The organism is Stenotrophomonas sp. YJH_SMC_127 (assembly GCF_059372445.1).
Genome location: NZ_JCAFVO010000003.1, coordinates 1 through 53,963 on the forward strand (window position 1 = coordinate 1; position 53,963 = coordinate 53,963).

Annotated in this window: 56 protein-coding genes, 5 tRNA genes and 1 riboswitch (1 of these 62 running past the window's edge); of the genes, 15 read left to right on the forward strand and 46 right to left on the reverse strand. The window is 66.0% G+C overall.

Features of this window, described 5'->3' with window-relative positions; genetic code table 11:
* A partial coding sequence (locus tag AC5QAB_RS08295; protein ID WP_495233335.1) for a winged helix-turn-helix transcriptional regulator occupies positions 1-232 on the forward strand: 232 nt, incomplete at its 5' end.
* Here AC5QAB_RS08295 and AC5QAB_RS08300 read toward each other — a convergent pair.
* Together AC5QAB_RS08300 and AC5QAB_RS08305 are read right to left on the reverse strand one after the other, a co-directional pair.
* Positions 226-726 carry a hypothetical protein gene (locus tag AC5QAB_RS08300; RefSeq protein ID WP_227864029.1) on the reverse strand — a complete coding sequence of 167 codons (501 nt, stop codon included), beginning with the start codon at positions 724-726 and terminating at the stop codon, positions 226-228. The genes AC5QAB_RS08295 and AC5QAB_RS08300 overlap by 7 nt on opposite strands.
* 531 nt (positions 727-1,257) lie before the next feature.
* Positions 1,258-1,872, reverse strand: coding sequence for a hypothetical protein (locus tag AC5QAB_RS08305; protein ID WP_227864028.1), 615 nt, complete (start codon positions 1,870-1,872; stop codon positions 1,258-1,260).
* Between the two features lie 513 nt (positions 1,873-2,385).
* Here AC5QAB_RS08305 and AC5QAB_RS08310 point away from each other — a divergent pair.
* On the forward strand, positions 2,386-2,661 hold the full coding sequence (locus AC5QAB_RS08310; protein WP_227864027.1) for a hypothetical protein: 276 nt from the start codon (positions 2,386-2,388) through the stop codon (positions 2,659-2,661).
* Here AC5QAB_RS08310 and AC5QAB_RS08315 read toward each other — a convergent pair.
* The 11 genes from AC5QAB_RS08315 to AC5QAB_RS08365 all read right to left on the reverse strand — a co-directional run bounded on the left by AC5QAB_RS08315 (position 2,658) and on the right by AC5QAB_RS08365 (position 17,043).
* On the reverse strand, positions 2,658-3,107 hold the full coding sequence (locus AC5QAB_RS08315) for a BLUF domain-containing protein (protein ID WP_227864026.1): 450 nt from the start codon (positions 3,105-3,107) through the stop codon (positions 2,658-2,660). The two genes, AC5QAB_RS08310 and AC5QAB_RS08315, sit on opposite strands and share 4 nt — an antisense overlap.
* 482 nt (positions 3,108-3,589) lie before the next feature.
* Positions 3,590-3,889 (reverse strand): hypothetical protein, encoded by a 300-nt coding sequence (locus AC5QAB_RS08320; RefSeq protein ID WP_227864025.1) that lies wholly within the window; start codon positions 3,887-3,889, stop codon positions 3,590-3,592.
* Between the two features lie 590 nt (positions 3,890-4,479).
* Complete coding sequence (locus AC5QAB_RS08325; protein WP_227864024.1) at positions 4,480-4,698, reverse strand: hypothetical protein; 219 nt, start codon at positions 4,696-4,698, stop codon at positions 4,480-4,482.
* Between the two features lie 427 nt (positions 4,699-5,125).
* On the reverse strand, positions 5,126-5,455 hold the full coding sequence (locus AC5QAB_RS08330; protein ID WP_227864023.1) for a hypothetical protein: 330 nt from the start codon (positions 5,453-5,455) through the stop codon (positions 5,126-5,128).
* A 214-nt stretch (positions 5,456-5,669) separates the two neighbouring features.
* Entirely contained in the window at positions 5,670-6,137 is a 468-nt protein-coding gene (locus AC5QAB_RS08335; protein ID WP_227864022.1) for a hypothetical protein, read from the reverse strand.
* 2 nt (positions 6,138-6,139) lie between these two features.
* Complete coding sequence (locus AC5QAB_RS08340) at positions 6,140-7,390, reverse strand: hypothetical protein (protein WP_227864021.1); 1,251 nt, start codon at positions 7,388-7,390, stop codon at positions 6,140-6,142.
* 69 nt (positions 7,391-7,459) lie between these two features.
* Entirely contained in the window at positions 7,460-10,297 is a 2,838-nt protein-coding gene (locus tag AC5QAB_RS08345; RefSeq protein WP_227864020.1) for a hypothetical protein, read from the reverse strand.
* A 6-nt stretch (positions 10,298-10,303) separates the two neighbouring features.
* Entirely contained in the window at positions 10,304-14,881 is a 4,578-nt protein-coding gene (locus AC5QAB_RS08350; protein WP_495233336.1) for a tape measure protein, read from the reverse strand.
* A gap of 81 nt (positions 14,882-14,962) precedes the next feature.
* Positions 14,963-15,511 carry a hypothetical protein gene (locus AC5QAB_RS08355; protein ID WP_197561143.1) on the reverse strand — a complete coding sequence of 183 codons (549 nt, stop codon included), beginning with the start codon at positions 15,509-15,511 and terminating at the stop codon, positions 14,963-14,965.
* A 37-nt stretch (positions 15,512-15,548) separates the two neighbouring features.
* The gene (locus AC5QAB_RS08360; protein WP_495233337.1) at positions 15,549-16,292 is read right to left on the reverse strand and encodes a hypothetical protein; all 744 of its coding nucleotides are present in this window, start codon (positions 16,290-16,292) and stop codon (positions 15,549-15,551) included.
* A gap of 22 nt (positions 16,293-16,314) precedes the next feature.
* Complete coding sequence (locus AC5QAB_RS08365; RefSeq protein ID WP_495233338.1) at positions 16,315-17,043, reverse strand: hypothetical protein; 729 nt, start codon at positions 17,041-17,043, stop codon at positions 16,315-16,317.
* A 73-nt stretch (positions 17,044-17,116) separates the two neighbouring features.
* On the opposite strand from AC5QAB_RS08365, the gene AC5QAB_RS08370 reads away from it, so the two are divergent.
* Positions 17,117-17,449 carry a hypothetical protein gene (locus AC5QAB_RS08370; RefSeq protein ID WP_197561145.1) on the forward strand — a complete coding sequence of 111 codons (333 nt, stop codon included), beginning with the start codon at positions 17,117-17,119 and terminating at the stop codon, positions 17,447-17,449.
* A 390-nt stretch (positions 17,450-17,839) separates the two neighbouring features.
* On the opposite strand, the gene hemN is transcribed toward AC5QAB_RS08370, so the two are convergent.
* Positions 17,840-19,249 (reverse strand): oxygen-independent coproporphyrinogen III oxidase, encoded by a 1,410-nt coding sequence (gene hemN / locus AC5QAB_RS08375; protein ID WP_041864131.1) that lies wholly within the window; start codon positions 19,247-19,249, stop codon positions 17,840-17,842.
* A 44-nt stretch (positions 19,250-19,293) separates the two neighbouring features.
* Entirely contained in the window at positions 19,294-19,734 is a 441-nt protein-coding gene (locus tag AC5QAB_RS08380; RefSeq protein ID WP_053494909.1) for a group III truncated hemoglobin, read from the reverse strand.
* A 179-nt stretch (positions 19,735-19,913) separates the two neighbouring features.
* Between AC5QAB_RS08380 and AC5QAB_RS08385 the strand changes: the two genes are divergently transcribed.
* Positions 19,914-20,201, forward strand: a complete 288-nt coding sequence (locus AC5QAB_RS08385; protein WP_032959293.1) for a hypothetical protein — start codon at positions 19,914-19,916, stop codon at positions 20,199-20,201.
* Positions 20,198-21,253: a 4Fe-4S dicluster domain-containing protein gene (locus AC5QAB_RS08390; protein WP_262217292.1), complete on the forward strand. Its 1,056-nt coding sequence runs from the start codon at positions 20,198-20,200 to the stop codon at positions 21,251-21,253. The genes AC5QAB_RS08385 and AC5QAB_RS08390 overlap by 4 nt, the downstream gene beginning before the upstream one ends.
* Before the next feature lie 9 nt (positions 21,254-21,262).
* Here AC5QAB_RS08390 and AC5QAB_RS08395 read toward each other — a convergent pair whose 3' ends face one another.
* Complete coding sequence (locus AC5QAB_RS08395) at positions 21,263-21,499, reverse strand: hypothetical protein (RefSeq protein WP_005416001.1); 237 nt, start codon at positions 21,497-21,499, stop codon at positions 21,263-21,265.
* A gap of 359 nt (positions 21,500-21,858) precedes the next feature.
* Positions 21,859-22,062: a helix-turn-helix domain-containing protein gene (locus AC5QAB_RS08400; protein ID WP_014646673.1), complete on the reverse strand. Its 204-nt coding sequence runs from the start codon at positions 22,060-22,062 to the stop codon at positions 21,859-21,861.
* Between the two features lie 111 nt (positions 22,063-22,173).
* Here AC5QAB_RS08400 and AC5QAB_RS08405 point away from each other — a divergent pair, with 111 nt between their 5' ends.
* Together AC5QAB_RS08405 and crcB are read left to right on the forward strand one after the other, a co-directional pair.
* A complete protein-coding gene (locus AC5QAB_RS08405) occupies positions 22,174-22,575 on the forward strand; it encodes a helix-turn-helix domain-containing protein (protein ID WP_005415999.1) in 402 nt (133 codons plus the stop codon).
* 22 nt (positions 22,576-22,597) lie between these two features.
* Positions 22,598-22,661: riboswitch (Fluoride riboswitch) on the forward strand.
* Positions 22,662-22,742: 81 nt separating this feature from the next.
* Entirely contained in the window at positions 22,743-23,135 is a 393-nt protein-coding gene (gene crcB, locus AC5QAB_RS08410) for a fluoride efflux transporter CrcB (RefSeq protein ID WP_088497734.1), read from the forward strand.
* 3 nt (positions 23,136-23,138) lie between these two features.
* Here the strand turns inward: crcB and AC5QAB_RS08415 are convergent, their stop codons facing one another.
* On the reverse strand, positions 23,139-23,972 hold the full coding sequence (locus AC5QAB_RS08415; RefSeq protein WP_495233339.1) for an AraC family transcriptional regulator: 834 nt from the start codon (positions 23,970-23,972) through the stop codon (positions 23,139-23,141).
* Positions 23,973-24,106: 134 nt separating this feature from the next.
* On the opposite strand from AC5QAB_RS08415, the gene AC5QAB_RS08420 reads away from it, so the two are divergent.
* On the forward strand, positions 24,107-24,601 hold the full coding sequence (locus AC5QAB_RS08420) for a DUF6265 family protein (RefSeq protein ID WP_032959297.1): 495 nt from the start codon (positions 24,107-24,109) through the stop codon (positions 24,599-24,601).
* A 58-nt stretch (positions 24,602-24,659) separates the two neighbouring features.
* Here the strand turns inward: AC5QAB_RS08420 and AC5QAB_RS08425 are convergent, their stop codons facing one another.
* Both AC5QAB_RS08425 and AC5QAB_RS08430 read right to left on the reverse strand, forming a co-directional pair.
* Entirely contained in the window at positions 24,660-25,070 is a 411-nt protein-coding gene (locus AC5QAB_RS08425) for an SRPBCC family protein (RefSeq protein WP_032959298.1), read from the reverse strand.
* A gap of 20 nt (positions 25,071-25,090) precedes the next feature.
* Positions 25,091-26,110, reverse strand: a complete 1,020-nt coding sequence (locus tag AC5QAB_RS08430) for an aldo/keto reductase (RefSeq protein WP_032959300.1) — start codon at positions 26,108-26,110, stop codon at positions 25,091-25,093.
* A gap of 103 nt (positions 26,111-26,213) precedes the next feature.
* Between AC5QAB_RS08430 and AC5QAB_RS08435 the strand changes: the two genes are divergently transcribed.
* Positions 26,214-27,131, forward strand: coding sequence for a LysR family transcriptional regulator (locus AC5QAB_RS08435; RefSeq protein ID WP_495233340.1), 918 nt, complete (start codon positions 26,214-26,216; stop codon positions 27,129-27,131).
* A gap of 10 nt (positions 27,132-27,141) precedes the next feature.
* Here AC5QAB_RS08435 and AC5QAB_RS08440 read toward each other — a convergent pair whose 3' ends face one another.
* Positions 27,142-27,660, reverse strand: coding sequence for a P-loop nucleotide/nucleoside kinase family protein (locus AC5QAB_RS08440; RefSeq protein ID WP_495233341.1), 519 nt, complete (start codon positions 27,658-27,660; stop codon positions 27,142-27,144).
* A gap of 260 nt (positions 27,661-27,920) precedes the next feature.
* Here AC5QAB_RS08440 and AC5QAB_RS08445 point away from each other — a divergent pair, with 260 nt between their 5' ends.
* Positions 27,921-28,994 (forward strand): alpha/beta hydrolase family protein, encoded by a 1,074-nt coding sequence (locus AC5QAB_RS08445; protein WP_495233342.1) that lies wholly within the window; start codon positions 27,921-27,923, stop codon positions 28,992-28,994.
* Positions 28,995-29,169: 175 nt separating this feature from the next.
* Here the strand turns inward: AC5QAB_RS08445 and AC5QAB_RS08450 are convergent, their stop codons facing one another.
* The 5 genes from AC5QAB_RS08450 to AC5QAB_RS08470 form a co-directional block, all read right to left on the reverse strand.
* On the reverse strand, positions 29,170-29,439 hold the full coding sequence (locus AC5QAB_RS08450; RefSeq protein ID WP_032959304.1) for a hypothetical protein: 270 nt from the start codon (positions 29,437-29,439) through the stop codon (positions 29,170-29,172).
* Between the two features lie 217 nt (positions 29,440-29,656).
* A complete protein-coding gene (locus AC5QAB_RS08455; RefSeq protein ID WP_495233380.1) occupies positions 29,657-30,571 on the reverse strand; it encodes an ADP-ribosylglycohydrolase family protein in 915 nt (304 codons plus the stop codon).
* A gap of 121 nt (positions 30,572-30,692) precedes the next feature.
* A tRNA-Cys gene (locus AC5QAB_RS08460) sits at positions 30,693-30,766 on the reverse strand.
* Between the two features lie 66 nt (positions 30,767-30,832).
* Positions 30,833-30,908, reverse strand: a tRNA-Gly gene (locus AC5QAB_RS08465).
* A 142-nt stretch (positions 30,909-31,050) separates the two neighbouring features.
* Positions 31,051-31,126: transfer RNA gene (locus AC5QAB_RS08470), tRNA-Gly, on the reverse strand.
* Positions 31,127-31,256: 130 nt separating this feature from the next.
* Between AC5QAB_RS08470 and AC5QAB_RS08475 the strand changes: the two genes are divergently transcribed.
* Together AC5QAB_RS08475 and AC5QAB_RS08480 are read left to right on the forward strand one after the other, a co-directional pair.
* Complete coding sequence (locus AC5QAB_RS08475; RefSeq protein WP_046429875.1) at positions 31,257-31,658, forward strand: hypothetical protein; 402 nt, start codon at positions 31,257-31,259, stop codon at positions 31,656-31,658.
* Positions 31,651-32,100, forward strand: coding sequence for a hypothetical protein (locus AC5QAB_RS08480; RefSeq protein WP_014646638.1), 450 nt, complete (start codon positions 31,651-31,653; stop codon positions 32,098-32,100). The genes AC5QAB_RS08475 and AC5QAB_RS08480 overlap by 8 nt, the downstream gene beginning before the upstream one ends.
* 2 nt (positions 32,101-32,102) lie before the next feature.
* Here the strand turns inward: AC5QAB_RS08480 and AC5QAB_RS08485 are convergent, their stop codons facing one another.
* From AC5QAB_RS08485 to AC5QAB_RS08575, 19 genes are all read right to left on the reverse strand, one after another.
* Positions 32,103-33,017, reverse strand: coding sequence for an HlyD family secretion protein (locus tag AC5QAB_RS08485; protein ID WP_014646637.1), 915 nt, complete (start codon positions 33,015-33,017; stop codon positions 32,103-32,105).
* Positions 33,014-33,742 (reverse strand): ABC transporter ATP-binding protein, encoded by a 729-nt coding sequence (locus AC5QAB_RS08490; RefSeq protein WP_495233343.1) that lies wholly within the window; start codon positions 33,740-33,742, stop codon positions 33,014-33,016. Before AC5QAB_RS08490 ends, AC5QAB_RS08485 begins: the two co-directional genes overlap by 4 nt.
* A gap of 10 nt (positions 33,743-33,752) precedes the next feature.
* A complete protein-coding gene (locus AC5QAB_RS08495) occupies positions 33,753-34,892 on the reverse strand; it encodes an ABC transporter permease (protein ID WP_495233344.1) in 1,140 nt (379 codons plus the stop codon).
* On the reverse strand, positions 34,889-36,352 hold the full coding sequence (locus AC5QAB_RS08500; protein ID WP_495233345.1) for a TolC family protein: 1,464 nt from the start codon (positions 36,350-36,352) through the stop codon (positions 34,889-34,891). The genes AC5QAB_RS08495 and AC5QAB_RS08500 overlap by 4 nt, the downstream gene beginning before the upstream one ends.
* A gap of 367 nt (positions 36,353-36,719) precedes the next feature.
* Positions 36,720-36,795, reverse strand: a tRNA-Gly gene (locus AC5QAB_RS08505).
* Between the two features lie 117 nt (positions 36,796-36,912).
* A complete protein-coding gene (locus tag AC5QAB_RS08510) occupies positions 36,913-38,019 on the reverse strand; it encodes an NAD(P)/FAD-dependent oxidoreductase (protein WP_134967251.1) in 1,107 nt (368 codons plus the stop codon).
* A 138-nt stretch (positions 38,020-38,157) separates the two neighbouring features.
* Positions 38,158-38,233, reverse strand: a tRNA-Gly gene (locus tag AC5QAB_RS08515).
* Positions 38,234-38,482: 249 nt separating this feature from the next.
* Positions 38,483-39,109: a CDP-diacylglycerol--glycerol-3-phosphate 3-phosphatidyltransferase gene (gene pgsA, locus AC5QAB_RS08520; RefSeq protein WP_012510614.1), complete on the reverse strand. Its 627-nt coding sequence runs from the start codon at positions 39,107-39,109 to the stop codon at positions 38,483-38,485.
* An 18-nt stretch (positions 39,110-39,127) separates the two neighbouring features.
* A complete protein-coding gene (gene uvrC, locus AC5QAB_RS08525; protein WP_032959320.1) occupies positions 39,128-40,972 on the reverse strand; it encodes an excinuclease ABC subunit UvrC in 1,845 nt (614 codons plus the stop codon).
* Positions 40,969-42,381, reverse strand: a complete 1,413-nt coding sequence (locus AC5QAB_RS08530) for a hypothetical protein (RefSeq protein ID WP_069117271.1) — start codon at positions 42,379-42,381, stop codon at positions 40,969-40,971. The genes uvrC and AC5QAB_RS08530 overlap by 4 nt, the downstream gene beginning before the upstream one ends.
* Positions 42,378-42,866, reverse strand: coding sequence for a low molecular weight protein-tyrosine-phosphatase (locus AC5QAB_RS08535; protein WP_075674843.1), 489 nt, complete (start codon positions 42,864-42,866; stop codon positions 42,378-42,380). The genes AC5QAB_RS08530 and AC5QAB_RS08535 overlap by 4 nt, the downstream gene beginning before the upstream one ends.
* Positions 42,863-43,636, reverse strand: a complete 774-nt coding sequence (gene kdsB / locus AC5QAB_RS08540) for a 3-deoxy-manno-octulosonate cytidylyltransferase (RefSeq protein ID WP_032960868.1) — start codon at positions 43,634-43,636, stop codon at positions 42,863-42,865. The genes AC5QAB_RS08535 and kdsB overlap by 4 nt, the downstream gene beginning before the upstream one ends.
* Before the next feature lie 75 nt (positions 43,637-43,711).
* On the reverse strand, positions 43,712-44,731 hold the full coding sequence (gene lpxK / locus AC5QAB_RS08545; RefSeq protein WP_032960871.1) for a tetraacyldisaccharide 4'-kinase: 1,020 nt from the start codon (positions 44,729-44,731) through the stop codon (positions 43,712-43,714).
* A complete protein-coding gene (gene msbA / locus AC5QAB_RS08550; RefSeq protein WP_014646606.1) occupies positions 44,731-46,479 on the reverse strand; it encodes a lipid A export permease/ATP-binding protein MsbA in 1,749 nt (582 codons plus the stop codon). The genes lpxK and msbA overlap by 1 nt, the downstream gene beginning before the upstream one ends.
* Positions 46,476-46,898, reverse strand: a complete 423-nt coding sequence (locus AC5QAB_RS08555; RefSeq protein ID WP_014036620.1) for an ExbD/TolR family protein — start codon at positions 46,896-46,898, stop codon at positions 46,476-46,478. Before AC5QAB_RS08555 ends, msbA begins: the two co-directional genes overlap by 4 nt.
* A gap of 3 nt (positions 46,899-46,901) precedes the next feature.
* Positions 46,902-47,564 (reverse strand): MotA/TolQ/ExbB proton channel family protein, encoded by a 663-nt coding sequence (locus AC5QAB_RS08560; RefSeq protein WP_014646605.1) that lies wholly within the window; start codon positions 47,562-47,564, stop codon positions 46,902-46,904.
* Positions 47,565-47,567: 3 nt separating this feature from the next.
* On the reverse strand, positions 47,568-49,967 hold the full coding sequence (locus AC5QAB_RS08565; protein ID WP_495233346.1) for a DNA internalization-related competence protein ComEC/Rec2: 2,400 nt from the start codon (positions 49,965-49,967) through the stop codon (positions 47,568-47,570).
* A 59-nt stretch (positions 49,968-50,026) separates the two neighbouring features.
* A complete protein-coding gene (locus AC5QAB_RS08570) occupies positions 50,027-51,370 on the reverse strand; it encodes a sensor histidine kinase (RefSeq protein WP_495233347.1) in 1,344 nt (447 codons plus the stop codon).
* Position 51,371: 1 nt separating this feature from the next.
* Positions 51,372-52,043, reverse strand: coding sequence for a response regulator transcription factor (locus AC5QAB_RS08575; protein WP_005415973.1), 672 nt, complete (start codon positions 52,041-52,043; stop codon positions 51,372-51,374).
* Between the two features lie 145 nt (positions 52,044-52,188).
* Here AC5QAB_RS08575 and AC5QAB_RS08580 point away from each other — a divergent pair, with 145 nt between their 5' ends.
* Both AC5QAB_RS08580 and AC5QAB_RS08585 read left to right on the forward strand, forming a co-directional pair.
* Positions 52,189-52,956 (forward strand): MipA/OmpV family protein, encoded by a 768-nt coding sequence (locus tag AC5QAB_RS08580; RefSeq protein ID WP_495233348.1) that lies wholly within the window; start codon positions 52,189-52,191, stop codon positions 52,954-52,956.
* Between the two features lie 29 nt (positions 52,957-52,985).
* Positions 52,986-53,270, forward strand: coding sequence for a hypothetical protein (locus tag AC5QAB_RS08585; protein ID WP_014646601.1), 285 nt, complete (start codon positions 52,986-52,988; stop codon positions 53,268-53,270).
* An 87-nt stretch (positions 53,271-53,357) separates the two neighbouring features.
* Here the strand turns inward: AC5QAB_RS08585 and AC5QAB_RS08590 are convergent, their stop codons facing one another.
* Complete coding sequence (locus AC5QAB_RS08590; protein ID WP_162838510.1) at positions 53,358-53,498, reverse strand: hypothetical protein; 141 nt, start codon at positions 53,496-53,498, stop codon at positions 53,358-53,360.
* A 182-nt stretch (positions 53,499-53,680) separates the two neighbouring features.
* Here AC5QAB_RS08590 and AC5QAB_RS08595 point away from each other — a divergent pair, with 182 nt between their 5' ends.
* Positions 53,681-53,963, forward strand: the 5' portion of a protein-coding gene (locus tag AC5QAB_RS08595; protein ID WP_495233349.1) for a hypothetical protein. It continues 20 nt past the right edge of the window; the window shows 283 of its 303 coding nt (coding positions 1-283); it begins with the start codon at positions 53,681-53,683; the stop codon falls past the right edge of the window.

The window sequence follows — 53,963 nt, forward strand, 5'->3', positions numbered from 1 at the left end:
CCTCCGCCAGCTGGAAAGGGATGGCTTGATCTACCGACACGATTTCCGAGAAGTTCCCCCTCGCGTTGAATACAGCATCACCCCGCTGGGCAAAGACCTTCTAGTTCTGATGATCCCCATGTGGACTTGGGTCGTGCAGCATGCCGAGGAGTTCCGGCACTGCCGCGAGATCTACGACAGCAACCAGGCCTCACCTGTACCTGAATCGCCTCGAGACAACGAGTCTCAATAGCGAGAAATCACCTGTCCTCGTCCCGCCCTGACCCAAGCCTTCATCGGGTCCTTCGCCCTCGGCTTGGTCTCCTTCAGCGGCCGGCGCGGCTCCAACGCCTCCTTGATTCGTTCCAGTTCCACAGCCCCGGCTTCGGCCAGGCGCCGAGCCTGTTGCTGCTGCTCGCGGGTTGGCGGCAGGCCTGGCAGTGGCGGCGGCGGCTGGGTCGGGGTGCTGTCGGTCAGCCGGGCAACCGCCTGGCGCAGGGGCAGATCGGGATAGAGCCTGGCCGCACACCAGCGCTCGGCGTACCGCTTCGCCTGCCGGACGTTGGCCGCGCGCACATCCTTCACCTGCCACATCTTCTGGCCTTCCATCCATAGCCGGACCCCAGGACCGCCATCGGGCGTAACGCTGGCCGTCTCGCGGCCGTTGTACCAAAGCGCCCAGCGCTCGCCGGTCTGGACCCAGCCAGAGGGGATCGGGGCGGTGCGGAAGCCGTTGGAAGAGCGCATGGCCGGAAGGATACGGCTGGCAGTCGCAGATCCTGCGAAGCGCCAGCGACCTGCCTGAATCGTTCGGGATTGCTGCTGGCGCCGTGCAATTACCCCGGGTTGACCTGCTTGCCAGCAAGGCGTCCAGCCCAGAGGATTTGTCCAGCACAAAGTTCTTAACAATTCATGCTGTATGGTTAACGCATCTGGCTCCTCTCAGGCGCGAAATCCTTCGCCCCCGTGTCTAGCCCCTCACAGGCTCGGCGCATGACACCCTCAAATGCTTTCCGGATCCTTCGGATCCGCCCTTTGCTGCGCCTCAACGGAACGATCGAGCGACTCGAAGCCCTGCACGCCAAGTGCGGCTCATGCGGGGACGAATCACGTATGTCCCGCGGATGTGGGCTCTCAGATGTGGAGGGAGGTGTGCAGCTAACTTGCCCGGCCTGCAGTACGACGGGCATCTTGACCGTCGACCAAGCGTGGATCCTCTGGGGCGAGCAGATGAGGAAGGATCGAATTTTGGCGCTAGCAGGACTAGAGCCGGACGACCTAGATCGGCCCTAGATCCTGAACTACCGCCTGCCCCTCGCGCAGTGCGGCGGCTAGGAGCCGCCCGCCCGCCACCTGCCTTCCTACCTGTTTGTTGAGCCAAGCCGCTTGGATCCGGCCAGCAGCCAACACGTCTTCAGGGCCAAGGCTGTCTGGCCTGCCAACCAAGGGCTCTCCAGGAGAGGCTAATCCTCCATCCAGGGGCTGCACTACCGACGGCCGAGAACTGTCGCTCTTGGCATACGCGGTTGCCATCATCCGGCCGTTCTTCGGCGACCAGCCGCCCAGCACCAACTCGGTCCCGAGCTGGTCGAGCGGCAGCCCGGCCTCCGCTGCCGCCTTCTCGTAGTTCGGCCATAGCTGATCCACCACCAACCCCAGCTCGGAGGACAGCTGCTCCATCGTGAAATCTGCGCGGAAGCTGGCCTGCAGCGCCAGCTCGTAGATGCGAAGGAAGAACTGGGTGGAACCGCGAGTAGCCAGTACAAGATTGTGCTGAGGAATGAGCAGCAGCTTTGCCCCGGAGGAATGCGCCCCTGTTCGGGCATCCTCTGCCAGAGTGTCTACCGCGACGACCAGCTGGTCGCGAGCGAGAAGAACGTTGAGGATGCTCATGTAGAAGGCAACGGGTAGTTCCGCGAAATATGGCAGCTTGAGTGCTTCGAGTCCAACAGCCATGAGGCTCAGAGAAGTAAGCGTGAGCTTCCACTTGAGCTTGGTGTGATGCGAGGCTCACATCATGTGGTAGACACTGCTGTCTCGTGGCTCTTCTCCGGCGCAGAATCCTTTGCTCCCGTGTCCAGCCCTAAACGGCATGGCCATGCACCCTCCCAATGCCTTCAGGATCCACTCGATCCTTCCCCTGCTTGCGCTAAATGGCGCAATCATCCGCTTGGAGCAGGTGCGCTCAACCTGCAAGAACTGTGGGCTTAGGTCATCACTGGCCCACGACGCTGGGTTCCATACGGACGTCAGGGGCACAACCCTGAAGTGCCCCGCTTGCGGAGCTACAGGATTGATGGACGAAATGGAGATCTGGCATCACTGGCTCGAGCAGTGCCGTCGCGAACGACTCCTCGCGCTGTTCGACCCCGAGCGCGATGATCAACTCGATATCGAGGACCCGAAATGACCGATGGCATCTCCGAACTGCTGGACCGTCTCCACTGCTGCGAAGTTGCGATCGAGGTTCATCGCGGCTATCTCAAGGCAATGGAGTATGCGCTGCGGGTTTCTGTCCTGACCCACCCGGCGCCCGAGCAGTTGACCGATACTTGGTTGCGCCTGCTACCTAGCATCGCGGCGAAGCACAAACACGATGGCGGCGCCCTCTTCGCCGCCGCCTTCGAGCAATCGTTGACGGTTCTAACCGAGCAAATTGGAGAGCCAAATGACGGGGCCTAGACAGCTATGGCGTACGGCTCCACCAGCCCGACCAACAGATCCATGGCAGTCGCATAGGCTGCCTGGTGATCGCCTCGCTGATTGAATCGGGTCCAGTCCGCATGGGCCACGCGCCCAAGCTCATCCGATTCAACGGGCAGCCATCTCATCGGCCAGAACGGCAAGCGGCGCTGGCCCACCCTGCCCCGCTGCAGCTCTACGATCCCGTTATGGCTACTTGCGCCCAATACGCGGGAATAGGCGACTGACAGTCCATCCTCTGGCCCCTCCAGGTACTGGAGGAAGCGTTCGCCATCGAAGAGGAGCACCCCCGTAACTCCAGCGTTACGGTTGAACCGGGCCGCGTCGTCCACAACTTGGTCCAGCTTTCCGCTGGACAGGCCTAGCTTGTCGCCGGCAATGTCCTCGCCGGCGCTGCTCACGTATACGACCGCCCTGATGGGCATTGCACACCTCCTTGACGAGGGACCAGCCTACCAGCAACGGGTTCATGTCAGCGCGAGGTGGCGGACGCGCCCTGAACGCGTCAGGTTCACGTATTGCTGAATTCGGAACTTCGTCACATGATGCAGGCCCATCGACATGCACCATGCACGAAAGTTCTCGGTACTAAGCAATGCCCGACACTGGCCTTTTCTACGTTCTGGATATAGATGTGGTGCGCCGCGACGAAGGCAATATCGAACGCGTGAACGCAATCAGCGTACACTGCAACCGCTGCCGGCACATCACGCATTCCAGAACATCTGGCTTGGAGACCATGCCAGGAGGCACCCTGCTCGCATGCGCAGGATGCGGCAATCGGCAAGCGGTCAGTAACGCGCGCTTGGTCGAATGCGACCACGTGATAAGGCACGGCGACCCAGCAACACATGCTGCCCAGCCCGGTCTTCGTGGCCAAGTAGGGTGACATAGTCAGCGCTCCACCTCAGCCGTCGGCTGGGTGCCTCCCAGCCAAGCTCCCCATCGTGAAGGCATACCCGGCTTCTTCCAGCAGTGCCCTCATGCGCAACTCCACACGACGGGGAGAGCGCAGTCCATTCGGCGCATAGAGAGCATAGACGTAGCCAGCGCCGTCAATGATTTCGCGGCGGACTGCGCACTCGGTTGACTCGGTAGCTTCGCACCAGACAGACATTAGCCTAGCCGGGCTGATCGACTGACCATTGCGGAGTCGGAAGAAAAGCCAGCGCACGCCTGGCGGTTGAGCTTGATCTACTCTAGCCATTGTGAGCCCCGAATCCGTCTGGATAAATCACTGAGAACTTCGGGATCCAGACGAGGGCGCTCATCTTTCGAAGAACGCGGTAGATCTATGCGTTGGCTACCGTTCACTAGGGCGGGGAGATCAGACTGCAGATCAATCCACCATTCGGAAGGAAGCCTGAGTCCAGTACCCGTTCGATCGTAGATGCATATCGGGAAATTCATAGCGTTGCTCCTAGATCCACCGAGCATACGCTTGCGCAATGTCAGGTCGAAATGCGACTGCTACAAGGCTGACGCATCAACTCTCTTCGCACATATGAATACGTGTGCTTCGTCTCGCTGAACTTTCAGGAACGACTCAAGCCAGCAAAGAGCAGCGCCTCTATTCGCAATCACCCTCCCCAACTTTTCAGTCAAACACCGCGCACACTCCATTCCACCAGGGCTTTGGCCTTGACAGGTCCGGCACTGAGCCATCGTCGTCATGGTCGCCGGGCGCGATTGATACATGATCTTCGTCATCAAGATCACAGCTTGAGCGTGGGACGACATATCGACGTTCCTATTGATACAGAAGGAGCCGCGCTGGGCGCGGCCACTCCTTACACGTCAACGGCGGCTATCGCGACCAGCACTGCCCTTTTGGTCCTGGCCATGGGACGACTGCTCACGCTCCTTGCTTCCCGGCTGCTGCTGTTGCTGACCTTGCTTTCCGGCGAGGTCTTCACCGCCAAGCTCGTTCCCGTCCACCTGACCCTGCTGGCCTGGCTGCTTCTTCTCGCCATCCGAGTTGGGACGGTCGTTTTGGTTTTGGGGAGAATTGTTCATGTCTTACTCCGATGCAGCCATCTGCTGCCAACCCACAGTGCTCCCCAGCGCGTTACGCAGCCGTGCCGGATTGGCGCAAGTATGAACAAGTGTCATGAACAGGCCGATGTTCTGAAGGGTGTACAGTACAGTCCCGATAGGAGCCGAACATGGAACGCATGAGGAACAAGGATTTCGTTGACGTCGAACGCGAGCTCACCCACTGGAGTTTGGCATTCAACTCTGGTGCCCTACCTGCTGTTAACTTTCGCCATGAGGTTGACCCCGTCATCCGGATCGCATGTGACATCTACGTCAGGGATCCGCATGGAACACGCGCAGAATGGTTGGACGAACTCGAGGGCAGGCTTGCCGCCGGATCCAGTCTCCGTGGTCACCCTGGAGCAGCGGAAATCGCAGGCCGGTGCTGGTCGCGACTCTCGTGTTCCTAGGAACGTTCATCCCGCGACGCTGCGTCGTTACCCTCTCGCATCAACTGGTCATTCAACACGTGGACGATGGAAATGACCGCATCGGCAAGCGCCCGCGAGTCACTGATTGATCCGTAGAAGTAGATCTTCGAGCCCGCAACCCGGATTTCGGCCAAGGAGAGCTGAGACGCCAGCATCTCGCACTTCATCACGAAAAGTTCAGTCCATCGAGCACCCGGCGCAATATCCAATAACGCAATGATGGCCTCGTCGGTAGATGAGTCGACATGCTCATAAAGCTGCGGAACGTCAAAACCGACGATCCTGGGAAGCATGGAGGTGCTCAACAGTTGATCCTCTTGCTTATGGGCGATCTGAGTATCCTCCACGATACTCGAATCCACAATCTGCCCGAGCTCGCGCTCTTACCCGGGTGTCGACGTCTCGATGTCCCATTACGTCTAAGGTGCCCGTCGCCACACAAAGGTGGGCGGCGTGGATCAGGCAGGAATAGCACATGGATGCCATCTCGCCGCAAGCGCCGTTGCCGCCGCGTGAGGATCAAGTCACGGGCTGCGGTGCCAGTCCATCCAGCGGCAGCTCCGCCTTCTCCGGCCAGGAGAACGTCTCCGGCTGCGGCAACAGCGCGCGCACCTGCTCCCAGGTCTCGATGCCATCCGGCGGCGCCAGCACCAGCTGCTCCAGCGACTGGTTCACAGCATCGCGCCAGGCCACCATCGCCCGCGCCTCCGCGCGGTATCGGGCCACGCCGCTGTTGTAGTAGCTGGCGCACGACTCGATGCTGTCGTAGCCACGCTCTACCGCTTCGGCGCGCATCCACGCGAACGCCTGGTCGCGGATGTAGCGGTAGTGCGCGGGAGTATGCAGCTCAAATCCCAAGCCGGGCGGTGCCGGCAGCGGTGTGTTGTTCTCCAACCACTCCGTAGGCCACAGGTAGTGGTCACGCGGGATAAACGCGCCGGTTTCCACGCAGCGAATGACGTCAGGATCGTTTGTAAGTTGATACATGATCAAAGCTCCGCGTCTGCCACCCATTGGAATCGTGCAACGTTACCGACCCCTGCCGTGCCGTTTGTAACAAACACCTCAAACGACATTGAACTGAGGGCGTCAATCTGTGCGGGATGGTTTACACGATGGAGCCCATCGCCGCCATTTTCCGAAAGCTGGCCCGCAGCGCCGTCATCGGTGTTGTAAAGAGTGATAGCGGGGGAAGTTCGCTTCCTTTGACTGAACCGCACCACCGGGTCATGGAGAAGGTAGCCGGTAAGCAACCCGGAAGCATGACACCCAACTCGCGTAGCAGTGCCAGGTGCAACACCAAGGTTATAACTCTTCTCGTAGTAACGCTGGCACAGAACCAGTTCAATCGCGTCGTTGCGTTGCTCAAAATCCGTAGCAACACTACCAACTTCAATTTGGATGTTGGAGAACTGGAAATCGCCCGCCTGCCGTCCTACGCCTGCCGAACGTGCGTCCCAATTGCTACCAGCATCCAACCACAGAATCAGCGACAGATAGCCCTCAGTAGTAGTACCAAACGTCTTCCCTGCAATATCAGCAAGAGTGAAGGTCTTGCTGATTCGCTGCCAACCGCCAGTGATTCCGGTCACAAGCTTGCTATTGCCGTAGATAGACGGAGATGGGGAACCTCCAGTACCAAACGTCATTTCAAATTCGATACCCATCTTCGTAGCTGACGATGCACGCACCAGCATACTGACGGTAACCGTTTTTCCTGCAAGCAGCCGTACACCGTTCTCAATACGGTATTGCAAAGTGGCGAGGTTACCGTTGCCAGCAACCTGACCTACGCTGCACCGCATGAAGTATCGGGCGTTGAACAAGTTTGTGGGATCGCCCAGCTGATGTTCCGCTCGAAGGCAGTCGATGGTGTCACCGACCATCACTGGAATGAAACGATCAGCGGTATAGGCGCCGTTGGTCATCCCCACGAAGGACGTACCACGCTGCCAGTAGCGGAAGTCACCATTGATAACGATGTTCTTTCCGGGGATGCGTGCATTGGCTGCGGCGATCGACTGGGACAGTGCTATGTCCGCAGCTGCCCGAATAGAGGACTCAGCCTCAACGTGCTGCCCGCGGTCGGTGGCCTCCTGATCGATGCGGGCACCCAACGCCGTCAGGCGCTGCTCGGTGTCCTGGAAGTTCTCGTTGCAGGTCGCGAACGCGGTAAACGCGTCGTCACCAGGGCGGCCGTCCGGCTGGATGGTGGTTTGATCGATGAGTTTCTGCGGCATGTGTGTTCTCTGCTGTTGATCGCCCACGGCAAAGCGGGCCGGACATGCCGGCCCGCGCCTTGTGCGGTTTCAGTTCTCGACCGAGATGATCGACAGGCTCTGCGTGATGGACTGCTGCTGGAAGGAGCCGGAGGTGTGCGATACGGCCTGCTCGGTGAAGCTGGTGATCACTGCGCGGTAGGTCATCGTCTGCGCGCTGGTGCTGGTGTCGTTCACCGTGAACGAGCCGCCCCAGTCGGAAATCGCGTTGTCGGGGCCATCCGTTTCGTTGAGGATGTTCACCCCGCCGCTGGCGTTGAGGACCTGCCACAACGATTCAGCGCCCTCCCCAACCCGCCGATAGATCTCCACACGTCCCGTGTTCTGGCCCGCGCCCGCGACAAAGCCGTCGCTGCCGTAGGTGGTCTTGGTCCGGATATGCCGGCGGGAGAAGCTGACGGTGACGCTCCGCACGCGGCCGTTGGTGGCGAACGGGCCGTTGACCAGCTCCACGCCGACGGTCTGCGTGGTCGTCGTCTGGACCGCGTTGCGCAGGATGCCCGCCGATAGCTGGCCACCAAAGTAGGCACTGCCGCTGGCGTCCATCCACATCACCGCGTTGGCCTTCGACGCGGCGCCGGCGCCGACGTTCGGCCCGAAGTAGTCGACCAGGTTGTCGCCGGCGGCTCCGAAGCTGGCGCCGATGATGCGCTGCGCCGCTCCCTTCCATACACGCAGGTAGCCGTTGCGCCACTCCATGCCCTCGCTGGCACCGTTGGGCGCGAGGATCTCCATGCTGTTGGTCAGGAACCGCAGGCTGACCACATTGCCGTCGTTGCCCAGCTCCATGCCACCAATAAGCGGCCCATTCCCGGAGTCGGCGATCAGGTGCAGGAATGCCTTGGCCATGACCTGCGCCAAACCGCCTTCAGTTTGAGTGACCCGGGCCTCCATGCCCTGGACCACCTGCGCACTCGCCTTGCCGGCTACTTCAGCCTTTACCGAGGCGAGCTGGCCAGTAACCGCTTCGATGCCATGCTCGGTCACGTTGACCCGGGCGCTGATCTCCTCGACGTAGTCCGCCGATGCTTTCCCGTCCAGCTCGACGCCCAGGTGCTGGATCTGCACCGCCTGGGCGCTCTGCTGCGTTGCGATGACCTCAATGGAACGCGTGGCCGTGGCCTCGAATTCCCCCAGCTCAGCCCGGACCGAGTCCACCTGTTTGGCGACGGCGCGGTCGCCTTGGGCAATCACGGACTGCCAGGTTTTCACACCCGCGCGCACGTCGCGGTCACCGGCGTTCCAGTCCCGGTCGCCGGCGTGCTTGTACGTCACCTGCGCTTCCAGCGAGGACGTTCTGTCGCCGACCGCCCGGATCCCCTCCTCCGTTTCTTCCACACGGGTCGTGACGGCATCCAGCGCTTCCGCAGAGGCCACCTTGCCGTCGCCGGCGGGCATCCTCGCAGACACCCGCCCGATCGCCTCAGCGTTGGCGCTGTCGCCGTCTGCGCGCGCTTGGCGTTCCTCCGTGACGCTGGCCTCCGTGGCCACGGTGCCATCGCCCGTGGGCATCCGGGCCTGGATCACCTCAATGGCGCTGGCGTTGGCCTCATCGGCCGTGACCCGCGCATCGCGCTCCGCCGCAAACAGCCCGCTCGGAACCTGGGACAGGTCGCTGCCCTCGTAGTCGCCCCGCAGCTGCACGGCCAGCGTCTCGCGCTTGCTGGCTTCGGCCACGTCCGCGGCTACGCGGGCGCGGGCTTCCTCCTGGACCAGCGCCACGCCGGCACCGGGCGTCGGACGCCCGATGGCCACCCAGTCGGTCATGAAGTAGGTGGAGACGGTCTGGGTCGCGCCGAACTGCAGCCGGATGGCGTCGACCTCACCCGGCCACCAGGCGATATCGGCCACGTCGACCGTGCCGACGCCATTGTCGTCCCACCGCGGCTCCGGGATCGCTGCCCGCTTGTCCACGTCCCATGCCTGGTCGGCCAGCGTGATCCACTGCAGGAAGCCGTCCCACGCGGCATCGCCTACGCGCTTCACCCTCAGCTTGACGAAGCGGTAAGCGCTGCCGTCAACGGCCAGCGCTGCCGGCGATTGAACATACGGGTTCTCGGTGCCATTGGCCGGCCGCAGCCAGCCATCGACCACCGTCGGTGACGCACCGTTGCCGGTCCACTCCTCCACGGTGGTGTCGAAGTACCAGATGCGCAGGCTGTCGAACTGGGTCCTACTGCCGGCGGCCACCTCGGACAGCGCGCGTGACAGCGATTCCACGTCGCTCTGCCGGGTTTGGGTCTCCAGCGTGATGGCAGCCTCGCGCTCGAGGCGCTCATTCAGCAGGCCGTCGGCCCGGGCCTGCGCCTCCTGCGCGATCGCCTCCATAGCGTCGGACAGGCCGCGCTGCCGCAGCTCAGCCTCGGCCAGGAGATCCCGGGCAGCGGCAGCCAGGCCGTCGGCCCGCGCGGCCGCTTCTGCGGCATCTGCCTCGATCCGGTCCGCGATTTCCTTGGTGATCCGCTCGGTCTGCTTGATCAGTTCGGCGGTGGTCGGCGGCGGCGTAGCCTCCACCACTGAGCCCGAGCCCGGCCGGCCGCGCACGGTCGGCGTGATCTTGAACCACCACTTGGTGCCGGTGTTGTCGCTGTAGAAGTAGCGCGTGTCGGTGGTCCGATAGATCTCGGTCCACGGCCCCTCCGGAGAGGGGCCACGCTCAACCACGTACACGACGCCGGCCAAATCGACAGCCGGCCATTCCAGCAGCACGCCATCGGCCACCGGGTTGGGGGTCACCCCATCCACCGGTGGCACGTCGGCTGCCCGGTGCACGACCGGGAACCAGTTCGAGTAGCGCGGCGCCGCCGGCGACGGCGACGGCAGCGCGCCCACGCCGATCTCCACCAGCGTGAGTTTCCTTGCTTGCATTGCGGATTACCTCGCGTTGAGTGCCTGACGCAGCGCGTTGCTGCTGGAGGCGCGGACGCCCTGAGTGGTGGTGGCCAGCAGCTCGCGCAGCAGCTGGTTCTGCTCGGTGAGCAGCGCATTGATTTCCTGCACGGCTGCCGTGGTCTGAGACTGCGACTCGTTGTTCACCACCAGGTCGAACACCGCCCGGCTGAAGTTGTCCGGCAGGGCCTCGATCGCGTCCGCCAGCTGTCCCATGCTGGTGCCGTCCTCGGTGTCCAGGTCGCCGACCTTCATACCGTCGATGAGCCCGGCCACTTGGTCGTACAGCCCGTTGTAGTCCGTGCCGCTGGCGTACAGGTTCCGGCCAAAGCCGAGGGCGGCCTGTGCCGCCGCCTGGGCTGCGCTGGTGTCGCCACCGGCCACGGCCCGCTCCAGCTCCTTCATGGCCTCGCCGAGCTTCTGCTGGTCCGTCAGCGGGGACAGGTCGCTGATCGACAGGCCGTACTGCATGGCCTTCTTGTCCTTGTCGATCTGCGCCTGCAGCTTGCCCATGTTCATCGCGCGCAGCGCTTCGATCTTGGCCAGATCCTCGGCACGTGCGCCGGACAGGCCCAGGGCCTTGGCGTAGTCGTTGGCCGACTTCACCTGCTGCCGGTAGGTCCGCTCGATGCTCAGGGCCTGCTGCTGGTAGCTGGACAGGTCGCCGGTCATAAGCTGCGTGGAAACGTCCGCCATCAGCGAGGCGTAGTTCCCAAGCAATCCGGTCACCTTCTCGACCTGGGTGGCCAGGTCCGTGCCGGCGACGCTGGCCAGGTCCTGGAAGTAGTCCACCGCCTTGTTGACCTTGTCGACCTCCATCCCGTTGAGGGCGCGGCCCAGCTCGTCGGCATTGCCCACCGCCAGTGCAATCGACGCACTCAGCGCGTTGAACACATCCGACGCCTCGAAGTAGCCATCCAGCTGGCCTCCGAAGCCGGCAGCCTTCACCGCCTCGGTGAACAGCCGGTTGGTCATGTCACCGAGGTACGCCTCCAGCTGCGACTTGGCCTCGGCGGAGTCCGCCGATAGCTGCAGCTTGCCCAGGCTCACCCGCACACCGCTCAGCTGCTGGGTCAGGTCGACGCCCAGCTGCTTGGCCAGGCCGGTTGCCGCACCGCGGACCTGACGCGCGGCCATGTCGAACGTGCGATCGATACCGGGATCCACCGCGCCGTACTGCGTCCACTTCTTATCGGACCGGAAGAAGCCGCCCTTCTGCTTGATATCGGCGTAGGTCTGGCCGTCGAAGCCACCGAACCCATACGAGCCGGTCAGGCCCTGTCCGGTGATCTTCGGCGCGCCGCGACCGAACAGCTTGGCGTGGATGCTCGACCCGGACAGGATCGATGCGACCTTGTCGTTGAATCCCAGCCCGCGGAACGTCTCGTCGGCAAGGCCCACCGCACCGGCGGTGGCAATCTTGCCGGCCCAGCTCTCCCCGTTGGCGATGTTCCAGCCCTGATCGAACAGCTCGGCGTTCTTCATCATGCCGGCGACGATCCAGCCGATGATCGGCACCGCCGCTGCTGCGGACGAGCCAGCTGCACCGGCGCCAGCCGCCGCCGAAGAACCACCCGCTGCGGCCGCGCCGCCACCGGTGAGGGCGGCAACGTTGTTACCGAAGCCCAGCAGACTGCCGGCGCTGGCACCGCTGCTCGCCGCACTTGCGCCCGCACTGAACAGCCCCTGCCCCTTGGACAGCAGCCCGGCGATGGTCCCCAGGTTCTGACCGCCGCCGGCGGCGCCGTTGCCACCGAACAGCCCCATGATGCTCTGAAGACTCAGGCCACCGCCCTGGCCGTTCATTCCGTTGAGGATCTGCGTCTGGATCGGGATCACGATCTTCTGCTGCAGGAACTCGCGCGCCAGGTCACGCAGCCCGCGCTTGGCGGCATCCTTCAGGTCGTCCCACAGGTTGTCGAAGTCCCGCATGCCGCCAGCAACGAAGTCAGCCATGGCGTCGGCGGCATCGCCCACACCGTTGACGACCACGCCGGCCCACGCCTCAACGTTGGCAGCAGCCTCCTCCACCCGCAGGGACAGATCGGCCGATGCTCGTGCGGCATCCAGCATGGATTGCTCGTACTGCGCGTAGCTCGCTGCCCCCTTGGACAACGCCAGAGCCTCCTTGCCGCCGGCGGCCTCCACCGCTTTCTGCAGCTCCTGCCGCATGTCCCGCTCGTTCATCATTTGGCGCCGCGACAGCTCGCGCGCACGACCGACCTTGCCGAGCATGGCGACCTCGGCATCCATCGTCGCAAGAAGCGCCTCGGGGCTGGCGAGGGCCTTCTTGATCTCCGCGCTAGACTGTTCCAACGCTTTCTGCGACTCCAGGACCAATGTGTTGTACGCGGCCCGCTCGATGCGCCCCTCCTTTAGCGCTTCCTTCAGCTTGTCCTCGAGCTGCTTCTGGTGCTCGGTGGCCTCGGCCAGTGGGCCGGCCATCGTCGCAGCCGCCATTGCCGCCTGCTCGTTGTAGCGCTTGATCGCCTCCGCGTCCGCCTTGCGATCTTTGGCGCCGGCACGCTCAGCCGCCACGGAAGCCTTGCGCGACTCCGTGAAGTTCTTCTGCGCGGCAGCCAGCTCGGTCTGGAGCCGGATGTACTGTGCGCCCTGCTCGATGTACTGCTTGACCTTCGGGTCGTCGCGCTTGGAAAAGTCGACGCCGCTGGCCTGGGCCTCCTTGAACCAGTCATTTACGTCCAGCTTTGCGACTTCGGCCGCGCTCTTGCCGACGCGGGCGAGCTGGCCCGGCAGCGACTGCATCGCCGACGCGATGCGCTTGCCTGCGGCGCCAGCCGAGTCGCCCAGCACGTTGAACGAACCCGACAGCGCGTCGGTTGCGGTCTTCGCTTGGCTACTGCTGCCCGTGAAGGCGTCGAGGATCGCGCGCTTACGATCGACCTCTCTGCCAGCAGTCGCCGCCGCAGCGGTCTCTTCCGTGAGGCTCTTGGCCACGGTGGCAGCAGCTGGCGAGCCAGCGATCATTGCTCGCCATGCCGCCTCCAGACCACTGGAGAACTCATCGGCGCCAATCCTGCCGGCCTTAAAGGCGGCATCCAGCCGCTGCGATTCCTGGATGAACTCTGAAGCCTGGCTCGCGGTGGAAAAGTTTGTCGCCGCAGCAACCATCTCCGTAATCGAGCTGGTGATGGTCCGGTAGTTCTCGTCGATCTCCTTCTGCAGTCGAAGGATCTCGCCGGCCTGCATCTGGGCGTTGAGGGTCTTGAACTTCTCGATGGCAGTGTCAGCCGCACCACCAAAATCGATCAGCGCAGCCGACGCAATCTTCGTGTTGTCGCGGAAGATCAACCAGCCCGCAGCGGCAGTGGCCAGCACGGTCACAATGCCCGCCGGACCTCCCAGCATGGCAAGCGTCGCTGATCCAGCACGCGCAAGCCAACCGGCGTTGGCCGCTGCAGCCTGCGTTTGGGCCTGAGCCAGCAGCAGCGTGGCCTGTCGATGCTCAAGGGTCGCTGCAGCGGCTTTGCTGCTCACCGAAACGCTACCGCCGATCGCAGCCGTGCGGCGCACTTCCGCCTCCGCATCGAGCATTGCGGCACGGGTCCGCAGCTCGAGCTGCTGCGCAGCGGCCAAGTTCTGAGCCGCTGCGGCCCGGTCTGCCGCCATACCAGCGTTGGCCGCAGCGACCCGCGCCAGGAGGGCTTTCAGCAGCGGTCCAGATGCGACCGCCGCTCCGGCGACAGCTACCATTTCCAGATTGCTGCCGACGGCACTGATGCCGGCTGCAAGCGCCTTGGAGGCGCCGGTTGCCTCGTCGGCACGGCCAATCATGACCTGCAGGTTGTTGTTGAACAGTGTCATTGCCTGCCCAACGGTGGAATCCATCTTGCCGAACGCCTCGTCCACGGCGCCAGCCTGGCTCTGCAGCGCGTTAATCACTTGCTGTGACGACAACTTGCCCGCGGCGCCCAGTTCACGCAGTTTCCCGATCGGCACGTTCAGGCCCTTGGCGATGGCCTGGGCCAGGGCTGGCGCCTGCTCGAGTACCGAGTTCAGCTCTTCACCTCGAAGGGTGCCGGAGGCAAACGCCTGACCCAGCTGCACGAGGGCGGCATCGGCACCCGCCGCAGACGTACCACTGATCACCATCGTTTTGCTGATGGTCTCGACAACGCGTGCCAAGTCTCTCCCAGACAGACCGAGGGCCTCCTGGTTCATCGCGATTCGCTGGTACAACTCCGCAGTCGCACCCAGAGGCTGTCGCGCTGCGCCGGCAATCCGGATCACGTCAGCCTGCGCTGCAGCGAACTGCGCCTGGCCCTGCGTGACCAGCCGCAGCCTGTTGTTGAGGTTCGTCCATTCGTCGGCCTTGCCAACTGCGGATTTTACGGCCACCAAGGCTGATGTAACACCCACCGCCTCAGTCGCTACCCGACGAAATCCGGCCGCGACCTCATTGGCGCCGCGGCGCGCGGCGTCTGACATAGACGATTGAATCGTAGCCATGTCGCGCTGCACGATGCGCGCGGCTTTCCCGCTGTCGCGCTCGAACGAGCCCGATTTCAGCAGCAGATCGACGGTGAGGGTGTAGAGAGACATGGTAGCTCCGGAAACGAAGAAGCCCCGCACTTGGCGGGGCTTCGATGAACAACCTGCGACGTTCTTGAGGGCGAACCTTGCTTAACCTGATAGGACCCATTTGAACATTGTGATCAGTGCAATTCCGCTCCCTAAAGTCAGAGCGAACTGGACCATAGGTGAGAACTCGTATCCGTTGGAATACAGACTCTTCATTAGCGCTCGAACGATCAATAGCCAAGTGCTGATCATCAGCATGATCGCTGCGTCAACAATGTGGTCCGCGTTGAACCAAGACAACAACAACAATCCGACAGATACACCGAAGCAAGCTGCCCCAAACTGAGTCACGGACGACAGGAACTGATCTAACCACCTACCAAGGAAACTACCCAGTGGCGGGCAGATGCCAAACAGCACTCTCGCCAGGCACCCCATTACTGCTAGCCCGCCACAGACAGCTACGAGGGCTCTGGAAGATATCCCTTCGATCGCGTCCTCCACCAGCTTGCTTTCAAATGGAAACTGGAACGACCCACCAAGTTTTAAGATGAGAAGAAGCCCCATGGCTAGTCCAGCGCTTGCCAGGAACTCCAGCGACCACGCCTCTAGATCGTCGACCATGGCATTTTCTGCATCAATCTTATTCATAGACACTTGTTTTGTTGTCTCCCAAATCCTTAGCGGCCTAGGCCGGAATTTCTTCAAACTCCATATATCCTGAAAAGTACTGACGGCTGATGTTCTCCGCCGAAGGCAGCTGTGTTGGGTATCCGTAGAGCACCGACCGCGCTGCCAGCAGCGGGTCGAACGCCTTGCTGACCATGTCCCGATACTGCGGCACAACGCAGGAGCGCCGGCGCCCCGCGATCGCTGCCGCCACCGTCTCCCAATCGGTCCCGCCCAACCCACCGCCGCGCACGGCAGCTGTCGCCCGGCCGGACAAGGTGCACGTCAGCCGGCGGTACAGACGCCCAGCAACCGTGTTGACCTGCGCACCCTTGGTACGGGTGTGCAGGCTGGTGTCGATCGTGGCCACCGCCCAGCCGTCGCTGATGCCCACCTCGACTGCCCGGAAAACAGCGATCTCGCCCACGTCCACGTTTGTGGCAGTTGTGGCGATCTCGACGGACACTGTCGAGACCAGGGCGCCGGCCTGCGGAAACAGCCACGCGCAGACACTACCGTCGGGCAGTCGCACCGTGGCGGCGCTGGCGCCGGCCGCGCTCACCTGCACGCCGGGCGGGATGTTGAGGCCGAGAATCGCGATGATCCCCGGCACAACAGCCTCGGCCAGGGTGATCGTGATCGCCAGCGAACTGGTGCGCCGCATCCGCGACGCTCGCCCCGGCTTACCATCGAAGAGCGCCGAGCCCTGGTCCGCCGACAGCCACGTTCCGCCGGTGAGCGTGACCGCTTCCACCGCCGGCATGCCATATCCAATCAACACGTCATCACCCCCACAGGGTAAGCACCACGTCTCCCGTGGCAGGGTTGCGCTCCACGCGCCGCACCAACACCGGCTTACCGTCGGCCAGGCCATAACGGCTGTAAGTCAGCCGGCCAATCTGTGCCGGAAGCGGGGCCAACTGTTGATCGCCCCGGACGGTGACCTGATAGAAGAAGCGTTGGTCGCGGTAGATGCCCACTACGCGGTCGATCTCTGCTTGTGCGTCCACCGAGCGCCAAAACAGCGACAGGACTGGATCGGCAGCGTCAGCTTTGCGATAGTGAGGATGGAGCGCCCCGGCTCCATATACCTGCGCCCTGAACAGGCCCACCAGTTCGTCGCGGCGCCATTGAGGCACATCCACTACGTCTGTCACCAGGTCCGATGCCGACAGCGCCTGGGCGTTCGGCCGATACGCCATCCGGCGGGTCAGATTCGGCGCGTCATCGGGGACACAAAGCAGGTCCTCAGCCATGTCCGCCTCGCTCAGATCAAACGCTGGCGCTGCCCCCGAGGTCTCCGGCGCAATCACCCGCGTGAATCGTAGCGGCCCGCTCGGATCCTGGTAGCAACCCGCACCGTAGCTGGGGAGGATCGCGTTCATTGCATCTCGACCGGTGACCGCGCTGCCGGCGTAGTAGCCAATACCGGCATACCCGGTTTCGCCATCGATCGCTGCACAGTCAGCCGCTACCCATGCTGTCTTGCCAAGCCTTCCCATGATATCGGCCATACGACGAGGTTGTGACGATGGACTTCCTTCTCGATATCGCGACCGGCCTGTATCGAGCCGCAGGAGCCGAAGCATGAGCATCTTCGATGACCTGGTCGATTTGGCCCACTTGGAGGCCGAACCCGACTACCAGATCTCCGCCAAAGCAGTCAGGGACATCCGACGCGCAATCACGTTTGGGATCTTCGCCGCTGCCGAAGGAGCCAAGATTAACCAAGCGCGCGCATCGGCACAGATGATGGGGCAGGAATGGCCGGAGGTCGCCCGTTCGGTGGCACCTGGAGACTCCTTCGAGCAGACCATCCAAGAGATGGCCGGGGCACTGCTGTGGCTTGAGTACGCGTCCCACCTGCGGCGGCCTACGGCGGCTCCGACTTTCTTGGATTCGGCTGAGGAGGCGTCGTGATCGAATCGACTGCTCCTGACCCGACCATCACTGTCCTGGCCGCGATGATCGAGGGCGAGCGCTGGCTCAGCGCCGACTCCTGTGCCGTCCTCTTGGGGCTCACGACGCCGGACGGGAAGCCCAACCGGCGTGGCTTCCTCGAAAGGCTTGCGTGCCGTCCCAGCTTCCCTGCCCCACTTCAGATCGGAAACGAGAAGAAGTGGAAGCGGTCGGAGGTCCTACGTTGGGCCGATGACGAGAGGAGGAGCGGAGGCTAGACCGCCGTTCCCGGCACGTTGGCCCCCGAAACTGCAGGACTGCCCAGATTTTCCCCAGAATCCCCCGAGCCCCTTGCAGCACAAGGGGTTCTGATTCCGGCTCCGGGCACCAACCGCGCTGCGCGAGTACACCTTAGATTGCACGCGAGTAACGCGGCTGTTCATGCGCCGCGCGCAGGTAGGGGTCGAAACACATCGCCAGCAGCCGCAGCAGCGGCCGACCCGGCTCGCTGGCGCGCACCACACCGTCGCGGTATTCGGCCAGGCCGTCTTCCTGCAACCGCTGCACCGAACGCAGGTCCTCGGCGAAGTACTGCTCGAAATCGACGCCATGGCGCTGGCCCAGCACGGCACCGTCCACCTCGCCCTGGCACATCAGCTGCTGGATGAGTTCAGCGCGCAGCTGGTCGTCGGCGCTCAGTGCCACGCCGCGCCAGACCGGCAGCTGGCCCTGGTCCACCGCGTCCTCCCACGAAGGCAGGTCGCGCGGATTCTGGCTGTAGGTGGCACCGATATGACTGATCGCACTCACGCCCAAGCCGAGCAGGTCGGTATCGGCGTGGGTGGTATAGCCCATGAAGTTGCGATGCAGCTGGCCGGCACGCTGCGCGCGTGACAGATCTTCTTCCGGCAGTGCGAAATGGTCCATGCCGATGTACTGGTAACCCGCAGCAGAGAGCTTCTCCACCGCCAGGCCCAGCAGCGCCAGCTTGTCTTCCGGTGAAGGCAACCGGCGCTCGTCGATCTGCTTCTGCGCGCGGAACAGGTGTGGCAGGTGTGCGTAGCCATACACCGCCAGGCGATCCGGTCGCAATGCCAGCACTCGTTCCAGGGTGCGGCCGAATCCCTGCAGGCTCTGTCCAGGCAGCCCATAGATCAGGTCGACGTTGACAGAGCGCATGCCGCTGTCGCGGCAGGCATGCAGGATGTCCAGCGTCTGCTGCACGCCCTGTATGCGGTTGATCGACTCCTGCACATGCGGATCGAAATCCTGCACGCCCAGGCTGGCCCGGTTGAAGCCCAGCCGCGCCAGCATGGCGACATCGCGGGTATCGATGAAGCGCGGATCGAGTTCGATCGAGAAATCGCGCTGCGGCGAATCGCTGAAATCGAAGCGCCGGCGCAGCCCCTCCACCAGCGTGGTCATCGCCTCGGCCTCGAGGAAGTTCGGCGTACCACCGCCCAGATGCAGCTGGATGACCTCACGGCCGTCCTCGAACTGCGGCGCCAGCAGGTCGGCCTCGGCCAGCACGCGCGCGACGTAGCTGTGGCCCCGACCGCGGTCGCGGGTGATCACCCGGTTGCAGCCGCAGTAGAAGCAGGGGCTGGAGCAGAACGGCACATGCACGTACAGCGACAGCGCGCGCGCCAGCTGGTTGCTGTCGGCGATCGCCTGGCGCAGCGCCGGCGCGTCGAAGCCATCGTGGAAGTGCGGCGCGGTCGGATACGAGGTGTAGCGCGGCCCCGGCCGGTCATGCCGGCGCAGCAGGTCGGGGTCGAAGGTCCAGGCCAGGCCACCGGCGGCGGGAGAGAACGTGTCCATGCCGCCAGCATCGCGCCGGACGGCCATGACCGCCTTGACCCAGATCAATCGCGGGTGGGGATTCCCAGCACCGGCAGGCCCACCTGCGGCCAGCGCAGCATCTGGTAGCGCTTCCAGAAGGTGTCACCGATGCGCGCGGCGACGTCGTTGGCCAGCTCCTGCATCAGCGGGTTGCCGCACTCGGCGGTGGTGATCCGGAACAGCACCAGCCAGCGATCGAACAAGTCCTTGTCCAGCTCGATGGCCATGTGCTTGGACATCGGCGAGCCCTTGAAGCGGCGCGTGCCGCGCAGCATCGCCGACCAGAAATCGACCAGCTGCGCCAGATGTTCCGGCCAGTCGTGGACATGCGCCTGGAACACCGGCCCCAACCGCTCTTCCTCGCGCACGCGCGCATAGAAGTCGTGGACCAGGCGGGTCACTTCCTGCTCGGTGCACAGCCCGGGCGAGGCGACGGGCAGGACAGGTGGCGGTATTGCGTTCATCGGGGTACCCAAAGCGTGCCAGCAGTGTGCCGCAGCCGGCCGGCACCGCCGTTGATCCAGATCAATGTCGGCGCAGTCCGCTGCACCTAGGCTGCCACGATTGCAGGAAGCATGCCCTGCGGATGCTGCGCCGGCCTCGGCGGAGTATACGCGCCGCCCTCATTCCGATCCGGGACAGCATGAACAGACCCTCTCCCAGCCGCCGCCAGCAGCTGATCCAGCACTGGGGCGCCATCCTCTGGCCCAGCTTCATCGCTGCCGGCCTGGCCAGCGTGGTGTTCTTCGCCTTCGTCGACCCGCTGCGGTTGCAGGCGATCAGCTTCCCGGGCACGGCGATCAGCCGTGAACTGGGCTATACGGCAGGATTCTTCATGTTCTGGTCGGTGACCGCACTTTCCAGCGCAGTCACCTGGTACCTGCAGCGGCCCCTGCCGAGCGATGACGACGACGAGCTGCCGCTGGGATGAGTACGCCCTGTACCGGAACCGGAACCCCACGCCCCTGGCGTTGGCGCGGCGCGCTCAGCGCGCTCTTGCTGGTCCTGTTCTATGCCCTGCCATGGCTGCGCTGGAATGGACACCAGGCCCTGCTGCTGGACATCAACGCACGGCGCTTCGACCTGTTCGGCTGGAGGTTGTGGCCCGGCGATGTCGGCGTGCTGATCGGGTTGCTGGCGGTGCTGGCGGTGGGCCTTGCGCTGCTCACCCACCTCGCCGGCCGCATCTGGTGCGGTCATGCCTGCCCGCAGACGCTGTGGCGTCGTGCCTTCGACTGGATCGCGCACGGCATGGCCAAGGTCTTGCCAGTGCCAGCCGCGCGCCCGACCACCCAGGTCGCCTGGGGGTTGCTGTCGCTGTGGACTGGCATCACCTTCGTCGGCCTGTTCAGCCCGATCGCCGGACTGCTGGCCGCCGCTCCGCATGCCGGCTGGAGCGGCTGGGAAACATTCTGGGTGCTGTTCTATGCCGCCGCCACCTGGGGCAATGCCGGCTTCCTGCGCGAGCAGGTGTGCCGTTCGCTGTGCCCGTTCGCGCGCATGCAACCACTGCTGATCGATCCACATACACCACGCATGCTGTACGACGCGCGCCGCGGCGAACCGCGCGGCATGCGCCCTCCGGGCATGGGGGGCGTGCTCGGACGCGGACGCGGCCTGCTCGACCCGACCACCGCACAGGACTACGTGTTCCGCGCCGCACATCCGCTGCTGGCCGGACCGATGCCCACCTTCAGCGCCGATCGCCTGGGCGACTGCACCGACTGCGCCGCGTGTGTCAGCGCCTGCCCGATGCAGCTGGACATCCGCCAGGGACCGCAGGCCGATTGCCTGGCCTGCGGCGCCTGCCTGGACGCCTGCTCGCGGCAGCAGCACCAGGCCGGTTTCGGCCCGGGGCTGGTGCGCTACTGCAGTCCGCAGGCCATGGCCGGGCAACCGCGGCAATGGTGGCGACCGCGGACCCTGGCACTGCTGTCGATGCTGCTGGCGCTGTTGGCCTGTGGCGCCTGGCGCCTGCTTTGAATCAACGGGTCAACGCGGCCCATTGGCGTGCGGCGGCACCAGCTGCGCACGTCGGACGATGCCGAGCTGTTCGATGATCAGCGCCATTTCATTGGTGACTTCGGTACGCTCGGTCCCCTGCGGGACCAGGCGGTCCAGCACCTGCTGGTAGGTATCCCAGAACGCCGGACCGCATCCGTGTTTGTGATAACTGGCTTCCAGTTCGCGGCGTACCCGTTCAGCCAAGCCATGCATGCCGTATTCCATACGACCTCCGTTGGACTTGTTCTGCATCGTTGACGGTCTACCGACTCACTTGCGAGCTACTGAAAGACTCCCGGGCTTCACGCCCAGTTGATGCCAATTAGTCATAGATTTCACGACAGGTCAATTACATGCAGCGACTTTCGTGATCGAAATTATTAATCGTTCACGAAACCACATACGGGATGACAGGCTTCCCGGATGGGCCGGAGCCGACAACCTACCCGATTCCTCCAGCCTCTGCCCTGGTAGGCCTCATCGATAGCCCGACCCCGTTCCATCGAAGTTTCCTATGTTGCTAAGCATACTTAGCAAATGGCACTTAGAGTGCTATATGCGACAAAAGGCGGCGCAGTTGAGGCTTATTCGCCCTGCGTGGCTTCAGTTGCCGGGAACAGGTTGGGATAGCGCTGATGCAGGATGTATTGGCGTAACGCAGGAATCGGGAAATCCTTGGGCCATTGCGACACTGCAGATCGGCTTATGCCAAAGAAGCGCGCCAGTTCGGCATCGGTGCGGAAACCCAGCCGGGTGCGCACCTGCCCCTTGCTCCAGAATTCGGTCACGGTCGGTCCTTCTGTTAACCAGACTTATTCTTGGAACAAGGGATCTTTGCGATCCACGCGTTAAGCTGGCTTGCATAGATGAATACTCTCGGCCAACGACTCGCCATTGCCATGAAGAAAGCCGGGCACCCTCGCCCGGCCGATCTGGCCCGCGCCGCCGATTCGACGACGGCAACCATCAGCAACTGGCTCAACGACCACGTCAGCCCCGCCCATGTGAAGGCCGAACAGCTGTTCCGCATCGCCGATGCGGCCAAGCTGGACGCGCGTGAACTGCTGTATGGCGTGAGCGGGCTTGGCGTCGGTGAGCGGGGCAATACCTATATCCCCAGCCAGGCCCACCTGGATGTCTGGCAGGACGCCTACGAACTGGTCAGCCATCTGGTGGAAGAGAAGGGCCTGGAGATCGACCACCGCCGCCACGCGGCCCTGGACCTGCTGGCCTTCGAACTGCTGATGGACGGCTTCAGCCGCAGCAAGGTCATCCGGGTGCTGACGACCTCGATGACGTGAATGCACTACCGCTGGTAGCATGGTCGCCGATGGGGATGGGGCTCCCCCGATAACCGCCTGAAAGGGCTGATGGCTCCTGCCAAGACGAACCGGCGTTCGTCGATGGCAGGCCGTGCCTGCCCTCGGCGTTCGCCATCGAATCAGCGAACCCGTACCCGAGGCACGTGATGCACGCATTGAACAACTACTTGCTGGTCTTCATCGGCGGCGGGCTCGGCGCCTGCCTTCGCCATGCCTGCAACCTGATCGGTACGCGGGTGGCAGTCGGCAGCCCGTGGCCATGGTCGACCTTCCTGATCAACATCAGCGGCGCGCTGCTGATGGGCGTGCTGGTCGAAGCCTTCGCCCTGCGCAATGGCGCCTCGCCGCAGCTGCGCCTGCTGCTGGCCACCGGCGTTCTCGGCGGCTACACCACGTTCTCCACCTATGCACTGGAAATCGGCCTGCTGCTGCAGCGCGGCCAGCATGGCCTGGCAGCGCTGTACGCCGGCGGTTCGGTGGCACTGGGCCTGGTCGGCCTGTTCGGCGGCATGAAACTGGCGCGGCTGGTGCTGGGCTGAGGCTTAGGCCGCGCCGGCGCGGGCCTGTCCGCGCCACTCCCGCGGCGACTGCCCGGTGTGCGCCTTGAACGCGCGCGACAGCGCCGCTTCGCTGCCGTACCCCACATCGTCGGCAATCCGCTTGAGCGGTCTGCCCTGGCGCAGCGCCTGCTGCGCCAGGCCCACCCGCCAACCCTGCAGATACTGGCCCGGCGTGGTGCCCATCGCCTCACGGAAGCTGGCGGCAAACACACTGCGCGACATGCCGGCGACGTCGGCCAGGTCTTCCAGGGTCCAGGACTGTGCGGGCGCCTCATGCATCGCCACCAACGCCAGCCGCAGCCGCGGATGGCCGAGCCCGGCGAACAGGCCACCACGCATCTCGCCGCCTTCCATCAACTGGCGCAGCACCTGGATCATCACCACCTCGAACAGCCGGTTGACCATCGCCGCACGCCCGCAGCGCTGCTCGAAGGCCTCTTCGAACAGCAGCTCCAGTGCTGCGCTGCCGCCGTAGAGATCCGCCAGCGGCATGCAGATGAATTCGGGCAACGCGGCGCTGATCGGGTTCAGCCGGCCGCCCTCGAAATGCAGGTTGGCGCAGGCCATGTCGGCGCCGTGCTGCGGATCGGTGCTGAACCGATGCGGCATCGGCCGCGGGTACAGCAGCAGGCTCGGCACCTCGACCTGCACGGTCTGCTGGCCGTGGCTGACCTGCAGCGGGCCACGTCGCACCAGGTGCAACTGCCCGGCTTCATCCTCGCCGTCCAGCGTGTTGATGCCGCACAGCGCGCCGGCATGGAACACCGAGGCGGTGACCGAAAAACGTTCCAGCAGAATGGCGAGACGGTCGACCATGACGGGACTCCGGATCAAGCGAGACGAACTCAATGCGACAGATCGTATCGGATTCGGCGGTTGAGGGGGCGGCACTGGCTGAGTGATCCGTCGAACGCTATACAGGCCGCACATCCCCGCGCATGGAGGCACTGATGTCGATCCGCATCGCCCTGGCCCTGTTGCCACTGCTGCTCGTGGCCCCGCACGCCCTGGCCGCTCCGTCCTCGAAGATCGACCACCTGGCGTGGCTGGCCGGTTGCTGGCAGCTTGATGGCCAGCCGGCCGGCGCCGGCGAGCAGTGGTCCACCCTGGCTGGAAACACCCTGTTGGGCAGCAGCCGCAGCCTGCGTGACGGCCGCACCGTGGGTTTCGAGTTCATGCAGCTGCGCCAGCATGACGACGGCCGCCTGGTGCTGACCGCCCTGCCCTCCGGCCAGAACGCCACGGACTTCAACGCCACCCGCGTCGATGCCAACGAGGCAGTATTCGAGAACCCGGCCAACGACTTCCCGCAGCGCATCCGCTATCGACGCCTCGATGAACAGCGCGCGCATGCGCGCATCGAGGTCGCGCAGGACAACCCGAAACAGGCCCTGGACTTCCCGATGCATCGCGTTGCCTGCGGTGGACCATCACCCACCCACTGAAATACAAGCGCCCCGGACTGGCCGGGGCGCCTGCATACGGTCAACACCACACGGACATTCACCCGGCCAGCGTGGTTTCCAGCGCCTTCAGGCCATCGCGGTAGATACCCTCGAACAGCGCGGACGCTTCTTCGTTGCTGACGCCCATCGGAGTGAACTCACCGGACCAGTCGATCCGCGAACCGCCGCCCTGCTCGACCACACGCAGCGTGGAGCGATAGCCGGTAACCGGGAACGGCGCCTGCAGGATCGAGTAGGTGTAGCTGCGATCGGCCTGGTCGAAGGCTTCCAGGCGCTCGACGATGGCATCGCCGTCGGGATTGGCCAGGTGGCGCACGCGACCGCCATCGCTGAGCGTGCTCTGGGGAATGTACGGAAGCCAGTCGGGCAGCGAATCGAAGCCGCCGATGAGGTCCCAGACCTGGTCGGCCGGGGTCGGCACGGTGATGGATACAGAAGCAGTTGCCATGGGAAGGTCTCCTTCGTGACTCAGATGTTGTCGATCGGCAGCGGGGCGTTGGCCGCAACCAGGCCCTGGGCGCGCAGTTCCTGCCAGAACCCGGCCGGGGTGATTTCCTTCAGTGCGGCGTCGTCTTCGGCGATGCGCTCGGGACGGCTGGCGCCCGGAATCACCGCTGCCACTGCCGGGTTGGCCAGCGAGAACTGCAGGGCGGCCGCCTTGATGCTGATGCCGTACTCGGCCGCGATGGCCTTGATGCGCTCGACCCTGGCAAGGATCTCAGGCGACGCCTTCTGGTACTCGAAGTGGCTGCCACCGGCCAGCACGCCGGAGCTGTACGGACCGCCGACCACGATGCCGGTGTTGCGTTCGGCCGCCTTCGGCATCACCCGCTGCAGCGCACGCTCGTGGTCGAGCAGCGAGTAGCGGCCGGCCAGCAGGAAGCCGTCCGGACGGGCTTCGTCCAGATCCAGGGTCAGCTCGATCGGCTCGACACGGTTGACGCCCAGGCCCCAGGCCTTGATCACGCCCTCCTCGCGCAGGCGGGTCAGCACCTTGAAGGCGCCGCGGCGTGCGGTCTCGAAGTACGACAGCCACTCATCGCCGTAGAAATCCTGGGCGATGTCGTGCACCCAGACGATATCGAGACGGTCGGTCTTCAGGCGCGTGAGGCTGTCATCGATCGAACGCAGGGTGGCATCGGCCGAGTAGTCATTGACCAGCTTGTTGGGGCGGCCGGCGACGAACAGGCCGCCCTTCTCGCCAAGATCGCGGGCGCTGGTGTCTTCCACTTCGTCCAGGATCAGGCGGCCGACCTTGGTGCTGAGCACGAAGTCGTCGCGGTTGCGCTTGGCCAGCGCGTCGCCGAGCCGGATCTCGGCCAGGCCGGCGCCGTAGAACGGGGCGGTATCGAAGTAGCGGGTGCCCTGTTCCCAGGCCGCGTCCACGGTGGCCTGGGCCTCGGCTTCCGGGATGTCACGGAACATGTTGCCCAGCGGCGCGGTACCGAAGCCGAGGGCCTTGCCAGCCAGCAGAGTGTTGATGCTCATGGGGTTCCCCTTGGGGACGTTGTTGAGGTTGAGGCATAGGCTAGGCTTGCCCAATAAGACTGTCCAAGACATAATTTGTCCATCTTGAGTCCCGGACGGTCTTATGCTCGATCTCCGCCAACTGCGCTATTTCGTGGCCGTCGCCGAGGATGAACACGTCGGCCGCGCTGCCGAGCGCCTTCACATCTCCCAATCCCCGCTCAGCCGGCAGATCGCGCAGCTGGAGGAACGGCTGGAACTGCAGCTGTTCGAACGCTCGCAGCAGCGCATCCGGCTGACCGCCGATGGCCGCACCTTCCTGGCCGAGGCACGCGCCCTGTTGACCCACGCCAACCGGCTGGAATCGCTGGCACGCCGGCTCGGCCGCGGCGACGAGGGCGGCCTGTGCATCGGCTACCTGGAGTACGCGATGCACTCCGGCGTATTGCCCGCCGCCCTGCGCGAACTGCGTGGCGACCGTCCTGCCGTACACATCGCGCTGTACAACCAGCAGTCGGACACGCAGCTGGAAGGCCTGCGGCAACGCAGCCTGGACATCGCCCTGGTCTGCGACCCCCCCGCGTTCGACGATCCGGACCTGGAGGCCACGCAGGTGCTGAACGATCCAATGCTGCTGGCGCTGCCGGCCGGCCACCCATTGGCCAGCGCAGAGACCATCACGCCAGAGGATCTGGCCAGCCAGCAATGGATCGGCGTGATGCACAAGGAAAGCGCGCTGCGCCATGACACCTTCATCGCCGCCTGCGCGAAGGCCGGCTTCACCCCGACCATCGCCATGGAGGCGACCGAGCCGCTGGCCGCACTCGGTCTGGTCGCTGCTGGGCTGGGCCTGACCAACCTGCAGCGCAGCCTGGACCACCAGGCACCGCAGGGCGTGGTACTGCGCGAGCTGCCGTGGTTCAGCTACCGCACACCGCTGTGGGCGGCCTGGCACCGCATCAACCTGCGCCCGCTGGTCGAGACCTTCCGCAGGACGCTGGTGCAGACCGCAACCGAGGGCAAGCCGGCCTTCGTCGACTGAACTGACCGCGCTATGCCGGGCCTGCCTCGGTGTAGCGCATCACCGCAAAGCCCTCTTCCGCGGCCGGTGCAACGAAGTGGCGGGTGATCTGTGCGAACTCCTCATCGCTGGCCTGGAACGGATGCTCACCGCGCGCATTGCGCGCACGCAGCCGCGCCTTGCAGACCTCGTCGGCAACATCCAGGAAATGCAGCTGGTGCGCGGCTCCCTCCGGCTCGAACAGCTCGCGCGCCCATGCCCGCGCGGCCGGCGTGTTGAAAGGGAAATCGAGCACCACCGAGACGCCCATGCGCAGCAATGTGCGCAGATGATCGGCCAGCACATTGCGCAACGTGGCTGCACGCTGCAGATAGTCGGCAATGGAATGGATTTCGCCCGGATACAGCGCCGCCAGCCAAGTGTCTTCGCTGATCAATACGTGGCGCGGCTTCAACGCCAGCTGCTGCGACAGGGTGGATTTGCCGGCACCGATCTTGCCGCACAACAGGTGCAGGGTCGGCGCAGCGTCGTTCGATGAAAGGTCGTGCATCTGCATTCTCCTTGGTGGATTCATTACCCGGGAGAGCGCTGCATGCAACCCGCCTTCCCGGGCAGGTTGCTTGGCCGAGATGACCGCGCGCTACCCCGCCTTCCCGTGGGGAATGCGGATAATCGACGCGATGCTGTGCAGGGCCATGCCGCCAGCGTAGAGCGCAGCACCGCCGACCGGCAATGCCCTGCGGCACTGCAGCGCGCGCAAGGTTGTGCAGGGATCTATGCTCGGCGCCATTCCCGCATGGAATGACCCCGATGCGAACCTTGTTTCGATGTGCGCTTGCCCTCTGCCTGCTGCCTTGGATGGCATCGCTGGCTGCACCACCGCCGGCACCGCGCACGCTCAGCGGCGAGCTGCAGGGCGCACCGTGGCGGCTGGATGTACCGGCCAGCTGGAACGGCGACCTGGTGATGCTGGCCCATGGCTATGAACCGGTCGGCATGCCACGCACCGCACCCATGGCGGCCAATGACAGCACCGCGCCACTGCTGGCAGCAGGTTACGCCGTCGCGCAGAGCGCCTATGCCAGCCAGGGCTGGGCGGTGGCCGATGCGATCACCGATACAGAACGCCTGCGCCAGCAGGCAGTGGGTGAACTCAAGCATGTCCGCCACACCTGGATGCTGGGATTCTCGATGGGCGGCGCCGTGACCATCGGCAGCCTCGAACGCTTCCCGCAGCACTACGCAGGTGGCGTGTCGCTGTGCGGCGCCAATCTCGGTGGCGAACAGATCGCGACCGATCTGCTGACCACGCTGGTCGCGTTCGATTACTTGTTCCCCCAGGCTGATGGGCTGCCGCCCACCGGCCTGCTATCGCGCGAAGCGGCGGCGCTGCCGCAGGGCGAGTTGTACCAGGGCATCGCCAATGCACTGCAACGTGATCCGTCGCACGCCGCAGTGCTGGCACGGCGGCTGCAGGTCTCCGCTGATGCACTGGCCGGCACGATCAGCCTGCACGCGCTGGTCCTGCATGAACTGGCTGCACGGAGCGGCGGCATGCCGATGGGCAACATCGGCGTGGTCTACAGCGGCTTTGGCGATGACACCGCGTTCAATGCCGGCGTGCAGCGTGTCAGCGCTGTTCCCGCGGCGCAGGCGCATGTCCGCAACTCGCTGGCAATCACCGGCGCACTGAAGCGACCGCTGGTGATCCAGTTCAACCACAACGACCCGACCATCGTGCCGCACATGCAGACGGTGTATCCGCAATTGGCCGTACGGGCTGGCGCACGCCCGCTGCCACGCGTGTTGCCGCCGGTGGGCGAAGGACACTGTGGTTTTTCTGGGGCACAGGTGGTCGACGCCTTGAAGGCCGTGCAACGCTGAGTCCATCGCGTGCCGCAACGCATCACCACCGTGCCGGAAGGGGCTGCTCGGGTGGCGTGTGTCGTTCAGCCGCCAAGGCCTCGGCCTGACCGGCATGGTGCTGCACGATGCACGCCGCCCGATCGGCATGCAGGGCCAGGCGCTGACCGTGCGAGCGCAACCATGACGGGCCCAGTCAGCCGCCCAGCGTGCCCATCGTGAAGGTGTAGCCCGAGCTCATCAGGAATTCGCGCATGCGCATTTCCGCGCGCCGCGGTGAGGCCAGGCTGGCCGGCGCATACAAGGCATACACCAGGCCCGATCCCTCGATATGCTCGCGGCGGACCTCACAGCGGGCGGTTTCCGAGGCAATCACCCATCCGTCCTTCAGCCGCTCCGGCCCGATGGATTGCCCGTTCTTCAACCGAAAGGTCAGCCAACGCACATCTGCCATGACTTTGCTCATTTCCGTTTCGCTCCGTGGCTGAAGCGACGCGTGATGTCCTTGCTCGCCATTGCGGCTCCCTGAGACGTGGAACCTGACCATAGCGCCTTTCCATGTCGTGGCCGGCTGAGACTGGCGGCCGCGGCATGCGAGCTGCCGCACGGGTTCCCTCGCGGCGTCGGAAATGGCGCCGGCAGGGAGCGTCCTGCCGGCGCAGTTCACAGGCAGGGAACCCGACTCACCCAGCGCGGTCGCTGCCCTGGTTCAAGGCGTGCAGCGCATCGGCCAGCGCCTGGATTTCGGCACGCAGGGCCAGCCGCTGCAACCACCGCCCGGGGATTCCGCGCGCACCATGGAATGCGCCCGCCAGCTGCCCCGCGATGGCGGCCGTGGTGTCGGCGTCCTCGCCAAGATTGGACGCCTCGAGTACGACGGCTTCAAAGGTGTCGTGGCGATCAAAGCACCAGAGTGCAGCTTCGACACTGTCGACAACATAGCCATTGCCACGGATCTGCTCACGCGCGGCACCGCGGTAGCCGCCCGCCGCGATCTGCTGCAGCCGCGCGCTCTCGACGGGGACATTGCTGAGATCCAGCACCGCGTCACGGGTGCCACCTGCCAACGCCCGCTCCAGCGCGACCGCCAGCAAGCGGCACGCCTCCAGGCACTCCTGCGCAGCGTGCGTCGTTCGCGAACTCAGCTCGGCCATTGCCTGCAGGTCGGGGGTCCCGGCGTAGCGCAATGCCACCGGCGCCAAACGCATGATCGAGCCATTGCCAGCGCTGCGTGGGTCGTCACTACCCGCCAGCGGATGGCCATCCTGCAGGAACCGGTCGATCGCAGCCCGCGTTGCCATACCGATATCGAAGCACTCGCCGGTCGCACTCCAGTACCCATGCCGGTACCAGTTGGCGTAGCGGTTCATCTGATCGTGCACATCGAAGGTGTCACAACGCACCAGGCTCTCGGCCAGGCACATCGCCATGGAGGTATCGTCGGTCCATTGCCCCGGCTGCAGCTGGAACGGCCCACCACCCACCATGTCGGTGATCGGGGTGAAGCTGCCACGAGGCTTGAACTCCAGCGTGGTACCGACGGCATCGCCGCACGCGAGGCCGAGCAAGGCGCCGCGGAAGTGATCAATCTGGTTCATCAGACCAGTGTAGCGCCACCGGATCCGCCATGACTGGCCGCCAGGCCGCGCAACGATCGCGCAAGCGGGAACGCAATCGTAGCCAACAAAAAAGCCCTGACCGGAGTCAGGGCTTTTCAATTGGAGGCCTCAAGCGGAATCGAACCGCTGTAAACGGATTTGCAATCCGGTGCATAGCCACTCTGCCATGAGGCCAACGTACTGCGCGCCAGGAACGGAACCCTGACAAGACAAAACCCCATGATGGGGCCTGTCGGAACATGGAGCGGGAAACGAGACTCGAACTCGCGACCTCAACCTTGGCAAGGTTGCGCTCTACCAACTGAGCTATTCCCGCATAAGCCGCCATGGTACCGGAAATCCGGAACACACACCAGCGATTTCACCTTTCTGACTGCGCGTAAAGCCTTGTGGCCCAACGTGCCCCGCCTTGCCGTGGCGGGAGAAAAACAAGGCCCCTGCCGGGGCCCTGTAGAATCTGGAGCGGGAAACGAGACTCGAACTCGCGACCTCAACCTTGGCAAGGTTGCGCTCTACCAACTGAGCTATTCCCGCAGATTCCGTTCGACCTGCGTCGAAGGAGCGCTATTGTGTCCAAATTCCTTCACGCCGTCAACAGTCTTCACATCATGCGGTCACGGGCGTCCGCACTGGGGTACGCTGCCCCGCCCAGCCCCATGCGCCCATGTTCCTTCGCGGCAAACCCTTGTTGATCGCCCTGCTGCTGCATCTGCTGGTGGCGCTGCTGTACTGGGCACTGATTCCGCTGGGAATGAACTGGTATCGCGACCATTTCGGCTTCACCGCCCATCGCGACATCGGCCTGGGCATCGCCCAGTTCCATCTGTTCTGGATGTTCATTGGCGCCCAACTGCTGATCGCAGTGTTGCGGCCATTGTTCGCCAAGCTGCTGGTGCTGGCGGCGCCGCTGGCGTTCGCCAGCTGGACGCTGATGCACGACCATCCGCTGCGCCTGGTGTACTTCACCGTTGGACCTGGCCTGCTGGCACTGGCCGCAATCGCCGCAAGCCTGCGCTATTCGTCGCGGGCAACCTCCCGCTACACCACGGACACCACCGATGCCTAGACGTTACATCCGCCTGTTCTGGCTGCTGGTCGCGCTGACCTGGCTGGCGCTGATCGCCGCACTGGTCAATGCCGGCTTCACTCCGGACTACTGGCTGCTGCACCACCTGGAAGGCGCCGAACTGCCCTACCCGACCAGCACCGTCATCGTCTTCGCGTTGCTGGGCACCGTCGAACTGGTGGTAGCCGCCTTGATCGTGCGGCCGTGGAGACTGAAACGCCTGTGGCTGCGCCTGCTGATCGCCTTCGCCCTTCTGCTGCTGTGGTCGGTGCCGTGGATGCTGTCGGCGATGCATCAGCCGCCGGTACAAGGCATGCATCTGCTGTGGCTGCTGCTGTTGGACGTGGGCCTGCTGCTGGCGCTGTGCATGGTGTCGGCGGTGAGCGCGTGGCGGGCGTTCAGGCGTCGAGGGCGCGCGGATGCGCCCCCGTTGCAGCACTAGGCCTACTTCCGGAACTCCACCCGCACATGCTGGCCGAAGCGCGCCTTGGCCTCGCCATCGAACTCCAGCACGCACTCCACCACCTTGGCCACGCCACGCCCCGCGTCTTCAGGCAGGCGAGCCTGCGCGAACACCGGGCTGATGCGTACCACGCGTGCGGGCGGCAGCGTGCTGGCGTTCTCGGCACCATCGCTGTCTGGCACCACGGTGGCCCTCATGCCCACCTGCACGGCATCGGCGTAGGCCGCGCTGAGTTCGGCACGTACCTGCAGCGGGCGCGCCGGCAGCAGTGATATCGCCGGCTTGCCGGCCTGCACGAAGGCGCCGAGGCCCGGCACCTGGCCGACCACGGTGCCGGCTTCCGGCGCGCTCAGCGACATCTGCTGCAGTTTCAGCCTGGCGTGTTCCAGCTTGTGCTGGGCCATGTCGACCTGCGCACCGGCCACGTCGACATCGGCGCGTACGCCAGCCAGCTGCTGCTTGGCCGCATCGGCCTGCTGGTTGGACGACACGCCTTCGCTCGCACCCGTGGACAGGCGGGTGGCATTGCGCTCCAGTTCGCGCAGCTGCGCCTGGCTGCCCTTCAGGCGGTCATTGGCCAGTGCGAGATCAGCGGTGGCCATCGCCACTTCCTGCTGCAGCAGCGCACCGTCCAGCGACAGCAGAAGCTGCCCCTTCTTCACCGTGGCGCCCTCCTTCACCAGCGCGGCGGTGATCGAACCATCCACCGGCGGCGCCAGCGCGATCAGGCCACCCTCGACATCGATGATGCCGCGCGCCACCGCAACCTTGCCGGCGGTGGCAGTGCTGGCTTTACCTGCAGGTGCCTGGGCGGGCGCGTCCCTGGAACAGGCGCAAAGCAGCAGTGCCGCGGACAGTACCAGGCTGAGGGGAAGCAGGTGCGACGTCTTGGTCATAGGGCGGACTCTACGGTTTCGTTCTGGCGGCGGTCATCACGGACCATGCCGTCTTCCATGGCGATCACCCGATCGGCATGCCGGATCAGGCGCGGATCGTGGCTCACGCACAGCACGGTGGCGCCATGCGCACGTGCGTAGCGGTGCAGGATGTCGATCACGCGCTGGCCATTCTCGGCGTCCAGCGCGCTGGTGGGTTCGTCGGCGAAGATCAGTGTCGGCGACTTGGCGAAGGCACGGGCGACGGCCACACGCTGCTTCTCACCGCCGGACAACTGCGCCGGGCGCATTTGGCTGCGGTGGCTGAGGCCCACTTCTTCCAGCGCCTTGCGCGCCAGCGGCTCGCTTTCGCGATTGCGCATGCCGCGGTAGCCCAGCGGCAGCTGCACCTGCTCCAGCGCAGTCAGTGCAGGGAACAGGTTGAAGCCCTGGAACACGAAGCCAACATGGTGCAGGCGGAAGCGCTCCACCTCGCCGCGGGTCATGTGCCCCACGTCCTGACCCAGCGCGTGCACGCGACCGCCATCCGGCGCGGACAGGCCCGACAGCAGCGACAGCAGCGTGCTCTTGCCGCACCCCGAAGGGCCCGAGACCAGGGTCAACTCGCCCGGATAGATGTCCAGCGACAGGCCGCGCAGCACCGGCACCTGTACATCGCCGGACATGAAGGCTTTTTCCAGTGCGTCGGCCTGCAACGTGGGAGCGACGGCATGTTTGGAGGTCATCGGCCGGTCCTCAACGCAGCAGCAACGATGGATCGGAGCGGACCACACTGCGTACCGCCATGATGCTCGACAGCATGGCCATCACCGCGACCAGCGCCACGCAGCCGATGATGACCATCGGCGTCAGCTGCACCGGCACGCGCTGGGACTGTGCGATCAACAGCACGACGGTACTGAACGCCGCCGCCAGCAACATGCCCACGCCACCGATCAGCAATGCCTGCTCGAATACCACCCGTGCCAGCGCGTAGCGACCTGCGCCGAGCGCGTTGAGCGTGGCGTACTCGCGCACCGAACCAGCCACCACCGAGGCGAACGACTGGTTGGTGATCACCGCGCCGACGAAGCAGACGATGACCGCCATGAACAGCACCGCGATGCCGGCGCCGGTGTCGAACAACCAGTACTGCTGCGAACGGCTGGCGAACGCCGGCGCGGTCCAGAACTCGACCGGCGTGGCCTGGCCCATCGACGCAGCGAGGCGGTCGCGCACGCGGTCGACCAGGTCCGGCGAGCGCAGGCCCGCCACGAAATAGGTGCTGCCCTCGTGCGGATCGGTACCGGCGATGGCACGCGCGGTATCCAGCGAGGCCAGCACGTTGACGCCACCGAGGCCACGCAGGCCCGGTTGCGCGGCGACCACACGCACCGCCTTGCCATTGATCCATGCACGGTTGCTCTGCAGGTCCACGCCGAGCGTATCCAGGTCGGCGCTGTCGACGATCACCGCCCCCGGCTCGCGCAGCTGCGCGCGCAGGTCGGCAGGCAGGATGCGCGCGAACATCATTGCGTCATCGCCGGTGGAGATGCCGGACAGGTACACCGACACGTTGCCGGTACCCTGCGCACCCGAGCGCCATTCGCCATCGACCCACTCGTAGGGCTCGACGCGGGTGACATCCGGGTCCATGCGCAGGTGGCTTTCGACGTCGGCGCTGATCGCATGGCCGTAGTTGACGCTCTGGGTGCCGGGGAAGCCGGCCCAGATGTCGGCCGAGGACGCTTTCACGTAGATCGCAGCGGTACCGAAGATGCCCAGCACCAGTGCCGCCTGCACGATCAACAGCACACCGGCGAAGCACATCGCCAGCACCACCGGCAGGAACCGGCGCCATTCATAGGCCAGGGTCTTGCGTGCCAGCGCGATCATTGCGATTCGCCCTCACCCTCGACAGGCAACGGAGCACCACCGAGGGCGCGGTAAAGCGATGCGAAGGCCAGCACGCGCGCACCCTGTGCACCGATCAGGTCGGCCTGCGCGGCGAGTGCCGCACGCCGCCCGTCAAGCCCGTCGAATTCGCTGGACAGGCCCAACTGCACCTGCCGCGCCTGCCGCTTGACCTGTTGCCCGGCGGCATCATCGGCCGCGCGCAGCGACTGGATGCTGCTGTCCTGGCGCGCCAGGCTGCCGAGCGCGCCTTCCACTTCACTCACACCTTCAAGGACTGCCTTGCGGTAGCCGAGCAGCGCGGCATCCAGTTGCCTTTCGTCAGCATGGAAGCGTGCGCGGCGCTGGCCCCAGTCCCACAGCGGAATATCGATGTACGGGCCGATGGACGGGCTCGAATCGGAATTGGAGCGGGCGTTCTGGGTGAGGTTGTAGGCGTACAGGATGGAGCCACCGAGGCTGACACGCGGATACATCGCGGCGCGTGCCGAACCCTTGCTGGCAGCAGCCTGCATCACCTCCGATTCGGCCAGCAGGATCTGCGGCCGATGGCGCAGCAGATCGGCCGGGACCTGCTGCAGCGAGAACGCACCCAGCGTCGGCGGCGTGCGATAGGCACGCCAGGCCGGGTCCGGGCCATCGCGTCCCAGCAGCAAAGCCAACGCACGGGCAGCGTTGTCCGCGTTTTCCCGTGCCTGCGCCGTGGCCGCGCGGGTGGCGGCCTGGCGTGCACGCAGGCGATCAAGTTCGCCGGGCTCATCAAGGCGCAGGCGCTGGCGTACCAGGGCCAACTGTTCGCCGCGATCGTCCACCGCCTGCTGGCGGGCCAACAGGTCCTGCTGGGCCTGCGCCACGGTCAGATCCAGATAGCTGCGCACCACGTCGGCGATCACCGCGACCTGCGCGGCACCACGCAGCGCCTCGGCGTTGCCGGCCGACGCCTGCGCGCTCAACTGCGCGCTCTCGGCGGCGCCGAACAGGCCCAGGTCCCAGATCGCTTCGATACCCGCGTGGAAGTAGGTGTCGACCGCAGCGGCATCCTGCACCTGCTTGGCGCTGGCCGTGATTTCCGGCAGGAAGCGCGAATCGGACGTGCCGGCGACAATCCGCACGGCCTGCAGGCGCAGCGTGGCCTGCTGCAGGTCGAGGTTGCCGGCGATGGCCTGATCGACCAGTCCATCCAGCGCCGGGTCGGACAACACTTTCCACCACTGTTTGGCGTCCACCGCCACGCCCTGGCCCTGCGGCACCTGGGTCCAGGTACTGGGCGTGCGGTCAGGCAGATCCGGAACCGGCACCGACATGCAGCCCGCCAATGCGAGGCTTGCGAGCAGCGCGCCGGGTCGCAGCACTGCCTGCAGGGAGAGTCCGCGCCCGGTCCTGGGCACCGCCACTGGAGTGATACGCCTGACCACCAGCCCGCCAACGTGTAGAAGGAGCATGAAGGCTACCGTGCGATTGTGGAGCGAACATGGAGAAATGGTCCGAAAAAGGTCACAGCACGCGTGCGGTTCAGGCAACGCCGGCGCAGGCCTTTCGCCAGCCTTTCAGTGCCTGCAGCAGGCGGAACACTGGTGCGGATTCCAGGTCATTGCGTCTGTTGCAGCCCCTCGTGCCAGGTGCTTCCGATCGTCCCCACGATCGCTGCGCCCCCGTCATGCCGATTGCGACACCAATGTCGGAATCGCCCCCCAGCTGCAGACTTACCACGCCCACCATGAAAATGTCGTGGCCCGCCTGTAGCGACCCGCCTGGCCAACGTCATGACAAACGAAAAACGCCCCCTTGCGGGAGCGTTTTTCTTGAATCTGGAGCGGGAAACGAGACTCGAACTCGCGACCTCAACCTTGGCAAGGTTGCGCTCTACCAACTGAGCTATTCCCGCAGATTCCGTTCGACCTGCGTCGAAGGAGCGCTATTGTGTCGATATTGCTGCACGGCGTCAACAGGAATTTTCACGTGAACCGAAGGACGGCGTTCAGGCGCCCCCTGCCTGCTCGCTTTACGTGCGCAGGCCACGGCGGTGGAAGTAGACCTGCTCGGCGATGCGCCGCGTGGCCCCCGTGTGCAGCAGTGCGTTGAGCGGCCAGTCGGCCTGCAGATGGTCCATCGCCCAGCGCAGCAGGCGCTTGCCGTGGAATGCCGGCGCCACCTGCCGCGCCACCCGCTCGGCGTCCGGCCCCTGGCCGCGCAGATGCCGGGCGATCGCCTCGCCGACCGCCCAGCCGTGCCGCCACGAGGAGTGGATGCCGCCGGCGGACAGCGGCGAGACGATGCCTGCCGCGTCGCCGGTCAGGATCACGCGTTGGCCGGTGAAGGGCCCATCCGGCCGGCCGCACGGGACCAAGCCGGCGCGGGTGGCCGAGGGACGCGCCGAAGGCGGAATGCCGACCACATTGCGCACGTGGTCGAGGAAGCCATCGATATCCGGCGGCCGTACCTGTTGCGGGTCATGACGCAGCGCCAATCCCACCTGCAGCCCGGTCGGATTCTGCGCGACCCAGCCGATGTAGCCCGGTGCGTAGCGCTTGCTGACGAAGCAATGCAGTGCATCGCCCTGCGACACTTGCAGGCCGGCGAACTCACGCTCGACGCCGTAGAGGTTGTCACGCACCTGGCCAAGCCCGGTGCGTTGTGCCACGCGTGAGCGTGCGCCGTCAGCGCCAACCAGATAGGCGCATCGCCCTGCCCCATCCACCTGCCAGCCGTCACCACTGCGATGGGCGTCGGTAAAGGACTGCTGCAGGCGCAGGTCGACGCCGTTCGCATGCAGCTCGCTGGCCAGCCAGCGCATCAGGTTCGGCGTATCGGTGGTGAGGAAGTAATAGCCCGGTGCGGCCAGCAACACGCTGCGAAGGTTCGGCGCATACAGGCGCACGTTTGCGACCCGGTCCACCAGATGTTCGGGCATGCGCCCCAGCCAGGTCTCCTCCATCGCTTCTTTCACCACGATACCGGTGGTGTGCAGGCGCTCGCCGGGGTCGACCTTGCGTTCCAGCACGCAGACGCGCAGACCGTACTGCGCGGCGGCCAAGGCGCAGGCGGCACCGGCGAAACTGGCGCCGACGATGACCACATCGTGGTCGTAAGCAGAGGATTGATGAGGCATCGCGGCATCGCCGGGCTGGAACGGAGATACAGCTTCGCGAGCACGCGTGGTGAGGCGATGGGGTGGCGGTGAAGCAGGGATGAAGTGCCCTGCACACAAACGAAGAACGCTCCCTTCCGGGAGCGTTCTTCTTGAATCTGGAGCGGGAAACGAGACTCGAACTCGCGACCTCAACCTTGGCAAGGTTGCGCTCTACCAACTGAGCTATTCCCGCTTGGGAGGCGAAATTCTACCTGTTCCAAGGATGGCGTCAAGCGGTTTTTCCGGGGCCTGCGAGGCGCCTTGCACCGCGTATCCATGCATGGCGTGGATCTACCACGGCATCCCCGCAAACCGATGGATCCGCCCCCTCCGTGGATGCGGCATTTCCAGTAGATCCACGCCGTGCGGGGATAGGCGCATCGATGGGGTCAGAGCCCTTTCCTTCGGAAAGGGATCCGACCCCGGGGCTCAGACCCCGGGCTCAGTTGCCCAGCTTCTTCTGCCGCGCACGCTCGCGCGCCGCGCGCTCATCGTCGCGCAGGCTCGGCCACGCGGCGTGCAGGTACTGCAAGCCCGACCACAGGGTCAGCACGGCGGCAATGGCCAGAGTCCAGTCGCCGATATGGAACACCGGCCAGCCCATCCAGATGTCTTCCACCGGCACGTTCGGGGCCACCGAGTACAGCAGGCACAACAGCGCGACCATCTGCGCGGTGGTCTTGACCTTGCCGATCATCGCCACGCGCACCTTCGCGCGCTGGCCCAGCTCGGCCATCCATTCGCGCAGCGCCGATACCGCGATCTCACGGCCGACGATGACCGCCGCCCAGAACGCCATCCACGGCGTCGGGTGGCCCTGCACGATCAGGAACAGCGCCACTGCCACCATCAGCTTGTCCGCGACCGGGTCGAGGAAGGCGCCGAAGGCCGACTCCAGCTGGTAACGGCGTGCGATCCAGCCATCGAGCCAGTCGGTGATCGCGGCCAGGCCGAAGATCGCCGCCGAAGCGAAGTTGGTCCAGGTGTAGGGCAGGTAGAACACCAGCACCAGCACCGGGATCATCACGATCCGCAACAACGTCAGCCAGGTGGGCAGGGTCAACTTCATGCTTGCGTGCTTCTCTCTCTACTCGGCCGCATCAGGCGTGGCCAACCCGTGCAGGTTAGCGTAGATACGTGCCGCGAGGGCGTCATTGATGCCTTCCACCTTGGCGATTTCCGCTTCGCCAGCGGCTTTCAGGCCCACCAGGCCGCCGAAATGCTTGAGCAGGCTGGCGCGGCGGCGCGGCCCGATGCCGGGGATATCCTCCAGCTTGCTGGTCATCCGCGCCTTCTGGCGGCGCCCCCTGTGGCCGGTGATGGCGAAGCGATGCGCCTCGTCGCGCACCTGCTGGATGAACTGCAGCGCCGGGCTGGCCGCGCCCGGGCGCAGCTCGCGGCCATCGGGCATCACCAGCGCTTCGTGGCCGGCACGGCGCTCCACGCCCTTGGCCACGCCCACCAGCAGCACGCCTTCCACGCCCAGATCGGCCAGTGCAGCTTGCGCCTGTGCCAACTGGCCGGCGCCACCGTCGATCAGCAGCACGTCCGGCAGCACGCCCTGCTCTTCCACTGCGCGGCGGAAACGGCGGTCGATGGCCTGGCGCATGGCGGCGTAGTCGTCGCCCGGCTCGATGCCGCTGATGTTGAAGCGGCGGTACTGCGCGCGCACCGGGCCGGCGGCGTCGAACACCACGCACGAGGCTACGGTGGCCTCGCCCAGGGTGTGGCTGATATCAAAACACTCGACACGCTTGACCGGCTCGGCCAGGCCCAGCATCTCGCGCAGCGCATCGCTGCGCGCGTGCTGCGCATTGCGGCTGTTGAGTTCGGTGGCCAGGGTCAGCTGCGCGTTGCGGCTGGCCAATTCCACATAGCCGGCGCGCTCGCCGCGCACGTTCCACTTCAGCTGCACCTTGCGCTCGGCCGAGGCCGACAGCGCGGCGACCAGCAGGTCGGCGTCGGGAATCTCGCGGTCCAGCAGGATCTCGCGCGGCGGCTCGAATTCGATGTAGTACTGCGAGACGAAGGCGGCAAGCACTTCCTCCGGGCTTTCCTCGCCATTGGTGCGCGGGAAGAACGGGCGGGTACCGAGGTTGCGGCCATCACGGAAGGCCAGCAGCAGCACGCAGGCCTGCGAGCCCTGCATGGCCACGGCCAGCACATCGAGGTCCGCGGCGCGGCCATCCACGTACTGGCGGGTCTGCATGCTGCGCAGCGAGGAGATCAGGTCGCGCAGGCGCGCGGCCTGCTCGAACTCCAGCGCCTCGCTGGCGGCCTGCATCTGCTCGCCCAGTTCGCGGGTCAGCTCGTCACTCTTGCCTTCCAGGAACAGGGCGGCGCGGCGCACCGACTCGGCGTACTCCGGCGCCGGGACCAGCTCCACGCACGGCGCGCTGCAACGCCCGATCTGGTATTGCAGGCACGGCCGCGAGCGGTTGCGGAACACGCTGTCCTCGCAGCTGCGCAGCTTGAACAGCTTGTGCATCAGGTTCAGCGTCTCGCGCACGGCGGTGACGCCGGGATACGGCCCGAAGTAGCGCCCGGGAATGGCACGCGGGCCACGATGCAGCGCGATGCGCGGCCAGTCCTCGCGGGTCAGCAGCACATGCGGATAGGTCTTGTCGTCGCGCAGCGAGACGTTGTAGCGCGGCGACAGCGATTTGATCAGCTGGTTTTCCAGCAGCAACGCCTCGGCTTCCGAGCGCGTCACGGTCACGTCCATGCGCGTGATCTGCGAGATCATCGACATGATCCGCGCGTTCTTCGGGCTGCCGTTGAAATAGCTGCCGACACGGTTGCGCAGCGCGCGCGCCTTGCCCACGTACAGCAGGGTGTCGTCGGCGGCGTACATGCGGTACACGCCAGGGGCGGTGCTGAGCTGGGCCGCGAAGGCCTTGCCGTCGAAGGCCGGGGCGGGAACGTCGGTCATTCGCTGATCGGGACTTCGCTGAGCACGCCGCTGTCGGGGTCGAATCGCAGCACGGCATGGGCGTCAGTCTCGGCGATCCACACCGCACCGGCGCCCACCGCCAATCCGGCCGGGCCATGCAGGCGGCGAGGCAGCGGCTGGGTGGTCAGTTCACCGCCGCCCAGGCGCAGCGTGCGCAGGCGACCGTTGCCGGTATCGGCAATCCACAGCAGCGGAGCGTCCGCGCTCAATGCGATCGCCTGCGGATACTGCAGGCTGGCCTGCGCACGCGGGCCGTCTTCGCTGCCAAAGCGCCAGGGCCCCTGCCCGACCAGCGTCTGCACCAGGTCGCCGCGCAGTTGCAGTGCACGGATCGAGGATCCCAGGGCGTCGGCGACGTACAACACCTGCTGCACCACGGCCAGCGCAGTCGGTTGGGCAAAGGCAGCCAGGTGGCCGCTGCCGTCACGCTCGTCGATGGAACCACTGCCGGCGCGCCATTGCAGGCTGCGCTGGCCCAGGTGGTAGCTCCAGATGCGGTTGTCGCCGGCCATCGCGATGTGCAGCTGGTTGTCGGCGATGGCCAGGCCGACAGGATGGTCCAGCGAGACCTGCCGCGCCTGCGCCACCGGACCTTCCACCGGCGCACCGGGACGTCCGTTGCCACACAGCGTGTCGACGATGCCGGTCAGCAGGTTGATGCGGCGCACCGCATGGTTGCCGGTGTCGGCGACGTACAGCGAATCGCGCTCCAGCACCAGCGCCTGCGGGCGGTGAAACGCCGCTTCGGCCAGGTTGCCGTCCATGAAATCGGCGGTACCGAGGCCGAACTGGCGCAGGATGCGGCCGCCATGGCTGCATTCGAGAATGCGGTGATGGCCACTGTCGGCGATGTACAGGCGTTCGGTGCTGACCGCCAGGCCCAGCGGGAACCGCAGCGCCTGGCGTGGTTCCGGATGCAGTTCGCTGCCGCCGCGCGGCGGCGCCGAAGGCGCGCCCTGGCACAGCGTGTTCAGGGCGCGCTCCAGTTCACCGGGTGCTCCCTGCCCGACCAGCCGCTGCTGCTCGCGACCCTGCGCGTCCAGCAGCACCACGGTCGGCCAGGCGGTAACGCCGAAGCGGCGCCAGCCATCCCAATCGGCATCGAGCAGTACGGGCATGGCCAGGCCCTGGCGGCGCAGCAGCTTCAGTGCGGCACTGGCGTCGCGCTCGAAATCGAAGCGCGGCACCTGCAGCACCAGCGGCTGCAGCTTGCCGGGGTGGCGCGACAGCCATTGGCCGAACTCGGCCAGGCGTTGCGCACTCCAGGCGGAGGCCGCATTGACGAACAGCAGCGCGACCGGCCGGCCGCGCAGTTCGGTCAGGGTGCAGGGGGTGGCATTGAGCCAGGTGGCGAACTCGGGCAGGTCCGGGACGGGCTGGACGTTCATGACCCGATTATGCCGGAGTCGGCGTCATGCAACAGTCGTGCCACCGCACGTTTTGCAGCATCGTCGACCAGCGACCAGACCTGTTCGAAATGATCGCTGCCGCCGGTGTAGGGGTCGGGGATGGCTACCCGCCCCTGCCCGCCCGACCAGGGCAGGTACAACGCCAGCCGTTCACGCTGGGCCGCCGACGCCAGGCGCCCTGCATCACGCAGGTTGGCCTCGTCGGCACACAGGATCCAGTCGAAACGGTCGAAATCCACGGCCTGCAGCTGGCGTGCGCGCAGGCCGCCGATGTCCACGCCGTGCCCGGCTGCGCAGGCGATCGCGCGGCGGTCCGGCGGCTCGCCCACATGCCAGTCGCCGGTGCCAGCCGAATCAACCTGCACCCGCCCGGCCAGCGGCGAGGCATCCAGGCGTGCGCGCAGCGCGCCTTCGGCCATCGGCGAACGGCAGATGTTGCCGAGGCAGACGACCAGCAGCCTCATCGCGGCGCCATCGCCTGCAGCAGCCCCTCGGCGCGCTCCAGGTCCTCGGGCGTGTCGATGCCCGGCGGGAACGGCTCGGGCGAGATCGCCACGCTGATCGGATAGCCCGCTTCCAGCACGCGCAGCTGCTCCAGCGATTCGACCTGCTCCAGCTGGCCCGGCGGCATCGCCGCGAACTGCTGCAGGAAGCCGGCGCGATAGCCGTAGATGCCGATGTGGCGCAACCAGTGGTGGCCGTCCGGCAGCGTGTCGCGGCTGCGTGCGAAGCCGTCGCGGTGCCAGGCGATCGGCGCGCGGCTGAAGTACATCGCCTCGTTGCGCACGTTGCGCACCAGCTTCACCACGTTCGGGTCGAACAGGGTGTGCGCGTCCTCGACGGTCGTGGCGAGAGTCGACATCGGCGCAGTGCCTGCGACCAGCGCATCGGCCACCGCACGGATACCGGCCGCCGGTGCGAACGGTTCGTCGCCCTGCAGGTTGACCACCACCGTGTCATCGGCCCAGCCGGCAATGCGTGCGCATTCGGCCAGGCGATCAGTGCCGGAGGCGTGCGTGGTCGCGGTCATCGCCACCTTCACTTCGGCCAGCCCGGACAGCGCATCGGCAATGCGCTGATCGTCGGTCGCTACCCAGACTTCACGGGCACCGGCCTGCAGCGCGCGGCGCGCCACATGCAGCACCAGCGGCTCGCCGCCCAGCGGGCGCAACGGCTTGCCCGGCAGCCGCGAGGCGGCATGGCGGGCCGGAATGGCGACGACGAATTCAGTCATGCAGGCGGTACTCGGCAGGCTCGTTACAACGGGAATGCGGGCAGCAGCGCGTGAATGCAAGCGCCGCCGCGCCACTCAGTTCGGCCGCAGCTTGTCCAGGCGATCGGTCAGCGCCACCCAGAACGCCGCGGGCAGCTCGGCGCGCAGCGGAACCGCGTAGTGCCAGTCGTTGCCGAACGCACGGCATTTCACCGCGTCCTTCTCGGTCATCAATACCGGCAGCTGGCTACCGAAGGACAGGTCCTGCGGCTGGTAGGCCTGGTGGTCGGCGAACGCATGCGGCACCACGCCGATCCCGCGCGCGCGCAACATGTCGAAGAAGCGCTGGGGATGGGCAATGCCGGCCACCGCATGCACGCGCTGGCCCTTGAAGTACGCCAGCGGGCGAGCGCGGCCGCCGGCCAGCGGCTGCGCACTGTCGATGTGCAGCGCCATCGGCCACTGGCCGAAGCCACAGGCCTGCGCTGCGGTTTCCTCATCGGCCTGGCCGAGGTTGACCACCCGGAAATCGCATTCGCTGGCGCGGCTGACCGGCTCGCGCAACGGCCCGGCCGGAATCATCCGGCCATTGCCGTAGCGACGCTGCGCATCGACCACTTCGATCTCGATGTCGCGCGCCAGGCGGTAGTGCTGCAGGCCATCGTCGCAGACGATCACATCGCAGCCGGCCTCGATCAGCGCCTTGCCGGCGGCGACACGGTCGCGGTCCACGCGCACCGGCACACCGGTCTTCCAGGCGATCAGCACCGGCTCGTCACCGCCCTTGGCAGTTGGCGTATCGGCCTGCACCCACAGCGGCTTGTCGGCGTCTTCGCGACCATAACCACGGCTGGCCACGCCCGGCTTCCAGCCGGCCGCGCGCAGGCGCTCGACCAGGGCAATGGTCAGCGGCGTCTTGCCGGTACCACCGGCGGTGATGTTGCCGACCACGATGACCGGCACCGGCAGCGAGTGGCGCTTGCGCCAGCCACGCCGATAGGCGCGCCGGCGCAGTGCGGTGACACCTGCGTACAGCGGCGCCAGCAGGCGCATCGTCCACGGAACGGGGCTGCCGTCGTACCAGTACGCCGGGGTCTGGGTACCCTTGCCGGCCATCAGTCCTGCCTTTCGCGGAACTGCATGCTGTGCAGATGCTGGTAAAGGCCGCCCAGTTCGAGCAGCTCCTTGTGGGTGCCACGTTCAACGATGCGGCCATGGTCCATCACCAGCACCTGGTCGGCATGCTCGATGGTCGACAGGCGGTGCGCGATGACCAGCGTGGTGCGTTCCGGCATCAGGCGCTGCAGCGCATCCTGCACCAGGCGCTCGGATTCGTTGTCCAGCGCCGCAGTGGCTTCGTCGAGGATCAGGATCGGCGCGTCGCGCAGGATCGCGCGGGCAATCGCCAGGCGCTGGCGCTGGCCACCGGACAGCAGCGCGCCATTCTCGCCGACCGGGGTCTGCAGCTGCTGCGGCATGCGTGCGATGAACTCCCAGGCATTGGCCGCTTCGGCCGCCGCACGGATCTGCTCATCGGTCGCCTCCATGCCGTAGGCGATGTTGGCCGCGATGGTGTCATCGAACAGCATCACCTTCTGCCCGACGATCGCCACCTGCCGGCGCAGGTCGGCCAGCGGATAGTCATCCAGGGCCACGCCATCGAGGGTGATGACGCCGCCACTGGGCTCGTAGAAGCGCGGAACCAGCCGGATCAGGCTGGTCTTGCCGCTGCCGGAACGGCCGACGATGGCCGTCACCGTGCCCGGCCTGGCAACGAAACTGATGTCGTCCAGGGCAATGCCGCTGTCTTCGCGGTAGCGCAGCATGACGTGGTCGAACGCCAGTTCGCCGCGCACGCGCTGCACGCGGTGCTGGCCCTCATCACGCTCCACCGGCATGTCGAGGATGCCGAACAGGCGCTCGGCGGCGGAGACGCCGCGCGAAATCGAGGTCTGTACGCTGGTCAGTCGGCGCAGCGAGGGAATGATGGCCATCATCGAGGTCATCAGGCCCATGAACTGGCCGGCATTGAGGCGGCCGGCCAGGGCTTCGCGGGTCGACACCCAGACGATCACCGCCAGCGCCAGTGCGGCCAGGAACTGCACCACGCTGGACGCGGCGGCGCGGGTGACCTCGACCTTCATGTTCAGCGCCAGCATGCGGTTGGCCAGGCGCGAGTAGCGCGAGATCTCATGCTGCTGGGTGCCGTGCACCTTCACTTCCTGCTGCGCGGCCAGCGACTGCTCGGCAGTCTGCGCCATCGTGCCCATGCCGTCCTGGATGCCGCGGCTGATGCGACGGTAGCGCTTGCCCACGTAGGACACGATGCCGCCGATCAGCGGCACCACCAGCAGCATCGCCAGGGTCACCTTGACGCTCATCTGCAGCATCACCGCCAGCATCGCGATGATGGTGAGGGTATCGGCGACCACGGTCTTCAGCGCGTCGGCACTGGCCTGGGTGACCTGTTCCGTATCGAAGTTGAGACGGCTGACCATTACCGGCGTCGCTTCGGTATCGAAGTGCGACGACGGCAGGTGCAGGTACTTCTGCAGCACCTGCTCACGCAGGTCGCGGACCACGCTGCGGCCGGTCTTGGCCAGCGTGTAGTCGCTGACCCAGGTGGCCAGGCTGCGCATCAGGAACAGGCCGAGGATGGTCAGCGGCAGCACCACGGCCGCGCGCGGCTGCGGATCGACGAAACCTTCGTTGACCAGCGGCTCCATCAGCTTGGTGAAGTGGTAGCCGGCAAGAGCTTCGACCACCATGGCGATGACCGCGCCCACCATGAACACCCAGTAGGTGCGGGTGTAGCCCAGCAGACGTTTGTAGATCGGCCACACCGGCGCGTGATGGGAACTCATGGACGCACCTCTGGCGCAGTTGCAATGGCGATACGACGGAAACCGAGCTGACCGAGCGCGTCCTGCGCAGTCACCACGGCCTGGTAGGGAGTACGCGCATCGGCGCGCAGCAGCACGGGCTGGCTGCGATCACTGCCGGCTACGGCGGCGATGGTCTGCTTGACGGACTCGACATCGCTGCGCAGCACTTCCTGGTCATTGATGAAATAACGGCCTTCGGCGTTGATCAGCACGCTGAGCGAACGCGGCGGCTCGTTGTTGGGCTGCTGGCTGGCGGTGGGCAGCTGCACCTGCAACGTCGAGCGCGCATCGAAGGTGGTGGTGACCACGAAGAAGATGATCAGCACCAGGATGACGTCGATCAGCGGGACCAGATCGATATGCGGCTCATCCTGGGATCGGTCATTGCCGATACGCATCGATCAGGCCTTCGCCGCAGCGGCGTTGGCCGGGCGCGCCGACGGGGACGGGTTCATCACCCCCGGGCGGCCGTCGAGCGTATCCAGCAGGGCGCTGGCCTCCTGTTCCATCTCCACCACGTAGCCGTGGATGCGGCCCTTGAAGTAGCGATGGAACATCAGTGCCGGGATGGCCACGATCATGCCGGTGGCGGTGCACACCAGGGCCTTGCCGATGCCACCGGCCAGCTGGTTCACATCACCCACGCCATGGTCGAGGATGCCCAGGAACATCTGGATCATGCCGATCACGGTGCCGAGCAGGCCCAGCAGCGGGCCGGCCGAAGCGATGGTGCCCAGCGCGTTGAGGAACCGCTCCATGCGGTGCACCAGGTGACGGCCGGTATCCTCGATGCGCTCGCGGATCTGGTCGCGCGGGCGGTTGCGGGCTTCCAGCGCGGCCGCCAGCAGCGCGCCCAACGGCGAGTTGGCACGCAGGGTCTGCAGGTGCGCCGGGTCAAGCTTGCCGCGCGCGGCCCAGTTGCGCACTTCCTGGCCGAGGCCGGGCGGCAGCACCTCCGTTCGCCGCAGGGACCAGAAACGCTCCAGGATGATCGCCAAAGCCAGTACGCCCAACAGCAGCAGCGGCACCATCGGCCAGCCACCGGCCTTGACCAGTTCCCACACGTTTCAACCCTCCGGCCCAACGGCCGCTTGTTCGATCGGCGATAGGATAGCAGCCGACCGCGCCCGCCCAGCGGCATCCCACCACCGGGATGCATGGATGCGCTGTTCACGCAGCTGCAGCCCTTGTGCGCCAAGCCATACGCGGATCGCCCCGGACTCAGCAGTGGACACCACCTCGGCGCCCTGCGCCTGCCAGCGCCGGACCACGTCCTGGCGCGGGTGGCCGAAACGGTTCTGGTGGCCGGCCGAGACCAGTGCCAGCCGGGCTGACACCGCCGCCACCCAGGGCGCGCTGGAACTGCCGCCGCTGCCATGGTGCGGCACCAGCACCACATCCGCCTTCAGCGCCGGCGCAGACGCCCGCAACAGCGCCTGTTCGGCCGGACGGCCGATGTCCCCTGGCAACAGGACCACGCCATGGGCACCGGCCACGCGCAGCACGCAGCTGTCTTCGTTTTCGGCCCGCTGGCTGCCGGCATCCGGGTGCAGCACCTGGAAATCGACGCCATCCCAGTGCCAGCGCAGGCCGCGCTGGCAACGGCCGGCCCCGGCGATCGTACTTCCCGGCGGCGCCAGCAATGGCAGCCCCGGCAGCTGAAGACGCAGGCTCGGCAGGTTGCCGGCATGATCGAGATCGTCGTGGCTGAGCAGCACCCGCTCGGGCGGCGCCTGGCCCAGGGCCCGCAGTGACGGAACCAGGACCCGCTCGCTGCCCTCGCCCCCGTTCGGCGGCCCCACGTCGTACCAGAGGGCATGCTGCGCAGTACGCAGCAACACCGCCGTGCCCTGGCCGACGTCATGCACCAGCAGCTCCAGCTCCCCCTCGGCCGGGCGCTCACGCGCCGGCCACAGCAGCGGCAGGCACAGCAGCAGGCCAGCCAGCCAGCCCCCGGCACCCCGTGGCAGCAGCCACCAGAACACCCCCAGCAGCGCCGCCGGCACCGCCCAGGCCGGCGCCTCGGCCAGCCACCACATCGCCTGCGGGTGCGCCGCCAGTGGCTGCAGGGCCTGCCAGCTGATCTCGAACAGCCACGCGGCCGCGCGCCACGCCCAGCGCCCAGCGCCGTCGTGCAGCGCCTGCAGGGCGGTGCCCAGCAGCGACAGGGGCACCACCAGCAGTGTCCACCACGGGATGACCGGCAGGTTCACCAGCGGCCCCAGCCAGGCGGTGCCACCGAACAAGGCGATGCCCAGCGGCAACAGGCCGACGCTGGCCACCCCTTGTGCGGCCAGGAACCCGCGCAGGTTGGCGGCCACCCCGCGCGGACGTCCCTGCGGCAAGCACCACACCAGCCACAGTACGCCGCCGAAGCTGAGCCAGAAGCCCGCTGACAGCACCGACAGGGGCGCCGGCAGCAGCAGCGCGAGCGCCGCCAGCGCAAGCCCCTGCACGAGACCGAGCGGGCGCCGCCCGCTGCGCGCCAGGGCCACCAGCCCGATCATCAGTGCCGTGCGCACGGTCGGCAATTCACCGCCGGCCAGCACCGCATAGCCCGCTGCGGACAGCGCCGCGGCGCAGGCCGCCGCCTGTGGACGTGGCCAATGCCGGGCCAGCAGGGGGCACAGCCACCACAGCCCTCGGCACAGCAACGCCCCCAGCCCCGCCACCACCCCGACATGAAATCCGGAAATGGCCACCAGATGGGTCAGCCCCAGCGCCCGCAGCTGATCCCAATCGGTGTCGGACAGGCCACGCGTGTCGCCCAGGGCGAGCGCCTGCACGAAGCGTGCGGCCGGATGGGCCACTTGCATCGCGATGGCGGCGCTGGTGCGCTCACGCCATGCCGGCAGGCCATGTCCGGCCTGCAGCTCACGCGCGCTGGCCGGCGCCCTCACCGTTCCAGTGCCGGCTACGCCACGCAGCAGCGCATGACGCTCACTGTCAAACCCCCCGGGATTGATCCGCGAGCGAGGGGCCCGCACACGCAGCGCCAGCTGCCACTGCGCACCGGCCAGGACCTGCCTGCGCCGCCCCTCGGCAGCGGCGCTGGACCTGCATTGCCAGCCGTCGTTCCAGGTGACCTGCAGGCGCTTGCCGCGCAGCGATGGCAGTTCGCGGCTCTCGCTGACCTGCAGCAGGAAGCGGGTGTGCGCGGCCCGATGATCCGGCAGATCGATGACCCGGCCACTGACCACTACATCCCGAGCCGGTTGGCCCGGTGGCAGCTGGTCCTGCATTGCCCAGTGCCCGTGCATCGACGTCCATCCGGCACCGAGCAGCATGACCGCCGGCAGGCGCCCCCGCCATCGCAGGCCCCACCCGGCCATGCCAAGCACGATCATCACCGTGCAGACCCACAGCGGCGGCAGCTGCGGCAGCTGCACGCAGCCCAACGCCCCCAGTGTCAGCGCCCCAGCGGTGCCACTGCCCAGCAAGGGAGACGGGGAGCGCTCGATGGCCATGAGGCCAGCCTGCCGCTGCCGGCGGCAGGTTGCCTATCGGGACTTGCCCCGCAAACGCGTCAGCGCCGCACGCTGCCGCGATGGAAATTGACCCGGAAGCTTGCGCCGCCGCCCGCGGCCTCACCGACACTGACCGAGCCGCCATGGTGCTGCACGATCTCCTTCACCAGGTGCAGGCCAAGGCCACTGCCGCTGCCCGCCGCGCGCAGGCGATGGAACGGCTCGAAGATCGCCTCGCGGTCGCCTACTGGAATGCCCGCGCCCTGGTCGCTGACTTCCAGCAACCCGCGCGTGTCCAACCGCACACAGATGGTGCCACGGCCACCACCATGCACGATCGCGTTGTGTACCAGATTGGCAATCACCCGCCCCAGCGCCAGGCTGTCACCGTGGATCCACACCGGCGCTTCCGGCGCGTCCACTTCGAATCCATAGCCGGCGCCCACCACCAACGGCGCCAGGTCCGCGGCTGCATCACGCACCAGCAGGGCCAGGTCCAGCCGCTGCAATGCGCCGACATTGCGGTCAAGCCGCTGCAGATCAAGCAGGTGCTCGGCAACATTGCCCAGCCGCGCCACGTCGGTCAGCAACTGCGATTTCAGCTCGCCCTGCGGCAGCTGCGACAGGCGCGCCTGCACCACGGCGATCGGCACGCGCAGCTCGTGCGCTGCGTCGGCAAGGAACTTGTCGCGCGCGGCGTAGCCCTGCTGCACCTTGTCGATGGCATCGTTGAACGCTTCCACCAGCGGCGCCACTTCCGTGGAGACCAGCCGCGCATCCAGCCGCGCACCGGGCTGGCCGATGTCCAGCTCCTTGGCCTGCTGCGCGGAACGGCGCACACCGCGCATGGCACGGTGGATCACGGTCGGCATCACCAGCAGGGTGACCACGATCAGTGGCAGGAAGAACCACAGGCCGATCAGGCGCAGCACCATCAGCGCACCGTCCAGCAGCCCGCCCTTGGGTGCTCCACCGACCATCACGGTGATGCGGCGCCCATCCTCGTTGCGGATCATCACCCGCGCCACGTCCAGGTAGGGCGGTACCAGCGAACCCAGCTCGGTGGCACCCACGGTCGGCAGCCGCGCGAGCATCGGCGCGTGGATCGCGGGGATGGTGCCGCGCTCCAGCCACATGCCCTTGTCATCCACCGCGGCGAACCAGAGATTTCCCCCGGCGTTGGCATCGAGCTTGTCCCAGCGCGCCTGGTCCAGCACCAGGCGGCCGTCTTCGCTGTGCACCGCCTTGGCCACCGCCTCGGCAACGAACATGTCCATGCCCCAGGAGTCCTTGTCACCACAGGTCAGGATCAGCGCGACCACCGCGAACAGTACGGTGAAGGCCTGCGCCAGGAACAGGCGCCAGGCCAGGCCAAGGGTGATCGAACGGATCGGACGGGCCATCTCAGGCCTCCGCCAGCAGGTAGCCGACGCCCCGTATCACGTGGATCTCGACGCCGGCACCGGCCTGCTGCAGTGCCTTGCGCAGCTTGGAGATGTGCGCGTCGAGCGCATTGGACTGGATCTCATCGTCGAAACCGTACACCGCAGCCTCCAACGCACTGCGGGTGACCGTGCGCCCCTGCCGCATCGCCAATGCCTGCAGCACCAGTACCTGCCGACGTGGCAGCGCCAGAGGCTGGCCCTCCACCTGCGCCTGCAGCGATTCGAAATCGAACTCGAGCCGCCCCAGCCGCAGGCTCGGTGTCACCATCGCCGAAGGCCTGCGCGATACCGCGCGGATGCGCGCCATCAGTTCCTCGATCGCCACCGGCTTGACCAGATAGTCATCGGCACCGACGTCCAGGCCTTCGACCTTGTCCGACAGCGTGCCCTTGGCGGTCAGCATGATCACCGCCAGGTTCGGCCGCAGCGCACGCGCCGTCGCGACGAATCCGGCGCCATCGCCATCGGGCAGCTGGCGATCGAGCAGCAGCAGCTGGTGCACCGGTTCGCGCAACGCGAGCGCGGCCTCGGCCAGGCTGCCGACCACGTCGGCGACCACGCCCTGCCGCTCCAGGCCCGATTGCAGGGCGCGGGACAGATCAGGATCGTCTTCGACCAGGAGGATGCGCATCAGGAACTCGTCTGCCGGAAACGCTGCCGATCATAGTGCCTGGCGCCAGGGTTTTGCGCCCATGCGTGCCGATCACGCGGGCGCAATGTTCTGACAATGTTGCCCCCTCACCATGCGCAGCCATCCTCCGCAACGTGGCTGATCGATGCCGTCGCTGTCCCCGACCCTGCTGCGCCCGCTGCTGTTCACCGCTGCCCTCGGCGTGCCGTTGTTCGCCCACGCTGCCGAGCAGAACCCGGGCGTACAGGCCGGCATCAGCGCTGGCGCGACCTCCGGTGCGTACGCGCACTACGACGTCAAACCGCTGGTGGTACCGGCCATTGCCTGGCAGGGCGAGCGCTTCTTCGCCAGCCCCGGCTCGCTGGGCATGTACCTCTACAAGGGCCAGGGACTGCGCCTGTCGGCGGCGGTCACGCCCTACACGCTGCGCTTCAAGACCGACGACGTGAACGATGCTCAGCTGCGCCGCCTGCACAGCCGGCAGATGTCGGCCATGGCCGGCATCAACGGCGAGTACGGCGCCGACTGGGGCATGGTCGAGGCCAGCGTGATGCGCGAAGTGACCGGCCATGGCGGCGGTTTCGAGTCGCGCCTGCATTACAGCTACCCGATCCAGGCGGGTCGCTTCACCTGGGTGCCGCGGGCGGGCGTGGTGCACTCCAGTGCACGGCTGCTCGACTACTACTACGGCATCAGCGATGAAGAAGCCCTGCGCTCGGGCCTTGCCGCCTACCGCCCCGGCAGCACCACGTCACCGAGCCTGCAGATCGCGGTCAGCACGCCACTGGGCACCAAATGGCGCGCCACCGGCGTGGTGGCCAACCAGTGGTTCGGTGATGCAGTGAAGGACAGCCCGATGGCACGACGTGGCACGCAGACGTCGGCCTTCGTTTCCCTGATGCGCTCGTTCTGAGCGAGCGCCCCCTACGGACAAGGACCCCCATGGCCTCCGTCTCCTCCGCCACCGAAGCCCACGCGATCCTGCGCGCGCCCGACCTGGACAGCGCCGAGCGCGTCTATCTGGGACTGATGCCCGACCTCGAACATGTGAATGCACTGGCACGCCGTGCAGTGGGCCTGTCCCGCGTTGCGGACGCGGCACGCGGCTATGCGTTGTCGATGACCCTGGTTGGACTGCGCCTGCAGGAACTGGAGATGGGCGAGCCGACGGCCAGGGAGCACCGCCAGGCAACCCTGCGCAGCCTGCGCCAGGCCTTCAGCGCCTGACGGCACATGCACGGACACTGCCGCCGCACCCTTGCCGCGGCACCCGTATTCACTGCATCAGCAGCCAAGCCCACGCGGTAGCGTCGCTCAGCGCAGCGTGGTCCACGCCAGCAGCGCGCACAGGATCGCCACCCAGATCACTGCCTTGAACGTGCCTTCCAGCATGTTGCCGCCGAACAGGCGTTCCAGGAACGGATTGGGCCTGGACACCGGGACGTGATCGCTCATGCGGCAGCTCGTTGAAGTGACGGCGCGGTTGCGCGGTAGCGCCGAGTCTACGCCTGCGCGTCCCGGATTCATCGCCGCCTGCCTGCCTTTGGCGGCGCAATCCCCGCCTTCGTCGCAGGCCGGCTGCGGCGCCCGGCCGGCCATGCCAGCCTGCACGCACTTTCCCGCTGGAGCACCGTGCCATGCCGATGCTTGCCCTGGTCCTGCTGTTCTCCAGCCTGTTCGGCGACGGCAGCGGGCCCACCGAGGCTGCCCTGCGCAGCCAGATCCTGCGCACCGAAGGACCGCAGGACACGCATGAAGCGCTGCCCCTGCAGCTCTATCACCTGCGCCAGGACCGCGTGCTGCGCCTGGGCAGCCAGCAACTGGCAGGCGACCATGGCGGCAGCCCGCATGCTGCGCTGGCCCGGGCAGGTGTAGCGCAGTTGTGGGAACGCGTCGATGGCCACTGGCGGATCCAGCGTT

What these genes read in the sequence shown, in the direction of transcription:
- AC5QAB_RS08530 (WP_069117271.1), bottom strand. Translation starts at nt 42,381, where the DNA reads ATGAACGTCCAGCCCGTCCCGGACCTGCCCGAGTTCGCCACCTGGCTC.
- AC5QAB_RS08490 (WP_495233343.1), bottom strand. Translation starts at nt 33,742, where the DNA reads ATGACCTCCAAACATGCCGTCGCTCCCACGTTGCAGGCCGACGCACTG.
- AC5QAB_RS08365 (WP_495233338.1), bottom strand. Translation starts at nt 17,043, where the DNA reads ATGGCCGATATCATGGGAAGGCTTGGCAAGACAGCATGGGTAGCGGCT.
- AC5QAB_RS08590 (WP_162838510.1), bottom strand. Translation starts at nt 53,498, where the DNA reads ATGAGCGATCACGTCCCGGTGTCCAGGCCCAATCCGTTCCTGGAACGC.
- uvrC (WP_032959320.1), bottom strand. Translation starts at nt 40,972, where the DNA reads ATGACCGACGTTCCCGCCCCGGCCTTCGACGGCAAGGCCTTCGCGGCC.
- AC5QAB_RS08385 (WP_032959293.1), top strand. Translation starts at nt 19,914, where the DNA reads ATGAACAGACCCTCTCCCAGCCGCCGCCAGCAGCTGATCCAGCACTGG.
- AC5QAB_RS08350 (WP_495233336.1), bottom strand. Translation starts at nt 14,881, where the DNA reads ATGTCTCTCTACACCCTCACCGTCGATCTGCTGCTGAAATCGGGCTCG.
- AC5QAB_RS08445 (WP_495233342.1), top strand. Translation starts at nt 27,921, where the DNA reads ATGCGAACCTTGTTTCGATGTGCGCTTGCCCTCTGCCTGCTGCCTTGG.
- AC5QAB_RS08395 (WP_005416001.1), bottom strand. Translation starts at nt 21,499, where the DNA reads ATGGAATACGGCATGCATGGCTTGGCTGAACGGGTACGCCGCGAACTG.
- AC5QAB_RS08580 (WP_495233348.1), top strand. Translation starts at nt 52,189, where the DNA reads ATGCCGTCGCTGTCCCCGACCCTGCTGCGCCCGCTGCTGTTCACCGCT.
- msbA (WP_014646606.1), bottom strand. Translation starts at nt 46,479, where the DNA reads ATGAGTTCCCATCACGCGCCGGTGTGGCCGATCTACAAACGTCTGCTG.
- AC5QAB_RS08380 (WP_053494909.1), bottom strand. Translation starts at nt 19,734, where the DNA reads ATGAACGCAATACCGCCACCTGTCCTGCCCGTCGCCTCGCCCGGGCTG.
- AC5QAB_RS08440 (WP_495233341.1), bottom strand. Translation starts at nt 27,660, where the DNA reads ATGCACGACCTTTCATCGAACGACGCTGCGCCGACCCTGCACCTGTTG.
- AC5QAB_RS08420 (WP_032959297.1), top strand. Translation starts at nt 24,107, where the DNA reads ATGTCGATCCGCATCGCCCTGGCCCTGTTGCCACTGCTGCTCGTGGCC.
- AC5QAB_RS08435 (WP_495233340.1), top strand. Translation starts at nt 26,214, where the DNA reads ATGCTCGATCTCCGCCAACTGCGCTATTTCGTGGCCGTCGCCGAGGAT.
- AC5QAB_RS08325 (WP_227864024.1), bottom strand. Translation starts at nt 4,698, where the DNA reads ATGAACAATTCTCCCCAAAACCAAAACGACCGTCCCAACTCGGATGGC.
- AC5QAB_RS08405 (WP_005415999.1), top strand. Translation starts at nt 22,174, where the DNA reads ATGAAGAAAGCCGGGCACCCTCGCCCGGCCGATCTGGCCCGCGCCGCC.
- AC5QAB_RS08360 (WP_495233337.1), bottom strand. Translation starts at nt 16,292, where the DNA reads ATGCCGGCGGTGGAAGCGGTCACGCTCACCGGCGGAACGTGGCTGTCG.
- AC5QAB_RS08500 (WP_495233345.1), bottom strand. Translation starts at nt 36,352, where the DNA reads ATGCTCCTTCTACACGTTGGCGGGCTGGTGGTCAGGCGTATCACTCCA.
- AC5QAB_RS08535 (WP_075674843.1), bottom strand. Translation starts at nt 42,866, where the DNA reads ATGAGGCTGCTGGTCGTCTGCCTCGGCAACATCTGCCGTTCGCCGATG.
- crcB (WP_088497734.1), top strand. Translation starts at nt 22,743, where the DNA reads ATGCACGCATTGAACAACTACTTGCTGGTCTTCATCGGCGGCGGGCTC.
- AC5QAB_RS08425 (WP_032959298.1), bottom strand. Translation starts at nt 25,070, where the DNA reads ATGGCAACTGCTTCTGTATCCATCACCGTGCCGACCCCGGCCGACCAG.
- lpxK (WP_032960871.1), bottom strand. Translation starts at nt 44,731, where the DNA reads ATGGCCGGCAAGGGTACCCAGACCCCGGCGTACTGGTACGACGGCAGC.
- AC5QAB_RS08315 (WP_227864026.1), bottom strand. Translation starts at nt 3,107, where the DNA reads ATGCCCATCAGGGCGGTCGTATACGTGAGCAGCGCCGGCGAGGACATT.
- AC5QAB_RS08370 (WP_197561145.1), top strand. Translation starts at nt 17,117, where the DNA reads ATGAGCATCTTCGATGACCTGGTCGATTTGGCCCACTTGGAGGCCGAA.
- AC5QAB_RS08480 (WP_014646638.1), top strand. Translation starts at nt 31,651, where the DNA reads ATGCCTAGACGTTACATCCGCCTGTTCTGGCTGCTGGTCGCGCTGACC.
- AC5QAB_RS08555 (WP_014036620.1), bottom strand. Translation starts at nt 46,898, where the DNA reads ATGCGTATCGGCAATGACCGATCCCAGGATGAGCCGCATATCGATCTG.
- hemN (WP_041864131.1), bottom strand. Translation starts at nt 19,249, where the DNA reads ATGGACACGTTCTCTCCCGCCGCCGGTGGCCTGGCCTGGACCTTCGAC.
- pgsA (WP_012510614.1), bottom strand. Translation starts at nt 39,109, where the DNA reads ATGAAGTTGACCCTGCCCACCTGGCTGACGTTGTTGCGGATCGTGATG.
- kdsB (WP_032960868.1), bottom strand. Translation starts at nt 43,636, where the DNA reads ATGACTGAATTCGTCGTCGCCATTCCGGCCCGCCATGCCGCCTCGCGG.
- AC5QAB_RS08305 (WP_227864028.1), bottom strand. Translation starts at nt 1,872, where the DNA reads ATGAGCATCCTCAACGTTCTTCTCGCTCGCGACCAGCTGGTCGTCGCG.
- AC5QAB_RS08575 (WP_005415973.1), bottom strand. Translation starts at nt 52,043, where the DNA reads ATGCGCATCCTCCTGGTCGAAGACGATCCTGATCTGTCCCGCGCCCTG.
- AC5QAB_RS08495 (WP_495233344.1), bottom strand. Translation starts at nt 34,892, where the DNA reads ATGATCGCGCTGGCACGCAAGACCCTGGCCTATGAATGGCGCCGGTTC.
- AC5QAB_RS08390 (WP_262217292.1), top strand. Translation starts at nt 20,198, where the DNA reads ATGAGTACGCCCTGTACCGGAACCGGAACCCCACGCCCCTGGCGTTGG.
- AC5QAB_RS08300 (WP_227864029.1), bottom strand. Translation starts at nt 726, where the DNA reads ATGCGCTCTTCCAACGGCTTCCGCACCGCCCCGATCCCCTCTGGCTGG.
- AC5QAB_RS08510 (WP_134967251.1), bottom strand. Translation starts at nt 38,019, where the DNA reads ATGCCTCATCAATCCTCTGCTTACGACCACGATGTGGTCATCGTCGGC.
- AC5QAB_RS08310 (WP_227864027.1), top strand. Translation starts at nt 2,386, where the DNA reads ATGACCGATGGCATCTCCGAACTGCTGGACCGTCTCCACTGCTGCGAA.
- AC5QAB_RS08415 (WP_495233339.1), bottom strand. Translation starts at nt 23,972, where the DNA reads ATGGTCGACCGTCTCGCCATTCTGCTGGAACGTTTTTCGGTCACCGCC.
- AC5QAB_RS08585 (WP_014646601.1), top strand. Translation starts at nt 52,986, where the DNA reads ATGGCCTCCGTCTCCTCCGCCACCGAAGCCCACGCGATCCTGCGCGCG.
- AC5QAB_RS08570 (WP_495233347.1), bottom strand. Translation starts at nt 51,370, where the DNA reads ATGGCCCGTCCGATCCGTTCGATCACCCTTGGCCTGGCCTGGCGCCTG.
- AC5QAB_RS08335 (WP_227864022.1), bottom strand. Translation starts at nt 6,137, where the DNA reads ATGTATCAACTTACAAACGATCCTGACGTCATTCGCTGCGTGGAAACC.
- AC5QAB_RS08565 (WP_495233346.1), bottom strand. Translation starts at nt 49,967, where the DNA reads ATGGCCATCGAGCGCTCCCCGTCTCCCTTGCTGGGCAGTGGCACCGCT.
- AC5QAB_RS08320 (WP_227864025.1), bottom strand. Translation starts at nt 3,889, where the DNA reads ATGGCTAGAGTAGATCAAGCTCAACCGCCAGGCGTGCGCTGGCTTTTC.
- AC5QAB_RS08455 (WP_495233380.1), bottom strand. Translation starts at nt 30,571, where the DNA reads ATGAACCAGATTGATCACTTCCGCGGCGCCTTGCTCGGCCTCGCGTGC.
- AC5QAB_RS08485 (WP_014646637.1), bottom strand. Translation starts at nt 33,017, where the DNA reads ATGACCAAGACGTCGCACCTGCTTCCCCTCAGCCTGGTACTGTCCGCG.
- AC5QAB_RS08355 (WP_197561143.1), bottom strand. Translation starts at nt 15,511, where the DNA reads ATGAATAAGATTGATGCAGAAAATGCCATGGTCGACGATCTAGAGGCG.
- AC5QAB_RS08345 (WP_227864020.1), bottom strand. Translation starts at nt 10,297, where the DNA reads ATGCAAGCAAGGAAACTCACGCTGGTGGAGATCGGCGTGGGCGCGCTG.
- AC5QAB_RS08450 (WP_032959304.1), bottom strand. Translation starts at nt 29,439, where the DNA reads ATGAGCAAAGTCATGGCAGATGTGCGTTGGCTGACCTTTCGGTTGAAG.
- AC5QAB_RS08340 (WP_227864021.1), bottom strand. Translation starts at nt 7,390, where the DNA reads ATGCCGCAGAAACTCATCGATCAAACCACCATCCAGCCGGACGGCCGC.
- AC5QAB_RS08475 (WP_046429875.1), top strand. Translation starts at nt 31,257, where the DNA reads ATGTTCCTTCGCGGCAAACCCTTGTTGATCGCCCTGCTGCTGCATCTG.
- AC5QAB_RS08430 (WP_032959300.1), bottom strand. Translation starts at nt 26,110, where the DNA reads ATGAGCATCAACACTCTGCTGGCTGGCAAGGCCCTCGGCTTCGGTACC.